Origin of the sequence: Mesorhizobium sp. B2-8-3 (genome assembly GCF_006440815.1) — a bacterium.
Taxonomy (GTDB): domain Bacteria; phylum Pseudomonadota; class Alphaproteobacteria; order Rhizobiales; family Rhizobiaceae; genus Mesorhizobium.
The window spans coordinates 1-56999 of sequence record NZ_VFTW01000022.1; the positions used below are offsets into that span (position 1 = coordinate 1).

Annotated in this window: 53 protein-coding genes, 2 tRNA genes and 1 riboswitch (1 of these 56 running past the window's edge); of the genes, 24 read left to right on the forward strand and 31 right to left on the reverse strand. The window is 64.6% G+C overall.

What is annotated here, in order from left to right; genetic code table 11:
* The first annotated feature begins 183 nt into the window (after positions 1–183).
* Together FJ418_RS24755 and FJ418_RS24760 are read left to right on the forward strand one after the other, a co-directional pair.
* Positions 184–1185: a DUF1624 domain-containing protein gene (locus FJ418_RS24755; RefSeq protein ID WP_140870103.1), complete on the forward strand. Its 1002-nt coding sequence runs from the start codon at positions 184–186 to the stop codon at positions 1183–1185.
* Complete coding sequence (locus tag FJ418_RS24760) at positions 1182–1661, forward strand: isoprenylcysteine carboxylmethyltransferase family protein (protein WP_140870106.1); 480 nt, start codon at positions 1182–1184, stop codon at positions 1659–1661. The genes FJ418_RS24755 and FJ418_RS24760 overlap by 4 nt, the downstream gene beginning before the upstream one ends.
* A gap of 327 nt (positions 1662–1988) precedes the next feature.
* Here the strand turns inward: FJ418_RS24760 and FJ418_RS24765 are convergent, their stop codons facing one another.
* Together FJ418_RS24765 and mgtE are read right to left on the reverse strand one after the other, a co-directional pair.
* Positions 1989–2375 carry a MerR family DNA-binding transcriptional regulator gene (locus tag FJ418_RS24765; protein WP_027168973.1) on the reverse strand — a complete coding sequence of 129 codons (387 nt, stop codon included), beginning with the start codon at positions 2373–2375 and terminating at the stop codon, positions 1989–1991.
* A gap of 143 nt (positions 2376–2518) precedes the next feature.
* Positions 2519–3937 carry a magnesium transporter gene (gene mgtE / locus FJ418_RS24770; RefSeq protein WP_140646666.1) on the reverse strand — a complete coding sequence of 473 codons (1419 nt, stop codon included), beginning with the start codon at positions 3935–3937 and terminating at the stop codon, positions 2519–2521.
* 362 nt (positions 3938–4299) lie between these two features.
* Between mgtE and FJ418_RS24775 the strand changes: the two genes are divergently transcribed.
* The 5 genes from FJ418_RS24775 (at position 4300) to sucD (ending at position 9392) form a co-directional block, all read left to right on the forward strand.
* Entirely contained in the window at positions 4300–4971 is a 672-nt protein-coding gene (locus tag FJ418_RS24775) for a response regulator transcription factor (RefSeq protein ID WP_140705667.1), read from the forward strand.
* Positions 4972–5106: 135 nt separating this feature from the next.
* The gene (locus tag FJ418_RS24780; RefSeq protein ID WP_140870109.1) at positions 5107–6297 is read left to right on the forward strand and encodes an aminotransferase class V-fold PLP-dependent enzyme; all 1191 of its coding nucleotides are present in this window, start codon (positions 5107–5109) and stop codon (positions 6295–6297) included.
* 10 nt (positions 6298–6307) lie between these two features.
* Positions 6308–7270: a CoA ester lyase gene (locus FJ418_RS24785; RefSeq protein ID WP_140870112.1), complete on the forward strand. Its 963-nt coding sequence runs from the start codon at positions 6308–6310 to the stop codon at positions 7268–7270.
* A 21-nt stretch (positions 7271–7291) separates the two neighbouring features.
* Entirely contained in the window at positions 7292–8479 is a 1188-nt protein-coding gene (locus FJ418_RS24790; RefSeq protein ID WP_140705671.1) for a malate--CoA ligase subunit beta, read from the forward strand.
* Between the two features lie 13 nt (positions 8480–8492).
* A complete protein-coding gene (gene sucD, locus FJ418_RS24795; protein ID WP_040981997.1) occupies positions 8493–9392 on the forward strand; it encodes a succinate--CoA ligase subunit alpha in 900 nt (299 codons plus the stop codon).
* Between the two features lie 154 nt (positions 9393–9546).
* Here sucD and FJ418_RS24800 read toward each other — a convergent pair.
* Positions 9547–9631: transfer RNA gene (locus FJ418_RS24800), tRNA-Leu, on the reverse strand.
* Positions 9632–9858: 227 nt separating this feature from the next.
* On the opposite strand from FJ418_RS24800, the gene lipB reads away from it, so the two are divergent.
* The gene (gene lipB / locus FJ418_RS24805; RefSeq protein WP_140870115.1) at positions 9859–10602 is read left to right on the forward strand and encodes a lipoyl(octanoyl) transferase LipB; all 744 of its coding nucleotides are present in this window, start codon (positions 9859–9861) and stop codon (positions 10600–10602) included.
* 155 nt (positions 10603–10757) lie between these two features.
* Here lipB and FJ418_RS24810 read toward each other — a convergent pair whose 3' ends face one another.
* From FJ418_RS24810 to FJ418_RS24925, 24 genes are all read right to left on the reverse strand, one after another.
* Positions 10758–12008 (reverse strand): SRPBCC family protein, encoded by a 1251-nt coding sequence (locus FJ418_RS24810; protein WP_140870117.1) that lies wholly within the window; start codon positions 12006–12008, stop codon positions 10758–10760.
* A gap of 606 nt (positions 12009–12614) precedes the next feature.
* Positions 12615–13295, reverse strand: a complete 681-nt coding sequence (locus tag FJ418_RS24815) for an ABC transporter ATP-binding protein (protein WP_140870120.1) — start codon at positions 13293–13295, stop codon at positions 12615–12617.
* A complete protein-coding gene (locus tag FJ418_RS24820; protein WP_140653614.1) occupies positions 13295–14581 on the reverse strand; it encodes a lipoprotein-releasing ABC transporter permease subunit in 1287 nt (428 codons plus the stop codon). Before FJ418_RS24820 ends, FJ418_RS24815 begins: the two co-directional genes overlap by 1 nt.
* The gene (gene proS, locus FJ418_RS24825) at positions 14578–15906 is read right to left on the reverse strand and encodes a proline--tRNA ligase (protein ID WP_140870123.1); all 1329 of its coding nucleotides are present in this window, start codon (positions 15904–15906) and stop codon (positions 14578–14580) included. The genes FJ418_RS24820 and proS overlap by 4 nt, the downstream gene beginning before the upstream one ends.
* Positions 15907–16479: 573 nt before the next feature.
* Positions 16480–16764, reverse strand: coding sequence for a DUF1467 family protein (locus FJ418_RS24830; protein ID WP_140646676.1), 285 nt, complete (start codon positions 16762–16764; stop codon positions 16480–16482).
* Positions 16761–17165: a methylmalonyl-CoA epimerase gene (gene mce, locus FJ418_RS24835; RefSeq protein ID WP_140646677.1), complete on the reverse strand. Its 405-nt coding sequence runs from the start codon at positions 17163–17165 to the stop codon at positions 16761–16763. Before mce ends, FJ418_RS24830 begins: the two co-directional genes overlap by 4 nt.
* Positions 17166–17291: 126 nt before the next feature.
* Positions 17292–18962, reverse strand: a complete 1671-nt coding sequence (locus tag FJ418_RS24840) for a ribonuclease J (protein ID WP_140870126.1) — start codon at positions 18960–18962, stop codon at positions 17292–17294.
* A 96-nt stretch (positions 18963–19058) separates the two neighbouring features.
* Positions 19059–19880, reverse strand: coding sequence for a biotin--[acetyl-CoA-carboxylase] ligase (locus FJ418_RS24845; RefSeq protein ID WP_140870129.1), 822 nt, complete (start codon positions 19878–19880; stop codon positions 19059–19061).
* 4 nt (positions 19881–19884) lie between these two features.
* Positions 19885–21321, reverse strand: a complete 1437-nt coding sequence (gene nuoN, locus FJ418_RS24850) for an NADH-quinone oxidoreductase subunit NuoN (RefSeq protein ID WP_140653621.1) — start codon at positions 21319–21321, stop codon at positions 19885–19887.
* Positions 21322–21335: 14 nt separating this feature from the next.
* On the reverse strand, positions 21336–22841 hold the full coding sequence (locus FJ418_RS24855) for an NADH-quinone oxidoreductase subunit M (protein ID WP_140653623.1): 1506 nt from the start codon (positions 22839–22841) through the stop codon (positions 21336–21338).
* On the reverse strand, positions 22841–24814 hold the full coding sequence (gene nuoL, locus FJ418_RS24860) for an NADH-quinone oxidoreductase subunit L (RefSeq protein ID WP_140870132.1): 1974 nt from the start codon (positions 24812–24814) through the stop codon (positions 22841–22843). The genes FJ418_RS24855 and nuoL overlap by 1 nt, the downstream gene beginning before the upstream one ends.
* An 11-nt stretch (positions 24815–24825) precedes the next feature.
* Positions 24826–25134 (reverse strand): NADH-quinone oxidoreductase subunit NuoK, encoded by a 309-nt coding sequence (gene nuoK / locus FJ418_RS24865; RefSeq protein ID WP_027168992.1) that lies wholly within the window; start codon positions 25132–25134, stop codon positions 24826–24828.
* Between the two features lies 1 nt (position 25135).
* Positions 25136–25756: an NADH-quinone oxidoreductase subunit J gene (locus FJ418_RS24870; protein ID WP_041007645.1), complete on the reverse strand. Its 621-nt coding sequence runs from the start codon at positions 25754–25756 to the stop codon at positions 25136–25138.
* Between the two features lie 127 nt (positions 25757–25883).
* Positions 25884–26375 (reverse strand): NADH-quinone oxidoreductase subunit NuoI, encoded by a 492-nt coding sequence (nuoI, locus tag FJ418_RS24875; protein WP_140870136.1) that lies wholly within the window; start codon positions 26373–26375, stop codon positions 25884–25886.
* A complete protein-coding gene (gene nuoH, locus FJ418_RS24880; protein ID WP_140870140.1) occupies positions 26375–27418 on the reverse strand; it encodes an NADH-quinone oxidoreductase subunit NuoH in 1044 nt (347 codons plus the stop codon). The genes nuoI and nuoH overlap by 1 nt, the downstream gene beginning before the upstream one ends.
* Before the next feature lie 2 nt (positions 27419–27420).
* The gene (gene nuoG / locus FJ418_RS24885) at positions 27421–29502 is read right to left on the reverse strand and encodes an NADH-quinone oxidoreductase subunit NuoG (RefSeq protein WP_140870143.1); all 2082 of its coding nucleotides are present in this window, start codon (positions 29500–29502) and stop codon (positions 27421–27423) included.
* 73 nt (positions 29503–29575) lie between these two features.
* Positions 29576–30256, reverse strand: a complete 681-nt coding sequence (locus FJ418_RS24890; RefSeq protein ID WP_140784711.1) for an NADH-ubiquinone dehydrogenase — start codon at positions 30254–30256, stop codon at positions 29576–29578.
* Positions 30257–30331: 75 nt separating this feature from the next.
* Positions 30332–31636 carry an NADH-quinone oxidoreductase subunit NuoF gene (gene nuoF, locus FJ418_RS24895; protein WP_140784710.1) on the reverse strand — a complete coding sequence of 435 codons (1305 nt, stop codon included), beginning with the start codon at positions 31634–31636 and terminating at the stop codon, positions 30332–30334.
* A gap of 10 nt (positions 31637–31646) precedes the next feature.
* Positions 31647–32990, reverse strand: a complete 1344-nt coding sequence (locus tag FJ418_RS24900) for an NADH-quinone oxidoreductase subunit E (protein WP_140784709.1) — start codon at positions 32988–32990, stop codon at positions 31647–31649.
* Positions 32991–34181, reverse strand: a complete 1191-nt coding sequence (locus FJ418_RS24905) for an NADH-quinone oxidoreductase subunit D (RefSeq protein WP_140644315.1) — start codon at positions 34179–34181, stop codon at positions 32991–32993.
* A gap of 66 nt (positions 34182–34247) precedes the next feature.
* Complete coding sequence (locus tag FJ418_RS24910; protein WP_140870146.1) at positions 34248–34625, reverse strand: four helix bundle protein; 378 nt, start codon at positions 34623–34625, stop codon at positions 34248–34250.
* Positions 34626–34659: 34 nt separating this feature from the next.
* Entirely contained in the window at positions 34660–35262 is a 603-nt protein-coding gene (locus FJ418_RS24915) for an NADH-quinone oxidoreductase subunit C (RefSeq protein ID WP_140644311.1), read from the reverse strand.
* 4 nt (positions 35263–35266) lie between these two features.
* On the reverse strand, positions 35267–35848 hold the full coding sequence (locus FJ418_RS24920; RefSeq protein ID WP_015317338.1) for an NADH-quinone oxidoreductase subunit B: 582 nt from the start codon (positions 35846–35848) through the stop codon (positions 35267–35269).
* Positions 35839–36204, reverse strand: a complete 366-nt coding sequence (locus FJ418_RS24925) for an NADH-quinone oxidoreductase subunit A (RefSeq protein ID WP_140644309.1) — start codon at positions 36202–36204, stop codon at positions 35839–35841. The genes FJ418_RS24920 and FJ418_RS24925 overlap by 10 nt, the downstream gene beginning before the upstream one ends.
* A 331-nt stretch (positions 36205–36535) precedes the next feature.
* On the opposite strand from FJ418_RS24925, the gene FJ418_RS24930 reads away from it, so the two are divergent.
* The 8 genes from FJ418_RS24930 (at position 36536) to FJ418_RS24965 (ending at position 46866) form a co-directional block, all read left to right on the forward strand.
* Positions 36536–37735 carry a winged helix-turn-helix domain-containing protein gene (locus tag FJ418_RS24930; RefSeq protein ID WP_140870149.1) on the forward strand — a complete coding sequence of 400 codons (1200 nt, stop codon included), beginning with the start codon at positions 36536–36538 and terminating at the stop codon, positions 37733–37735.
* A gap of 30 nt (positions 37736–37765) precedes the next feature.
* A riboswitch (cobalamin riboswitch) is annotated at positions 37766–37969 on the forward strand.
* A gap of 39 nt (positions 37970–38008) precedes the next feature.
* Complete coding sequence (locus FJ418_RS24935) at positions 38009–38434, forward strand: DUF1636 family protein (protein WP_140870152.1); 426 nt, start codon at positions 38009–38011, stop codon at positions 38432–38434.
* 2 nt (positions 38435–38436) lie between these two features.
* A complete protein-coding gene (gene cobW, locus FJ418_RS24940; RefSeq protein ID WP_140870156.1) occupies positions 38437–39474 on the forward strand; it encodes a cobalamin biosynthesis protein CobW in 1038 nt (345 codons plus the stop codon).
* Between the two features lie 18 nt (positions 39475–39492).
* The gene (locus FJ418_RS24945; protein ID WP_140870160.1) at positions 39493–43236 is read left to right on the forward strand and encodes a cobaltochelatase subunit CobN; all 3744 of its coding nucleotides are present in this window, start codon (positions 39493–39495) and stop codon (positions 43234–43236) included.
* Positions 43233–44726, forward strand: coding sequence for a precorrin-3B synthase (gene cobG / locus FJ418_RS24950; protein WP_140870164.1), 1494 nt, complete (start codon positions 43233–43235; stop codon positions 44724–44726). Before FJ418_RS24945 ends, cobG begins: the two co-directional genes overlap by 4 nt.
* Positions 44727–45359 carry a precorrin-8X methylmutase gene (locus FJ418_RS24955; protein ID WP_140870167.1) on the forward strand — a complete coding sequence of 211 codons (633 nt, stop codon included), beginning with the start codon at positions 44727–44729 and terminating at the stop codon, positions 45357–45359.
* Complete coding sequence (locus FJ418_RS24960) at positions 45356–46105, forward strand: precorrin-2 C(20)-methyltransferase (protein WP_140870170.1); 750 nt, start codon at positions 45356–45358, stop codon at positions 46103–46105. The genes FJ418_RS24955 and FJ418_RS24960 overlap by 4 nt, the downstream gene beginning before the upstream one ends.
* Complete coding sequence (locus FJ418_RS24965) at positions 46102–46866, forward strand: precorrin-3B C(17)-methyltransferase (RefSeq protein WP_140644293.1); 765 nt, start codon at positions 46102–46104, stop codon at positions 46864–46866. Before FJ418_RS24960 ends, FJ418_RS24965 begins: the two co-directional genes overlap by 4 nt.
* On the opposite strand, the gene FJ418_RS24970 is transcribed toward FJ418_RS24965, so the two are convergent.
* Positions 46830–47597, reverse strand: coding sequence for a cobalt-precorrin-6A reductase (locus tag FJ418_RS24970; protein WP_140785598.1), 768 nt, complete (start codon positions 47595–47597; stop codon positions 46830–46832). The genes FJ418_RS24965 and FJ418_RS24970 overlap by 37 nt on opposite strands.
* 1 nt (position 47598) lies before the next feature.
* On the opposite strand from FJ418_RS24970, the gene cbiE reads away from it, so the two are divergent.
* The 7 genes from cbiE to cobT are packed head-to-tail and all read left to right on the forward strand — an operon-like array spanning position 47599 to position 53923.
* Positions 47599–48840 (forward strand): precorrin-6y C5,15-methyltransferase (decarboxylating) subunit CbiE, encoded by a 1242-nt coding sequence (gene cbiE, locus FJ418_RS24975; RefSeq protein ID WP_140870173.1) that lies wholly within the window; start codon positions 47599–47601, stop codon positions 48838–48840.
* Positions 48837–49223, forward strand: coding sequence for a cobalamin biosynthesis protein (locus tag FJ418_RS24980; RefSeq protein WP_140870176.1), 387 nt, complete (start codon positions 48837–48839; stop codon positions 49221–49223). The genes cbiE and FJ418_RS24980 overlap by 4 nt, the downstream gene beginning before the upstream one ends.
* Positions 49220–49984 carry a precorrin-4 C(11)-methyltransferase gene (gene cobM, locus FJ418_RS24985; protein ID WP_140870179.1) on the forward strand — a complete coding sequence of 255 codons (765 nt, stop codon included), beginning with the start codon at positions 49220–49222 and terminating at the stop codon, positions 49982–49984. The genes FJ418_RS24980 and cobM overlap by 4 nt, the downstream gene beginning before the upstream one ends.
* Positions 49981–50796 (forward strand): uroporphyrinogen-III C-methyltransferase, encoded by an 816-nt coding sequence (cobA, locus tag FJ418_RS24990; protein ID WP_140870182.1) that lies wholly within the window; start codon positions 49981–49983, stop codon positions 50794–50796. Before cobM ends, cobA begins: the two co-directional genes overlap by 4 nt.
* A complete protein-coding gene (locus FJ418_RS24995) occupies positions 50793–52109 on the forward strand; it encodes a cobyrinate a,c-diamide synthase (protein ID WP_140870185.1) in 1317 nt (438 codons plus the stop codon). Before cobA ends, FJ418_RS24995 begins: the two co-directional genes overlap by 4 nt.
* Positions 52106–52873, forward strand: a complete 768-nt coding sequence (locus FJ418_RS25000) for an adenosylcobinamide-GDP ribazoletransferase (protein WP_140870188.1) — start codon at positions 52106–52108, stop codon at positions 52871–52873. The genes FJ418_RS24995 and FJ418_RS25000 overlap by 4 nt, the downstream gene beginning before the upstream one ends.
* Before the next feature lie 24 nt (positions 52874–52897).
* Positions 52898–53923, forward strand: coding sequence for a nicotinate-nucleotide--dimethylbenzimidazole phosphoribosyltransferase (cobT, locus tag FJ418_RS25005; RefSeq protein ID WP_140870191.1), 1026 nt, complete (start codon positions 52898–52900; stop codon positions 53921–53923).
* A 203-nt stretch (positions 53924–54126) separates the two neighbouring features.
* Here cobT and FJ418_RS25010 read toward each other — a convergent pair whose 3' ends face one another.
* From FJ418_RS25010 to FJ418_RS25020, 3 genes are all read right to left on the reverse strand, one after another.
* A complete protein-coding gene (locus tag FJ418_RS25010; protein WP_140870194.1) occupies positions 54127–54963 on the reverse strand; it encodes a hypothetical protein in 837 nt (278 codons plus the stop codon).
* Positions 54964–55355: 392 nt separating this feature from the next.
* A tRNA-Lys gene (locus FJ418_RS25015) sits at positions 55356–55431 on the reverse strand.
* 160 nt (positions 55432–55591) lie between these two features.
* Complete coding sequence (locus FJ418_RS25020; RefSeq protein WP_140870197.1) at positions 55592–56494, reverse strand: PhzF family phenazine biosynthesis protein; 903 nt, start codon at positions 56492–56494, stop codon at positions 55592–55594.
* Positions 56495–56626: 132 nt separating this feature from the next.
* Between FJ418_RS25020 and FJ418_RS25025 the strand changes: the two genes are divergently transcribed.
* Positions 56627–56999 carry the beginning of an efflux RND transporter periplasmic adaptor subunit gene (locus tag FJ418_RS25025; RefSeq protein ID WP_140870200.1) on the forward strand. Its footprint extends 914 nt past the window's final position, so the window shows 373 of its 1287 coding nt (coding positions 1–373); the start codon lies at positions 56627–56629; its stop codon lies beyond the right edge, outside the window.

The window sequence follows — 56999 nt, forward strand, 5'->3', positions numbered from 1 at the left end:
TCAGCACGAATCGTTCCATCAAAAGCTTGAATCACGACCAAGCCAAGATGGGAATCCTGAATATCAACAAACCTTAAAGCGAAATTTCATGGCTGCCATGAAACGCATTGATGGCCGCCTGCTTCTGTCGTCGGCTTGAACCGTGATAGTCGTTCGGCAGGACTGAATCGGATTGCGAGATCAATGAGCGTTCAAACGACCGGCGAACCCGTTCAGGATCCCCCCAAGCGCGGCCGCATCCAGGCCATCGACATCCTGCGCGGCATCGCACTGATCGCGATGGCGAGCTACCACTTCACCTGGGACCTCGAAAATTTCGGCTACACCGCGCCAGCCCTCACCGCCTTCGGCTGGTGGAAGTTCTATGCGCGCTGCATTGCCTCGACCTTCCTGTTCCTGGTCGGCGTCAGCCTCTTTCTCGCCCATGGCCGTCAGATCCGCTGGCCAGGCTTCTGGAAGCGCTTTGCCATGGTCGCTGTGGCGGCGATCGCCATTTCGACGGTCACTTATTTCGTCACCCCGGACGGCTTCATCTTCTTCGGCATTCTGCACGAGATCGCGCTGGCGAGCCTGCTCGGCCTTGTCTTTCTCAGGCTGCCCTGGCTGCTGACGGCCATCATCGCCGCGACCGTCATTGCGGCACCCTACTATCTACGGTCGGAGTTGTTCGACCATCCGGCGCTGTGGTGGGTTGGCCTTTCCGCCACCAACCCGCGTTCCAACGACTACGTGCCACTCTTCCCCTGGTTCGGCCCTGTTCTGCTGGGGATCGCCGCGGTGAAGCTCGCTTCCTCATCCGGGCTTCTCGCCCAGCTGGGAACATGGCTGCCCGGCCGCTGGTCCAACCTGCTGACCTTCATCGGCCGGCACAGCCTTGCCTTCTACCTCATCCACCAGCCGCTTCTGTTCGGCTCGGTATGGCTATTCTCGCAGATCATGCCGGCAGCCCCTCAGGATAGGGAAGCCGGCTTCCTGCCGGCTTGCCAGGCGCAGTGCGAACAGCAGCGGGACAGCAAGTTCTGTACGAGCTATTGTGGCTGCATGCTGGACACGCTGAAGGGCGAAGGGTCTCTCGACAAGCTCTACGCCAACGACCAGTCCAGCGTCTGGAAATCGCATCTGGCCGACCTGGCGGAAACCTGCACCGCCGCGACGGAGGACCAGGTGGAGGGAGGGCAGCAATGACGGGCATCGTAAAGTCCAGACACGGGATCATTCCCTGGCCGCCGGTGATCTATGTCGTGGCGATCGCGCTCAGCGTCGCCCTCGGCATGCTCTACCCGCTGCCTTGGATGGGCGACATCTTCGGCGATCTCCTGTTCGGCGTCGGCTGGGTGGCGCTGTTCGGCGTCGCCATGCTGTGGATCACGGCCATCCGCGTCATGTTCAAAGCCAAGACGACGCTCGACCCCAATGCCGAGCCGGACCACCTGGTGACGTCCGGCCCCTTCGGCATCACCCGCAACCCGATGTATCTCGCCAACACGCTGCTGTTGATCGGCGTCGCCTTCATCACCGGCATCGCCTGGTTCCTGCTCTTTGCCTTCCTCGCCGCTTTCGCCACGCAAAAGCTGGCGATCGAGAAGGAAGAAAAGATCCTGGCGGCGAAGTTCGGCAAGAAATACCGCGACTACGCAAAAAGGGTGCGCCGCTGGATCTGAGGGCTGCCTCGCTTGGATCGGTGCGGGGTCATGCTTCTTTAGCAGTCAGGGTTGCGTGCCTCGCCTTAGCCGCAACGCCTCTCCTGTCGTCATTCTATGGCGAAGCAAGGAGCGAAGCGACGCGCGCAGACCATTCCGTGACATCAAGGCGTTGCAACGGTGCAGACTTCTGCTCTGCTGCACTCTTCGATCAAGGTCACGGAATGGATCCTCGGGTCTCCGCGTCCGCCTCGCTCCCGCTCCGCCCGTGGATGACGAAGCTGAGAGGCACCGGCTAATCTCGAACGTTTGCGATAGTTGCCCTGCAAAACTCCTGCTCACCGCGCTTCACGTATTCACACCCAGCTCAGCCAGCCGCTCCACGCAGGACTCTTCAGCCTGGTCCAGTTCGGCCAGCGTCTCCTCCAGGTCGCGCCGCTTCTGGCGCAGGTCCTCGCGTTTCTCCTCGATGCGCTTGATCATCAGCTTGAGCTGGCCGACCTCGCCGGGCGGCTCCTTGTACATCTGGATGATCTCGCGGATCTCGTTGATCGAGAAGCCGAGCCTTTTTCCGCGCATGATCTGGCGGATCAGGTGCCGGTCGGATGGCCGGAACAGCCGCGTGCGGCCGCGCCTTACAGGCTGCACCAGCCCTTCGTCCTCGTAAAAACGCAACGTCCGCGTCGACACGTCGAACTCGCGTGTCAGCTCGGTGATCGTATAATATTCCCGCATTCCTGCTCCCAAGCCCGGGCATCGCCGCTTGGAGCGTCGCCCTTCCCTCCGATCAGACCCATCCCGCGCCGGAATCGGCACGTGACCCCGGGGCAACCTCGCACGGCATTTACGTAAAAGTCAATTAACGCGAGCCCATTGATTTAGGGCACTCTAAACCACCACGTCGCCAGCCCCAGGAACGCGAAAAAACCGACACAGTCGGTGACCGTGGTGACGAAGACCGCGGAGGCCACCGCCGGATCGATCTTGAAGCGGTCGAGCACCAGCGGGATGAGGATCCCGGCCAGTGCGGCGGCAAACATGTTGATGATCATCGCCGCCGCGATGATGCCGCCCAGATTGGGGTCGCGGAACCAGAAACCGGCGACCATGCCGATAAGCACCGCGAACACCATGCCGTTGATGAAGCCGACGCCGACCTCGCGCCGGATGATGCGCGCCGCGTTGTAGATATCGAGATCCCTGGTTGCCAGCGCGCGCACGGTGACGGTCATGGTCTGCGAACCGGCATTGCCGCCCATGCCGGCGACGATCGGCATCAGCACCGCCAGCGCCACGATATGCTCGATCGTGCGGTCGAACAAGCCGATCACCGAAGCGGCGAGGAAGGCGGTCACAAGGTTGACCAGCAGCCAGGGCACGCGCGAGCGCGAGGTGGCGAGCACCGTGTCGGACAGTTCTTCGTCGCCGACGCCGCCCATGCGCAGAAGGTCCTCTTCCGCCTCCTCCTGGATGACGTCGACCACGTCGTCGATGGTCAGCACGCCGACCAGCCGCACGTTCTCGTCGACCACGGCGGCGGAGAGCAGGTTGTATTGTTCGAACTCCCGTGCCGCCTCTTCCTGGTCCATCGTGGCCGGGATCGCGTGCAGGGTCTCATGCATGACCTCCTCGACCTTGATCGCGCGCTTGGTGCGCAGGATCTGGTCCAGATCGATGGCGCCGAGCAGCTTGAAACTCGGGTCGATGACGAAGATCTGGCTGAAGCGCTCGGGCAGGTTCTTGTCCTCGCGCATGTAGTCGATGGTCTGGCCGATCGTCCAGAACGGCGGCACGGCGACAAACTCGGTCTGCATGCGCCGGCCGGCGGTCTCCTCCGGATAGTCGAGCGAGCGCCGCAGCCTGATGCGCTCGGTGAAAGGCAGTTGCGACAGGATCTCGTCCTGGTCCTCCTTCTCGAGGTCCTCGAGGATATAGACGGCGTCGTCGGAATCGAGCTCCTGCACCGCTTGCGCGATCTGCGCGTTGGGCAGGTTGTCGACGATGTCGAGGCGGATCGCCTCGTCGACTTCGGTCAGCGCGGAGAAGTCGAAATCGGAGCCGAGCAGTTCGACCAGTGCGCGGCGCTGTTCGGGGTGAAGCGCCTCCAGCACGTCGCCGAGCTCCGACTGGTGCAGGTCGTCGACTTCGCGCTTGAGGGTGATCGTATCGCGGTCGGCGATGGCCGCGCCGATCTGGGCAAGGAAGGAGGCGCGAACGGCGCCATCCTCGCCATAGATGTCGGCATGGTGTTCCTCGGCGGGCGCGGCGCCGGTCGTCTGTCTGTCCTGGCCTTCCACCAAGCGCCTCCCGCAATGAGGAATCCCGAAATGAGGTCTAGTGCATGATCCCGAAAAGTGGAAACCGCTTTTCGGGAAATCCAAACCCTGTGCGGCAGATAGCGCGGCAATAGGATTCGTCTTGGAAAGATGTCGCTCTAGCGCACGGAATAGCCAAGGAAATGTGGCGGTTGTCTTCCACTCGCACCCCCACAAGAGCAGTATACGGCGCCCGCCTCGCAGGCGTGACAATCGCTTCAGCCGACGCGACAGCGCATGTCGCTGGGGAAAGAGCACCCCTTCCCCATTGAGGCAGAATTGTCATGATGCATGATCCAGCAGGATCAGCGCATCGCTAAACAGTCCGAGGACAAACGCTGCCCTTGAACATCAAGTCCGCAAAGACGAACCAAGGAAATACCGAGCGGCGCGTTCGCGTGGTCGTCGCCGAGCGCAATCCTTTCGTTGTTTCGGCGCTGCGCGAAATGCTGGAATGCGACGGGCGTTTCGATCTGCTCGATGCCGTGCACAGCGGCGCGCAATTTCTGGAACTGGCCGCCGCCACGAAATTCGACGTCGCCGTCGTCGGCTGGAAGCTCGCCGACATGGATGGCGCCGATGTGCTTACGGAAGTTCAGAGCCGCGAGCTCGGTGTGCGCATCACGATCTTTTCCAACGACCACGATATCGGCATTCTGAAGCAATGCGTACGCCTCGGCGTGCAGGGCTACTGCTTCCAGTTCGACGATCCGCCGGTGATCTTCGAGACCATCCTGGCGGTGGCGCATGGCCGCATCTGCATCCCCTATATCGACATCAACAAAGTCAACGACACGCCATTGTCGCGGCTCACCGTACGCGAGCGCGAATTGCTGGCGGTGCTTTCCGACGGCTGGACGAACCTGCAGATCGCAACGCGGACCGGGATTTCCGAGAACACGGTGAAGTATCACCTGAAAAATCTCTACGACAAGCTGGACGTGCGCAATCGCGCCATGGCTGTCGCGCTCTATTCCAGCGAGAAACGCCGCACGTCCAAACCGCCTTTCGGTTAGGCCGCCCGGGTAGGCCAATCGGGTAGGACCAACCCACCCGCAAGGGCCAACAACTTACCCGGCAAGGTGTTGTTGCAAGGCCTCGTCGAAACGAAACTGCCTCCACAATCCCAAACGATCGGAGGAGTTTCGCGCATGGCTGGGTTCACGCATCTTTTCATCCCGGGGCCTACCAACATTCCCGAACAAGTCCGGCAGGCCATGAACCTGCCGATGGAGGATATGCGCGCCGCCTCCTTCCCCGACCTGACCTTGCCGCTCTTCGAGGACATCAAACGAGTCTTCAAGAACGAGAGCGGCCGCGTCTTCATCTATCCCTCCTCCGGCACCGGCGCCTGGGAAGCCGCGATGACGAACGTGCTCAGCCCCGGCGACAAGGTGCTGATGTCGCGCTTTGGCCAGTTCTCGCATTTGTGGGTCGACATGGCCGAGCGCCTCGGCTTCGAGGTCGACGTTATCGACTGCGAATGGGGCACCGGCGTTCCGCTCGAAATCTATGCGGAACGGCTGAAGGCCGACAAGGCGCATCTTATCAAGGCGGTCTTCTGCACGCAGAACGAGACCGCGACGGGCGTCACCAGCGACGTCGCCGGCTGCCGCGCCGCGCTCGATGCGGCGAACCACCCGGCGCTCCTCTTCGTCGACGGCGTCTCCTCGATCGGCTCGATCGACTTCCGCCAGGAGGAGTGGGGCGTCGACTGTGCCGTCAGCGGCTCGCAGAAAGGTTTCATGCTGCCGGCCGGCCTCGGTTTCCTGTCGGTCAGCAAGAAGGCGCTGGCCGCCTCGCGGGTTTCGACGCACCGGCGCTGCTTCTTCTCCTTCGAGGACATGATCCGCGCCAACGATGCCGGCTATTTCCCCTACACACCGGCCACCCAGCTGCTGCGCGGCCTGCGCGCCTCGCTCGACCTGATCGAGGAGGAAGGGCTCGACAACATCTTCGCCCGCCACCATCGCCTTGCCGAAGGCGTGCGCAAGGCGGTCGACGCATGGGGCCTGAAGCTCTGCGCCAAGGCGCCGAAATGGCATTCCGACACGGTCAGCGCCATTATGGTGCCGGAAGGCATCGATAGCGGCGATGTCGTCAAGCGCGCCTACCAGGCCTACCAGACGTCGCTCGGCGGCGGCTTGAACAAGGTGTTCGGAAAAGTCTTCCGCATCGGCCATCTCGGCTGGCTGAACGAGGTGATGGTGTGCGCCTCGCTGTCGGCGGCCGAAATGGCGCTGCTCGATTGCGGTGTGCGTCTGGCGCCCGGCTCGGGCGTGGCCGCGGCGATCGAGCACTTCCGCCGCACGGCCGGCGTCCCTGTCGCCAAGGCGGCGTGAGGAGCGGACCATGAGCCACACCATCAACCATCTGAAGAAGCTGAGACTCCAGCGCAGCGAGCTCGCCGTCCCGGGTTCGAGCCCGGAGATGATCGACAAGGCGGCGAACAGCGCCGCCGACTTCGTCTTCCTCGACATCGAGGACGCGGTCGCGCCGCCCGACAAGGAACGCGCCCGCAAGAACATCATCCAGGCGCTCAACGACATCGACTGGCGCGCCAAGGGCAAGACCGTCTCGGTGCGCATCAACGGCCTCGACACGCATTACATGTACCGCGACGTCGTCGATGTCATGGAACAGGCCGGCGACCGGCTGGACACGATCCTGGTGCCTAAGGTCGGCGTGCCGGCCGACCTCTATATGGTCGAGGCCATGGTCAACCAGATCGAGATGGCTAAGGGCTTCAAGACCCGCGTCGGTCTCGAAGCGCTGATCGAGACGGCGCTCGGCATGGCCAATGTCGAAGCGATCGCCGCCGCGCCCGGCCGGCTGGAAGCCATGCATTTCGGTGTCGCCGACTATGCCGCCTCAAACAAGGCGCGCACCGTCAACATCGGCGGCCTCAACCCCGACTATCCCGGCGACCAGTGGCATTTCGCGCTGTCGCGCATGACGGTCGCCTGCCGCGCCTATGGCCTGCGCGCCATCGACGGGCCGTTCGGCGATTTCTCCGACCCCGAAGGCTACAAGGCCGCCGCCCGGCGCGCCGCGGCACTCGGCATCGAGGGCAAATGGGCGATCCATCCCTCGCAGATCGCCCTGGCCAACGACGTGTTCTCGCCGCCGGAAAAGGAAGTCACGCATGCCCGCCGCATCCTCGAAGTGCTGAAGGAAGCGGAAGCGCTCGGCAAGGGTGCCGCCGCCCTCGACGGCAAGATGATCGACGCGGCGTCGGAGCGCATGGCGCGCAACGTGCTGGTGGTGAACGAGGCGATCGAGCGCGCCGGTCAGCAGCACGCTGCCGCGCAATAGAAAAAATACCGGGAGGACAAGATGGACATCCACGAATACCAGGCCAAGGAACTGCTTGCCCGCCACGGCGTGCATGTGCCGCGCGGCGGCCTCGCTTACAGCCCCGAACAGGCGACCTACCGTGCCAGGGAGATCGGCGGCGCGAAATGGGTGCTGAAGGCGCAGGTCCATTCCGGCGCGCGTGGCAAGGCCGGCGGCATCAAGCTATGCTCGAATGACGAGGAGATCTCCAACGCGGCCGAAGCCATGCTCGGGCGCAAGCTGGTGACCCAGCAGACCGGCCCGCGCGGGAAGCTGATCTCGCGCCTCTATCTCGAGGAAGCCGTCGACATCGCGCAGGAACTCTATCTCGGCTTCGTGCTCGACCGCAAGGAAGAGCGCGTCATGATCGTGGCGTCGGCCGCCGGCGGCATGGAGATCGAGGAGATCGCCGAGACGGCGCCGGATTCGATCATCCGCGCCACTGTCGATCCGGGCGTCGGCATGCAGCGCTTCCAGGCGCGCGAGATCGCCTTCGGGCTCGGGCTCGAGGACAATCTGATCGGCAAGGCGACCGAAACCATCCTCGGCTGCTACCGGGTGTTCCGCGACTACGACGCCACGATGCTGGAGATCAATCCGCTGGTGGTGACGCGCGACGGCAACCTCGTCGCGCTCGACGCCAAGATGTCCTTCGATGAGAACGCGCTGTTTCGTCGCCCGGAAATCTCGGAGCTGCGCGACAAGAGCCAGGAAGACCCGCGCGAGACGTTCGCCAGCGACCGCGGCCTCTCTTATGTCGGGCTCGACGGCAATATCGGCTGCATCATCAACGGCGCTGGGCTCGCCATGGCGACGATGGATATGATCAAGATCGCCGGGGGCGAGCCGGCCAACTTCCTCGACATCGGCGGCGGCGCCTCGCCGGAGCGGGTGGCGAAATCCTTCCGAGCCGTGCTCGGCGACAAGAATGTCGAGACCATCCTGGTCAACATCTTCGCCGGCATCAACCGCTGCGACTGGGTCGCCGAAGGCGTCATCAAGGCGATCCGCGAGGTCGGCGTCGATGTGCCGCTGGTGGTGCGCCTTTCCGGCACCAAGGTCGAGGAAGGGCGCAAGATCCTGGCCGATTCCGGCGAGGCGGTGATCGTCGCCGACACACTGGCCGAAGCCGCCGAAAAGGCCGTCGCCGCCTGGCGCGAAGCCACCAAGAACAAAAAAGCAGCCTGAGGGAGGTCGAGAAATGGCAATCCTGCTCAACCGCAGCACGCGCGTGATCGTGCAAGGGTTCACCGGCAAGATCGGCAGCTTCCATGCCGACGACATGAAGCGCTACGGCACCAAGCTGGTCGGCGGCGTCACCCCCGGCAAGGGCGGCCAGACGCATCTCGGCTTGCCTGTCTTCAACACGGTCAAGGGTGCGGTGCGCGAGACCCGCGCCGAGGCGAGCATCGTCTTCGTGCCGCCGCCCTTCGCCGCCGATTCGATCATGGAGGCCGCGGACGCCGGGATAAAACTCTGCGTCTGCATCACCGACGGCATCCCCTCGCAGGACATGATGCGGGTCAAGCGCTACATGCGCCGCTACCGCTTCGAGGACCGCATGCGGCTGGTCGGCCCGAACTGCGCCGGCGTCATCACCCCCGGACAGGCGCTGATGGGCATCATGCCAGGCAGCATCTATCTGCCGGGGCGCGTCGGCATCGTCGGCCGCTCAGGCACGCTGGGTTACGAGGCGGCCTCGCAGATGAAGGCGCTCGGCATCGGCGTGTCGACCAGCGTCGGCATCGGCGGCGACCCCATCAATGGCTCTTCCTTCAAGGACATCCTGCAGCTCTTCGAACGGGACGACGACACCGACGCTGTGGTGATGATCGGCGAGATCGGCGGCCCGCAGGAAGCCGAAGCCGCGATCTGGGCGCGCGACAATATGCGCAAGCCCCTGATCGCCTACATCGCCGGGCTTTCCGCACCGAAGGGAAGGCGCATGGGCCATGCCGGCGCGATCATCTCCGCCTTCGGCGAGTCGGCGCAGGAAAAGGTCGAGATCCTGAAGGAAGCCGGCGTCGTCATCGTGCCGACCCCCGCCTCCTTCGGTGAAGTGGTGGCCGATACGCTGGCGCGGACGAAGAAGGCTGCTTGATCGGTCTAGCCTGACGGCTTTGGATTGGTTGGGAATTCCAGGCGGTGGCGGTCTTCATGACCCGCCGCCGCTTTCGTTTTGGCGAGCAAGACGCACGCAGCCGTGGCGACAGTCGCCTGCCATCGCCGGATTCATTGGCTTTTTGCGGAGATTTTGGTGCGGTCGAGAAGACTCGAACTTCCACGGGTTGCCCCACAGCGACCTCAACGCTGCGCGTCTACCAATTCCGCCACGACCGCACGTGGTAGGAGCCGGAACCGTCCGGCTCGGGGCCTGTAGCAAATCGTTTCCGGCGAAACAAGTGCGCTGAGCGGAATATTCGCGAATGCGTATCACCGACAGGTGCGCAGAGGTTTTGGGCGGACGAGGTGTTGCCTCCACAAGCCTCCGCAGCCCGCCTTCACGTTGCCGGAACTGGACGTTTTGGCCGATTGCCGCCATATGGGAGGAGCATCGAGAAAGTTCCATGACAGAACGCAGCCAGATCGCCACGTCGTTCCTGCCCCTGCCCGGCTCGGCACCGGTCGAATGGGTGATCGAGCCAGGCCTTACCGCCTATCCGGATGCCCTTGCCTTCATGGAGGCTCGCGCCGAAGCGATCCGCAGCGGCGCGGCAGGCGAAATGGTCTGGCTGGTCGAGCATCCGCCGCTCTACACCGCCGGCACCAGCGCCCGCATCGAGGACCTGATCGACCCCGACCGCTTCCCGGTCTTTGCCGCGGGCCGTGGCGGCGAATACACCTATCACGGCCCCGGCCAGCGCGTGGCCTATGTCATGCTCGATCTGAAGCGCCGGCGCGAGGATGTGCGCGCCTTCGTCGCGGCGCTCGAGCAATGGATCATCTCCACGCTTGCCGCCTTCAATGTGCGCGGCGAGCGGCGCGAGGACCGCGTCGGCGTCTGGGTGGTGCGGCCGGATCGTCCTGCCCTGCCGGACGACTCACCCGCCGAGGACAAGATCGCGGCAATCGGCATCCGGCTGCGGCGCTGGGTGAGCTTCCACGGCATCGCCATCAATGTCGAGCCGGATCTCGGCCATTTCAGCGGCATCGTGCCCTGCGGCGTTTCGGACCACGGCGTGACCAGCCTTGTTGATCTCGGCCTGCCCGTCACCATGGCAGATCTTGATCTGGCGCTGAAATCGGCGTTTGAGGATGTGTTCGGGCCTGCCGCAGTTTCGGTCGCCGAGCCTGCTCGCAAGGCTGGCTGAACGTCGCTCCGCCTGGAGTGTGTTGAGATTCAGGTCAGGCCGAGCCGAAAACGGTGGGTTCCGAGAACCGGAGCGGAGCGTACTTAAGTACGTGAGCACCGGAAGCGCAGGAAGCTGCCGTTTGCAGGCCGGACTCATCTGAATATCAACATACTCTACATCAGCTGCGCGGATGCCCACAGCATCCCGTAGCCGTGGATGGCAAAGACGGCGAGCAGCGCGCCGGCCATGGCCAGCCGGTCGAAGGTCTTGATCGGCTTCAGTTCGTGTCGCGGCTTCACGCCGCTGCCCATGGTGATCAGGCTGAGGATCGCGAACACCGCGCCGGCGATCAGCAGGAAGCTCGGCGAAAAACCGGCCCGCCAGCCGAGCGCCAGAAGCGCCGAGAGCAGCAGGAAGGACGCCAGCGCGAGTGCTGCCGGATCCGGGCAGATCTGACGCAGCACCTGGCCGCCGTCGAATTTCCACACCGGCACCAGATTGGCGATGTTGAACAGGGATGCGCAGCCGGCGAGCGTTGCCAGGAGCATGGCGACAAGCCGATGTCCCTCGCCGTTGGCGAAGCCGCTGGCGGCGATCAGCACCGGCACCAGGAAAGCGGAGAAGCTTGCGCCCATAAGCGCCACGAAAGCGACCTCGAAGCGGCTGTTATAGGGCCTTCCACCGATGGCAATGCCGCCAAGCAGCGGAATGAAGATCATCCGTGCCCGGCGATGCCCCGTCAGCCGGAAGGCCGCCATATGGCCGAGCTCGTGCAGGGCGACCACCGAGGTCAGGATCGCGGCAAGGGCCAGGCCGCCGATATTGAGGCCGAAGAACGGCCACAGGATCAGGGCCGAAAGCACGGCAAAGCCGATCTGGCTCAGCGGATGCTCGAACCAGCCGCCCTTGCGATACGTGCCGGTAGCCGCCCAGACGTCCAGCTTGCTGAGCTCGCGGCGCATGGCGAAGAAACGGAAGACCAGGAACGCGACGCCGCGGTAGCGATCGGTTTGAGTAAGCGTGACCCGCGTCGCATCACCCTCGGGCACGAGTTCGGCGGTCTCGCGATAGTTTGCCCAGAACGACGGATCGAGCGCAGTGTCCTCGATAACCCGCATCGAAAAGCGGCTGCCTTCCCTCACATCCTCGAACCGCGCCTTGCGTTCGATCGGCCGGCCGTCACGCCCTTCCCAGGACAGCTTGATCAGCACCGTCCCCTCGCCGTCCAGCGGCTCGGCGGAAAGGATCTCGCCGGACCATCCGGCGTCGCCGCCGAACGGCCACAGCGCCTGCCAGAGGCGATCGCGGTCGGCCTTGATCACGCGGCTGACCGTCACCGTGCGCAGTCCGAGCGGCACGGTCATCAAAAGAAAGATCAGTCCGAGATTGCCGGCCACGAGGGTGACCGTGACGATGACCGACACCGAATTCGCTCCCTGTCTTGAGGGAACAACCTAGCGTCGACCCGGCCAAGAAAGACTTAACAACGGGCGGGCTCTTGCCCGTCCCAGGGCGGCCCTGCCGTCCCAAACATGGGCGGGCCCTTGCCTATCCCAGGGCGGGCTCTTGCCCGCCCGAACAACGGTCGGGCATTTGCCCATCTCGGCAGCGGCTAGGCCGCCCGATCACATGGCGCCGATCCAGATCGCCATGGAAACGAGGAAGGTGCTCATGCAAACCAGCGAGACGACATCCTGAACCAGATCAGACATAACTCTCTCCGTTGTTAGTATGTTCGTAGTTTGTTCTAATTTTGTTCGAATGTCAACGGCCGCCACACACCGCGCCGAACGAATCCGGGCCGTCCATTTCTGCAGGGTTAAGGAAAGGTTAGCGCACGATTGGGGGGTATTTGCGCAGAGCCAGGCCGAGCCGAGATTCGGATCGGGCTGAGCCGAGGATGGCAGGTTCCGAGAACCGGCCCACGCCGACGGTAGCCTTCATAGAGCGGAGACACTTATGAGGGCTTCGGCCGGCGAAGGCCGGAAGCTGCCATCCGCAGGCCAGCCTCATCCGAATATCGGTTTGGCCTAAAGCGGCACGACCTTACCCTCGGCCAGCGTCACGCGCCGATCCATGCGCGAGGCCAGCTCATGGTTGTGGGTGGCGATCAGCGCCGCGAGGCCCGACTGCCTGACCAGCGCCTCCAGCGCATCGAACACATAGGAGGCGGTGACCGGATCGAGATTGCCGGTCGGCTCGTCGGCCAGCAGCACCAGCGGCGCATTGGCGACCGCGCGGGCAATGGCGACGCGTTGCTGCTCGCCGCCGGAAAGCTCGGCCGGCCGGTGCTGCGCGCGCTTGCCGATCTGCATGTAGTCGAGAAGCTGGGCTGCCCGGTCCGAAGCGTCCTTGGAGGAAAGCCCCTTGATCAGCTGCGGCATCATGATGTTCTCGAGCGCCGAGAACTCCGGCAGCAAATGATGGAACTGGTAGACAAAGCCGACATCGTTGCGGCGGATCGCGGTGCGCTCCTCGTCCGACAGCCGGCCGCAGGCACGGCCGGCGAGGATCACGTCGCCCGCGTCGGGCCGCTCCAGCAGCCCCGCCGTATGCAGCAGTGTGGACTTGCCGGTGCCCGACGGCGCGACCAGCGCCACCATCTCGCCGCGCCGCAGCGAAAAGTCGGCGCCGTTCAGGATGGTGAGCTTGCGCGGTCCCTGGACGTAGTGACGCTCGACGCCCTTCAGCTCGATAATGGCCTCGGCCATCATTCGTACCTCAAGGCTTCGACCGGATCGAGCCGGGCGGCCCGCCAGGCCGGAAACACTGTCGCGAGGAACGACAGGGCCAGCGCCATGATGACGACGTAGGTCGTCTCGCGCGGATCCATCTTCGCCGGCAGCTGGCTGAGGAAATAGAGCTCGGGGTTGAACAGTATCCTGCCGGTCATCCAGGAGAAGAACTGGCGGATCGATTCGATGTTGAGGCAGATGACGACGCCGAGCAGCACGCCGGCGATGGTCCCGGTGACGCCGATCGCCGCCCCCGTCATCAGGAAGATGCGCAGGATCGCGCCGCGCGAGGCGCCCATCGTGCGCAGGATGGCGATGTCGTGGCCTTTGTCCTTCACCAGCATGATGAGGCCGGAAATGATGTTGAGCGCCGCCACCAGCACGATCAGCGTGAGAATCATGAACATGACGTTGCGCTCGACCTGCAGCGCCGAGAAGAAGGTCTCGTTGCGCTGGCGCCAGTCGACGAGATCGACCGGCCGCTGCGCCGCCTGCTCGACCAGCGGCTTCAGCGCGTCGACATTGTCGGGATTGTCGACATAGATCTCGATGGTCTGCGCGCGGCCGTCCATGTTGAAATAGAGCTGCGCTTCGGAGAACGGCATATAGACGATCGAGCTGTCATATTCCGACATGCCGACCTCGAAGATCGCCGCCACCTTGTAGCCCTTCATGCGCGGCGTGGTGCCGAGCGGCGTCACGTCGCCGTCCGGCGAGATCAGCGTGATCGTGTCGCCGAGCACCAGTCCGAGGCTTTCCGCCATACGCTTGCCGATCGCCACGCCGTCGCCGGTGTCGAAACCGTCGAGCGTGCCCTGCTTGATGTTGCTGGCGACGATCGAAATCTTGCCGAGATCCTCGCCGCGGATGCCGCGCACCAACGCGCCCGTGCCGCCGCCGACATTGCCTTGCGCCAGCACTTGGCCGTCGATCAGCGGAATGGCGTATTTGACGCCCGCGACGCCGTTGATGCGGCTCGCCACCTGGGCGTAATCCTCCAGCGGCGAATCGAGCGGCTGCACGATGAGGTGGCCGTTGACGCCGAGGATGCGTGTCAGCAATTCGGCGCGAAAACCGTTCATCACGGCCATGACGACGATCAGCGTCGCGACGCCGAGCATGATGCCGAGGAAGGAGATCGAGGCGATGACCGAGATCACCGTTTCCTTGCGGCGCGAGCGCAGATAGCGCCAGGCCACCATGCGCTCGAAGCCGGAGAAAGCGCCCGCCGCTGACCTGGCCGCTGCCGCCGGCTCGCTCATGCGGCGACACCCAAGCGCTTCTTGGCTTCCGCGATCGGCAGTGTGGCACGCTCGCCCGACTTGCGGTTCTTGATCTCGACCTCGCCGGCGGCCACGCCGCGCGGTCCGACGATCACCTGCCACGGCAGGCCGATCAGATCCGCGGTGGCGAACTTGCCGCCGGGCCGCTGGTCGGTGTCGTCATAGAGCACGTCCTTGCCGGCCGAAGTGAGCGCCGCATAAAGCTCGTCGCAGACGCGGTCGCATTCGGCGTCGCCGACCTTCATGTTGATCAGGCCGATATCGAAGGGCGCCACCGCCTCCGGCCAGATGATGCCGTTCTCGTCATGGCTGGCCTCGATGATCGCCGCGACCAGCCGAGACGGACCGATGCCATAGGAGCCGCCGGAGGCGTAGTGGTCCTTGCCGTCGGGTCCGGTCACCTTGGCGCCCATGGGCTTGGAGTATTTCTCGCCGAAGTGGAAGATGTGGCCGACTTCGATGCCGCGCGCCGAGACCTGCTCGCTTGGCGGAACGTTCGCCCAGGCCGCCTCGTCATGCATCTCGTCGGTGGCGGCATAAGGCGTCGTCCACTTCTTCACGATGTCGCCGATCTCGGCATCGTTGGAGAAGTTGGTGCCGGCGCCCGGCACGTCGAGCGACAGATAGGCGCGGTCGCAGAACACCTGGCTCTCGCCGGTGTCGGCCAGGATGATGAACTCATGGCTGAGATCGCCGCCGATCGGGCCGGTGTCGGCGCGCATCGGAATGGCCTGCAGGCCCATGCGTGTGAACGTCCTGAGATAGGAGACGAACATGCGGTTGTAGGCGGCCCTGGCGCCCTCGAAATCGAGGTCGAAGGAGTAAGCATCCTTCATCAGGAATTCCCTGCTGCGCATGACGCCGAAGCGCGGGCGCACCTCATCGCGGAACTTCCACTGGATGTGGTAGAGGTTGAGCGGCAGATCCTTGTAGGACTTCACATAGGCGCGGAAAATCTCGGTGACCATCTCTTCATTGGTCGGCCCGTAGAGCATGTCGCGATCCTGGCGGTCCTTGATGCGCAGCATCTCCTTGCCATAGTCGTTGTAACGGCCGCTTTCTCGCCACAGATCCGCCGACTGGATGGTCGGCATCAGGATTTCCAGCGCGCCGGCGCGGTTCTGTTCCTCGCGGATGATCCGGCAGACCTTGTCCAGCACGCGCTTGCCCAGCGGCAGCCACGAAAAGCTGCCCTGCCCCTGTTGCCGGATCATGCCGGCGCGCAGCATCAGCCGGTGCGAGACGATTTCGGCCTCGCGGGGATTTTCTTTGAGAATGGGCAGGAAATAGCGCGACAAACGCATGGACTGGTCCGTGAGTGAAAATGGCGGCGCGGGAATCGGCGCAACCGAGGCTGCTTGCCCGGGCTTCATAGCCATTTCATGGCCGAATGGAAACCCGAGTGCCCCAAAGTATCGGGGCCTTCTGCACCTTACCAAAAAGGCGATTTTGGCTGCAAAGTGCCGCAAATGGCTTTTTGATCGATTCACAAGCAAGCCCTGCCGCACTATTGTGCAGTGCAGCACGATATTGCCTGTTTCAAGGCAAAATTCTTCGTGACATTTTCACCTGCCTTGGTCTAGTGTGCGCCGATAACCGAGAGGGCGGAGAAAAATCTGCTCTCCTACGCGGTCAAAGTCTTGGGAGGATGCGATCTAGGCGCGGTAACTCGCTGCCGCCGGACACCGGAAACAGATCGGACGCGTTTAAATTGCAAGGCCTTGTGCCTTGCATTTTTTTTGTGCAATCATCTGCTTAGCACAACCATCTGCCAAACAGCATCAGGCGTGATTAGCCGTTGAATCGGCAGCCGGCTTCCGATCTCAACCTTGGCGCGCGTATGCTGCTCAATACTTGCGGAAACTGCGTTGTCGCCTTCAGTGACTGACGTCCGGCGTGAAGTCCGGCATGATCCGCATGACGTCGTCGAAGCTATACCCCAGGCCCATCGTCAAGCCGTAGAGAATGCCCATCACGACCACCGTCACGATCGTCGCGCGGACGAAGGCGCGCAGCATATGCGGGCCCCGCGGCGCGCTGGAAACGGTGCCAAGCGTGACATCCTGGTCGTCGTCCTGGGTGCGCAAGCTGAACGGAAGAACAACGAACAGCACCATCCACCAGATGACGAAGAACAGCGCGGCGAACAGTATCCAGTTCATATCTGCTCCAGTTCGACCAGCGTGCCGAAGAAATCCTTGGGGTGCAGGAACAGCACCGGCTTGCCGTGCGCGCCGATCTTCGGATTGCCGTCGCCCAGCACGCGCGCGCCGCTTTGCTTCAAATGATCGCGAGCGGCCAGGATGTCGTCGACCTCGTAGCAGACGTGATGCATGCCGCCGGATGGATTCTTCTCGAGGAACGCGGCGATGGGTGAAGTCTCGCCCAGCGGCTCCAGCAACTCGATCTTGGTGTTGCCGACATCGACGAACACCACGCTCACGCCATGCTCGGGCAGCGCCTGCGGCGCGCTCAACCGCGCGCCCAGCGTATCGCGATAGGCGGCCATTGCCGCGGCCAGATCCGGCACGGCAAGCGCGACATGGTTCAGGCGTCCAAGCATTGGCGGTTTCCCTAGGCAGTAGGCAGTAGGCAGTAGGCAGTAGGCAGTAGGCAGTAGGCAGTAGAGAAGAAGCAAATTTGGCGAGCTAAAAAGCAATCGCTTTCCTATTGCCTACTGCCTACTCCTTCATCTCGTCACAAACACAGTCACCAGCGGCTTCTTGCCCCAGGCTTCGTTGGCGGCGCCGCGCACGGCACGGCGCACCGCTTCCTGCACCAGGTCGAGATCTTTTCGGCGCTGGCGTGGAATGGAGTCCACCGCGCCGATTGCCGCATCGAGCATCAGGTCCTCCAGCGTCTCGCCGCTGGCATCGGCCTCGGCGACGCCGATCGCCACCAGGTCGGGATCGCCGGCAAGCTCATATTTGTCGTCGAGCACGACATTGACGGCGACATGGCCGGCGAAGGAAAGCTTGCGGCGATCGCGTATGCCCATCGCCTGGTCGGTGCCGATCAGCGAGCCATCCTTGTAGAGCCGCCCGAACGGCACCTGGTCGATGATCGTCGCCGGGCCGGGCCAGAGCCTGAGCATGTCTCCATCGCGCACCTGCGCCACCTGGCCGATGCCCGACATCGACATCAGCGAGCCCTGCGCCACCAGATGCGCCGCCTCGCCATGCACGGGAACGCCGATCTGCGGCCGGACCCATTCATACATCTTGCGCAACTCGCTGCGGCGCGGATGGCCCGACACATGCACCAGCGCATCGCCGTCCTCGATGATCTTCATGCCAAGATCGATCAGCCGGTTCTTGATCTCGAGAATCGCCTTCTCGTTGCCGGGAATGGTGCGCGAGGAAAACACGACGGTATCGCCGGCCGTCAGCGCCACCGACTTCATCTCGTCGCGCGAAAGCTTGGCAAGCGCGGCCAGCGGCTCGCCCTGGCTGCCCGTGCAGATGATCACCAGGTTCTCGCGCGGGATATAGCCGTAGTCTTCCTCGGCGATGAACTCCGGCAGGCCATCCATGTAGCCGAGCTCGCCCGCCACATCGATGACGCGCTTCAGCGAGCGGCCGAGCACCAGGCACTGCCGGCCGGCATCGCGTGCCGCCCTGGCGATCGAGACGATGCGCCCGACATTGGAGGAGAAAGTGGTGACGGCAACGCGCCCCTTGGCTTTCTCGATGACGCCCTTGAGGCCTTCGCCGACCGCGACTTCCGAGGGCGACTCCCCTTCCCTCAACGCGTTGGTGGAATCGCAGATCAGCGCCAGCACGCCCCTGTCGCCATAGGCGCGGAAACGCGCCTCGTCGGTCTTCGGGCCGATCGTCGGCGCCGGGTCTATCTTCCAGTCGCCGGTGTGGATGACGGTGCCGGCGGGCGTGGTGATCGCCAGCGACATCGGTTCGGGGATCGAATGCGCCACTGGAATGGCCTCGATCGCGAACGGCCCGATGGTGAATGTCTCGCCGGCCCGGTAGATCGACGCCGGAATCTTCGGGGCGTTCTGCTCGCCCTGCCGCTTGGCCTCGAGCAGGCCGGCAGTGAACGGCGTCATCCAGACCGGGACTTTAAGCTTCGGCCAGATATCGAGCAGCGCGCCGTAGTGGTCCTCATGCGCATGCGTGATGACGATGCCGCGCAGGCCGTCGAGATTCTCCTCGATGAAGCGCGTATCGGGCAGGATGAGATCGACGCCGGGATGTGCCGAGTCCGGAAAGGTGACGCCGACATCGACAATGATCCATTCGCGCGCGTCGGAAGGCCCATAGCCGTAAAGGGCGAAGTTCATGCCGATCTCGCCAACGCCGCCCAGCGGCGCGAAAACGAGCTCGGCGTTTTCCTTATTCGCCATGAATTCTTTCCTTCCTGGCCGCCTTGGCCAAGCCGTTGGCGCAATTCCGGGAAAAGCGTGTCACGGTTTTTCGTCCGGAATTGCGCAAAAACAAAATTATACCCGGGCCGAGGCGACGGCGCCGAAATGCACGTCGCCGGCCGCGATCGTCAAAACCGATCCCTCATCGTCGCGGATCACGAAACGGCAGTCCTCGTCAATGGTCTCGAAGACGCCGCGCACCACATTGCCGTCAATTCTGACAGCAACCTCGCCGCCGAGCCCCGCTGCCCGGCCAAGCCAGCGCTTTCTGATGGCATCGAGCCCACGCCCGTCATCCCACATCCGGGCATTCTCGCTCCAGGCATCCGAAAGCGCCAGGAACAGGGTTTCGGCGTCGCACTGCGCACCCAATGCCTGCAGCGACGTCGCCGGATAAGGCAAATCTTCCGGGTAGGTCACGACATTGACGCCGATGCCGACCGCAACCGCGAAGCGGCCGCCTTCCAGCATCGTCGATTCCAGCAATATGCCGGCAAGCTTGGCGCCCGAGGCCAGCACGTCGTTCGGCCATTTCAGCTCGAAGCGGTTGCGCCCCTGGCTCGCGCCATCCAAGGCGACGGCGATCCGGCCCTTCGGCACGACGGCGTCGAGCGCGTCGGCCAGCGCCAGCCCCGCGACGAAGCCGAGCGTCGCGGCAAGCCGCAGCTCGCCGCCCGGAACCAGAAGCAGTGTCGCCGCAAGATTGCCTTCGGGCGTGGCCCAGACACGGCCACGGCGTCCGCGGCCGCTTTCCTGCTTCTTCGAAACGACCCAGAGCTTGCCGGGATCGCCGGCGCGCGCGTGTTCCAGCGCCAGCGCGTTGGTCGAGCCGACGCTGTCATGCGCTTCGAGCCGGAACCCCTCCGACGCCGCGGTTGGAGCCAGTCGAAATGCCATACCGTCAGAAGAAGGTCTTGGCGGCGGCTTCGGCATAATTGCCGATCGGCCCGCCGATCAGCACATAGAACAGCACGAAGGCGCCGCTGACGCCGAGCACAAGGCGCAGCTCGCTGGCCATCGGCACGAAACCGCCGACCGGCTCGTCGAACCACATGATCTTGATGATGCGCAGATAGTAGTAGGCGCCCACCACCGAGGCCAGCACGCCGATGATCGCCAGCGCGTAGAGATGCGCGTTGATGGCGGCCAGAAACACGTACCACTTCCCCCAGAAACCCGCGAGCGGCGGAATACCGGCCAGCGAGAACATCAGGATGGTGAGAATGGTGGCCATGATCGGGTTGGTCGAGGACAGGCCGGCGAGATCGCTGATCTGCTCGACATTGCCCTCCTTGCGCCGCATGGCGAGGATGAAGGCGAAGGTGCCGAGCGTCATCACCAGATAGATCAGCATGTAGATGGCGACGCCGCGCACGCCGGCCTGGCTGTTGGCGGCAAGGCCGACCAGCGCATAGCCCATATGGCCGATCGAGGAATAGGCCATCAGGCGCTTGATGTTGGTCTGGCCGATGGCCGCGAAGGCGCCGAGCGCCATCGAGGCGATCGAGATGAAGACGACGATCTGCTGCCAGTCCGAAGCGATCGGCTTGAAGGCGCCCATGGTGACGCGCACGATCAGCGCCATCGCCGCCATTTTCGGCGCGGCGGCCAGGAAGGCGGTGATCGGCGTCGGTGCGCCTTCGTAGACGTCAGGCGTCCACATATGGAACGGCACGGCCGAGATCTTGAAGGCAAGGCCGGCGAGCACGAACACCAGGCCGAAGACGAGACCGAGCTGGCGCTCGCCGCTGGAGAGCGCCGTCGCGATCTCCTGGAAGCCGGTGTTGCCGGTGTAGCCGTAGACGAGGCTGATGCCGTAGAGCAGCATGCCCGACGACAGCGCGCCGAGGACGAAATATTTCAGGCCCGCCTCGGTCGAACGCAGATTGTCGCGGTTGATCGCCGCGAGCACGTAGATCGCCAGCGACTGCAGCTCGAGCCCGAGATAGAGCCCAATCATGCCGTTGGCCGAGATCATCAGCATCATGCCGAGCGTGCAGAGCAGGATAAGAACCGGGAATTCGAACTTGTCGAAATGCTCCTGGCGCGCGAAGCGCATCGACATGACCAGCGTCACCGCCGAGCCGATCAGTGCCAGCATCTTCATGAAGGCGCTGAAGGAATCCTGCACGAAGGCGCCGCCATAGGCGGCTCCCCGTCCGCCGGAGAAAGCGAGCCACAGGCCGGCCACCACCAGCACGAGCACGGCCAGGCCGGTCACGGTCGTGGTGTTGTTGGAGCGCGAATAGGCTCCGATCATCAGGAGCACCAGCGCGCCGACGGCCAGGATCAGTTCCGGCGTCGAGAGCGAAAGGCTGGAGAGAAGGTCCGGCGTCATGGTCTATTCCCCAGTCAGTTCGCCGCCGCGGTCTGCGCGGAATTGATGGATGCGGTGACGTTGGTGACGAGCGTCTTGACCGAAGCGGCCGTCGCGTCGAACACCGGCGCCGGGTAGACGCCGAAGAAGATCACCAGCACCACCAGCGGATAGACGATCGCCTTCTCGCGCGGCGACAGATCGAGCAGGTTCTTCAGGCTGTCCTTGGTCAGCGCGCCGAAGATCACCCGGCGATAGAGCCACAGCGCATAGGCCGCCGACAGGATGACGCCGGTGGCGGCGAAGAACGCCACCCAGGTGTTGACCTTGAACACGCCGAGCATGGTCAGGAATTCGCCGATGAAGCCGCTGGTGCCCGGCAGGCCGACATTGGCCATGGTGAAGATCATGAACACGGTCGCGTATTTCGGCATGTTGTTGACGAGGCCGCCATAGGCGTCGATCTCGCGCGTATGCATGCGGTCGTAGATGACGCCGACGCACAGGAACAGCGCGCCTGAGACGAGGCCGTGGCTGAGCATCTGGAAGATCGCGCCCTGCACGCCTTCCTGGTTCATCGCGAAGATGCCCATGGTGACGAAGCCCATGTGGGCTACCGACGAATAGGCGATCAGCTTCTTCATGTCCTCCTGCATCAGCGCCACCAGCGAGGTGTAGATGATGGCAACGACCGAGAGCGTGAACACCAGCGGCGCGAACATCGCCGATGCCTCCGGGAACATCGGCAGCGAGAAGCGCAGGAAGCCGTATCCTCCCATCTTCAGGAGGATGCCGGCCAGGATGACCGAACCGGCGGTCGGCGCCTCGACGTGGGCGTCGGGCAGCCAGGTGTGCACCGGCCACATCGGCATCTTCACCGCGAAGGAGGCGAAGAAGGCGAGCCACAGCCAGGTCTGCATGCTGGCCGGGAAATTATGCGTCAAAAGCGTCGGGATATCGGTGGTGCCCGACTGGAAGAACATCGCCATGATGGCGAGCAGCATCAGCACCGAGCCGGCGAGCGTATAGAGGAAGAACTTGAACGAGGCATAGACACGGCGCTTGCCGCCCCAGACGCCGATGATGATGAACATCGGGATCAGGCCGGCCTCGAAGAAGACGTAGAACAAGACGATGTCGAGCGCGCAGAACACGCCGATCATCAGCGTCTCGAGGATCAGGAAGGCGATCATATAGGCCTTGACCCGCTTCTCGATCGCTTCCCAGGAGGCCAGGATGCAGAACGGCATCAGGAAGGTGGTCAGGATGACGAACAGCATCGAAATGCCGTCGACGCCCATGTGGTAGGAGATGCCCGAATCCAGCCAGGCGTGCTTCTCGACGAACTGGAAGCCGGCCTGCGAATTGTCGAAGCCCGTCCAGATGAACAGCGAGATGACGAAGGTGAACGCCGTCGTGATGAAGGCGATGGCGCGGATGTTGCGGCGCGCGTTCTCATTGTCATCGTCGATGAACAGGATGAGCAGAACACCAACCAGCGGCAGGAAGGTGACCAGCGAGAGGATTGGCCAGTCGGTCATCAGAGCATCATCCAGGTGACGAGAGCGGCCACGCCGATCAGCATGGCGAAGGCGTAGTGATAGAGGTAGCCGGTCTGCAGCTTGACGACCCGGTTGGTGACGTCGACGACACGCGCCGAGATGCCGTCCGGGCCGAGACCGTCGATGATCGTGCCGTCACCGGTCTTCCACAGGAAGCGGCCGAGGCGCTTGGCCGGCTGCACGAACAGGAAGTCGTAGAGCTCGTCGAAATACCACTTGTTGAGCAGGAAGGCGTAAAGGCCGCGATGGTTAGCCGCCAGTTCCTTCGGCGCCTCCGGCTTGCGGATATAGAACTGCCAGGCGACCAGCAGGCCGATCACCATGGCGACGAACGGCGCCAATTCCACCCACAACGGCAATTCGTGGATCTCGTGCAGGATGTGGTTGTCCGGCAGCGTGAACAACGACGCCTTCCAGAACTCGCCATAGCCTTCGCCGATGAAAGCGCCGTGGAAGATGATACCCGCGAACAGCGCGCCGGCGGCCAGCACATAGAGCGGCACCAGCATCACAGGCGGCGATTCATGGACATGGTGCATGACCTCGTGGCTGGCGCGCGGCTCGCCGTGGAAGGTCATGAAGATTAAGCGCCAGGAGTAGAAGCTGGTGAAGCAGGCGGCGACCACCAGCAGGATAAAGGCGAAGCCGGCGACCGCATTGTGGCTGGCGAAGGAGGTTTCGATGATGGCGTCCTTGGAGAAGAAGCCGGCGGTGCCGATCACCGTCGCCGGAATGCCGACGCCGGTCAGCGCCAGCGTGCCGATGACCATCATCCAGTAAGTCTTCGGGATCAGATTGCGAAGGCCGCCCATCTTGCGCATGTCCTGCTCATCGGAGACAGCGTGGATGACCGAGCCGGAGCCGAGGAACAGCAGCGCCTTGAAGAACGCGTGCGTGAACAGGTGGAAGATCGCCGCGCCATAAGCGCCGACGCCGAGCGCCACAAACATATAGCCGAGCTGCGAGCAGGTCGAATAGGCTATGACGCGCTTGATGTCGTTCTGGACCAGGCCGACCGTCGCCGCGAAGAAGGCGGTGAAGGCGCCGACGAAGGTGACAACGGTCAGCGCCGTATGCGACAGCTCGAACAGCGGCGAGAGCCTTGCCAGCATGAACACGCCGGCGGTCACCATGGTCGCCGCGTGGATGAGCGCGGAGACCGGCGTCGGGCCTTCCATGGCGTCCGGCAGCCAGGTGTGCAGCGGCACCTGCGCCGACTTGCCCATGGCGCCCATGAAGAGCAGCAGGCAGACCACGGTCAGCGCCGACTGCTTGTCGAGCGCGTGGCCGAGGAAAGTGAGCACGGCAGCGCCCGCCGGCGCGCCTTCGGCCGGCAGGAAGGAGGCCGCATTGGCGAAGATGGTGCCGAGATTGACCGAGCCGAACAGCACGAAGACGCCGAAAATGCCGAGCGCGAAGCCGAAGTCGCCGACGCGGTTGACGACGAAAGCCTTGATCGCCGCCGCATTGGCCGACGGCTTCTTGTACCAGAAGCCGATCAAGAGATAGGAGGCGAGACCGACGCCCTCCCAGCCGAAGAACATCTGGATGAGGTTATCGGCCGTCACCAGCATCAGCATCGCGAAGGTGAACAGCGACAGATAGGCAAAGAAGCGCGGACGGTTCGGATCGTGGTGCATGTAGCCGATCGAATAGATGTGAACCAGCGCCGACACCGTGTTGACGACGACCAGCATCACCACCGTCAGCGTATCGATCCTGAGCGCCCACGACGCGTCGATGCCGCCCGACTGGATCCAGCGCAGCACCGGCACGGTGAACACCTCGCCATGGCCGAAGCCGACGCTGAAGAAGGCGATCCACGACAGCACAGCCGCGATCACCAGGAAGCCGGAGGTGATGTATTCGGAAGCCTTGGCGCCAAGCGAATTGCCGAACAGGCCGACAATCAGGAAGCCAAGCAGCGGAAGGAAGACGATAGCCTGATACATGGTGGTTCCCGTCAACCCTTCATCGCGCTCACGTCTTCGACCGCGATCGAGCCGCGGTTGCGGAAGAAGACGACAAGAATGGCAAGACCGATCGCGGCCTCGGCCGCCGCGACCGTCAGCACGAACAGGGCAAAGACCTGTCCGACGAGGTCATGCAGCGCCGCCGAGAAAGCGACGAAGTTGATGTTGACCGCAAGCAGGATGAGCTCGATCGACATCAGGATGACGATGATGTTGCGGCGGTTCAGGAAGATGCCGAACACGCCGAGCGTGAACAGGATCGCCGATACGGTCAGATAATGTGCAATGCCGACGACCATCTCAGATGCCCTCGCCCGATTTGACCTTGCGGATTTCCATGCCCGTCGCAGGCGTGCGGCCGACCTGCGCGGCGATCGACTGCCGCTTGACGCCTTCCTTGTGGCGCAGCGTCAAGACGATGGCGCCGATCATGGCGACCAGCAGCACCAGGCCGGAAATCTGGAAATAATAGAGGTAGTCCGTATAGAGGATGTCGCCGAGCGCCGCCGTGTTGGAGCGCGTGGCGAGATCCGGCGTTGCCTTGGCGACGGTCGAGGCAAGCTGCGGCGCGAATGTGTAGCCGCCGAGCACTATGATCAGTTCCGCCGCCAGGATCAGCCCGACCAGCGCGCCGATCGGCGCGTATTGCAGCGCGCCCTGCTTCATCTCGGCGAAGTCGACGTCGAGCATCATGACGACGAACAGGAACAGCACCATCACCGCGCCGACATAGACGACGAGCAGGATCATCGCCAGGAACTCGGCGCCGGTCAGCATGAACAGGCCGGCGGCGTTGAAGAAGGTGAGGATCAGGAACAGCACGGAATGCACGGGGTTGCGCGACGAAATGACCATGAAGGCCGACGCCACGGCGATAAAGGCGAAGAGGTAGAAAAAGGCCGCCTCTAATCCACTCAGCATGGGTTCCCCCGGGTTCCTGTCGGATTGGACATTCGCCCTCTCCATTGTCTGTGGCTTCGTTCCGCCTCCGGTACCGAAGCCGCGTGTTCCTTAGACGAGGCCCCTCGCCCCGTCCATGCGTCAAATGTCAGCGATAGGGCGAGTCGAGCGCGATGTTGCGCGCCAGCTCCCGCTCCCAGCGATCGCCGTTCGCCAGCAGCTTTTCCTTGTTGTAGTAAAGCTCCTCGCGCGTCTCGGTCGCGAATTCGAAATTCGGCCCCTCGACGATGGCGTCGACGGGGCAGGCTTCCTGGCAGAAGCCGCAATAGATGCATTTCACCATGTCGATGTCGTAGCGCACGGTGCGGCGCGTGCCGTCATTGCGGCGCGGCCCGGCTTCGATGGTGATGGCCTGCGCCGGGCAGATCGCTTCGCAGAGCTTGCAGGCGATGCAGCGTTCCTCGCCGTTCGGGTAACGGCGCAGCGCATGCTCGCCACGGAAGCGCGGGCTGGTCGGCCCCTTCTCATGCGGATAGTTGATCGTTTCCTTCGGCGCGAAGAACTGGTGCATCGAAAGGAAGAAGGCGCTGACGAAATCCTTCAGCAGCAGCGACTTTGCGGCCTGGGCCAGAGCGGACATCACGCAAACCCTGTGATCTTGAGGAAGGCCGCGGTGGCCACGACCATGAACAGCGAGATCGGCAGGAATACTTTCCAGCCCAGCCGCATCAGCTGGTCGTAGCGGTAGCGCGGCACGAAAGCCTTCACCATCGAGAACATGAAGAACATCAGGCAGATCTTCAGCACGAACCAGATAACGCCCGGTACCCAGGTGAAGGGCGCGAAGTTGAACGGGGGCAGCCAGCCGCCGAGGAACAGGATGGTCGCCAGCGCGCACATCAGGACGACGGCGACATACTCGCCGAGGAAGAAGAGCAGGAACGGCGTCGACGAATATTCGACCATGTGGCCGGCGACGAGTTCCGATTCCGCCTCCACAAGATCGAAGGGCGGGCGGTTGGTCTCGGCCAGCGCAGAGATGAAGAACACCACGAACATCGGCAGCAGCGACAGCCAGTGCCAGTCGAGGAAGGTGTTGGGCAGGCCGAGCTTGGTGCCGAGACCGTCCTGCTGCGACATGACGATGTCGGAGAGGTTGAGCGAGCCGACACAGAGCAGCACGGTGACGATGACGAAGCCGATCGAGACTTCGTAGGACACCATCTGCGCGGCCGAGCGCAGCGCGCCGAGGAACGGGTATTTGGAGTTCGAGGCCCAGCCGCCCATGATCACGCCGTAGACCTCGAGCGAGGAGATGGCGAAGACATAGAGGATGCCGACATTGATGTTGGCGATCGCCCATCCCTCGTTGACCGGAATGACCGCCCAGGCCGAGATCGCCAGCACCGCCGACACCAGCGGCGCCAGGAGGAACACGCCCTTGTTGGCGCCCGACGGGATCACCGGCTCCTTGAAGACGAATTTCAGAAGGTCGGCAAAGGCCTGCAGCGTTCCCCATGGACCGACGACGTTCGGCCCACGCCGCAATTGCACCGCCGCCCAGATCTTGCGGTCGGCATAAAGCAGATAGGCGACGCCGATCAGAAGCACGGCGATGAGGAGCATCGACTCGCCCAGAATCCAGAGCGCCGGCGCCACATAGAGGAAGAAGAAAGTGTCCATGCTTATTCCGCCGCCTGCTTGAAGCCGCTCTTGGCCAGCGCCGAGCATTCGGCCATCACGGCCGACGCTCGCGCGATCGGGTTGGTGAGATAAAAATCCTTCACCGGCGAGGTGAAGGTGCCCTTGTTAAGCCGGCCGCCGAGCTTCGCCACCTTGGCGATGTCGTCGCCGCTGCCCGCTTGCACCTGGTCGATGCGGGCGAGATGCGGGAACTCGCCATAGAGCTTGGCGCGCAGCTGCGCCAGCGAATCGAAGGGCAGCTTCTTGCCGAGCACGTCGGAGAGCGCCCGCAGGATCGCCCAGTCCTCGCGCGCCTCGCCAGGGGCGAAGCCGGCGCGATTGGTCTGCTGCACGCGGCCTTCCGTGTTGACATAGGTGCCGGACTTCTCGGTGTAGGCGGCGGCCGGCAGGATGACATTGGCGCGGTGCGCGCCGGCATCGCCATGCGTGCCGATATAGACGACGAAGGCGCCGCCGGTCCTGGCCATGTCGATCTCGTCGGCGCCGAGCAGGAACAGCACATCGGTATCGCCCAGCATGCCGGCGACATCCTTGCCGCCCTCGCCCGGCACGAAGCCGACATCGAGGCCGCCGACTCTTGCCGCGGCGTTGTGCAGCACCGCAAAGCCGTTCCAGTCGGCGGTGACCGCGTTGACGGCGGCCGCGAGCTTTGCCGCCTGGCCGAGCACAGCGGCGCCGTCGGCGCGCGCCAGCGCGCCCTGGCCGACGATGATCAGCGGATGCGTGGCCTTGCTCAGCACCTCGAAGAATTTGCCGTTGCCGTCGGCCAGGCCCTTCAGGGATTCGGGGCCGGCGCCGATCAGCTCATAGTCGTAGCGGGTGTCGCCGATCTCGCCGATGACGCCGACCGGCAGGTTGCCGACGCGCCAGCGCTTGCGGATGCGGGCGTTGAGCACCGAGGCCTCGAAGCGCGGATTGGCGCCGATGATCAGCACCGCGTCGGCCTGCTCGATGCCTTCTATGGTCGGATTGAAGATGTAGCTGGCGCGGCCGAGCGACGGATCGAGCGCGGCACCATCCTGGCGGCAGTCGATGTTCTTCGAGCCGAGCGCCGCCATCAAAAGCTTGAGCGCGTAGATTTCCTCGACCGCCGCGAGGTCGCCGGCGATCGCGCCGACCCGCTCGGGCGCCGCCTTGCCCACTTCGTCCTTGATGGCGGCGAAGGCTTCCGCCCAGCTTGCCGGCGCCAGCTTGCCGTTCTTGCGCACATAGGGGCGGTCGAGGCGCTGCGTGCGCAGGCCGTCCCAGATGAAGCGGGTCTTGTCGGAAATCCACTCCTCGTTCACCGCCTCGTTGACGCGCGGCAGGATGCGCATCACCTCGCGCCCTCTGGAGTCGACGCGGATCGCCGAGCCGACGGCATCCATGACGTCAATCGATTCCGTCTTGGTCAGTTCCCACGGCCGCGCCTGGAACGCGAACGGCTTTGAGGTCAGCGCGCCGACCGGGCAAAGGTCGATGACATTGCCCTGCAGCTCGGAGGTCATCGCCTGTTCGAGATAGGTGGTGATCTCGGCATCCTCGCCGCGGCCGATCAGTCCGAGCTCGGAAATGCCTGCGACCTCGGTGGTGAAGCGGACGCAGCGCGTGCAATGGATGCAACGGTTCATCACCGTCTTGACCAGCGGGCCGATATACTTGTCTTCGACCGCGCGCTTGTTCTCGTGATAGCGCGAGGAATCGACGCCGAACGCCATCGCCTGGTCCTGCAGGTCGCACTCGCCGCCCTGGTCGCAGATCGGGCAATCGAGCGGATGGTTGATCAGCAGGAATTCCATCACGCCTTCGCGGGCCTTCTTGACCATCGGCGTGTTGGTGAAGATTTCCGGCGGCTCGCCATTCGGGCCGGGACGCAGGTCGCGCACGCCCATGGCGCAGGACGCCTGCGGCTTGGGCGGACCGCCCTTCACCTCGATCAGGCACATGCGGCAATTGCCGGCGATCGACAGCCGCTCGTGGAAGCAGAAGCGCGGCACTTCCGCGCCGGCGTCCTCGGCCGCCTGCAGCAGCGTGTAATGGTCGGGTACCGTGATCTCTTTCCCGTCGACCTTTAGCTTTGCCATTCGCCTCAAATCCCTGCGGATGTCCGCAATCTATCTTTCCGGGCGCGGCTTGAGCCGCACCCGGTATTTCAATTCACTTGGCCGCGAGCGCCGCCGCTTGCGCAGTCCAGTCGTCGCGGCCGATGCGGCCGGCGAGCGACAGATAATCTTCCACCCAGGCGATCTCTTCCGACGTCCAGGCGGCGATCTGGCCATAGGTCCAGATGCCGAGACCGTTGAGCACCTTCTCCAGCTTCGGTCCGATGCCCGAAATCGCCTTCAGGTCCGAAGGCTTCGCCGGCTTGTCGACGGCCTTCGGCTGCCTGAAATCCTCGGGCATCAGCCCGGCCGCGGCCGGTTGGGCGACAATATCGGCCCCGGTCGCGTCGAGCGCCTTCTCGGTCGCGTTCGCCGCGATGTCGGTCACATCCTTGGCGAAGGTCTGCGCCTTGGCGATCAGCGTCTCGGTCGCCTTGCGCGCCTTGGACGCGTTGGCGGCCGCTTCGCTCTGCGCCTCGAGATCGTCGAGGAACGGCTGGAACATGCGCTGCGAAGCTTCCAGCGCGCCGGTGAAGGCGCCCATCCACATGCCGACGGCATGGTTCGCGAGACCGATGCTGAGCGCCGACATCGCCGCGGCACCCGCGACCGGATGCGCCAGAAGGTTGACGGCGCTGGCCATCTCCTTCGGCATCATCTTGGTCAGGTCCTGGTTCATCTTCTCGAGTTGGTCCAAATCAGGCATGAACGGGTAGGGTATCGAATACGGCGCCATAGAAATCTCCTGGTCGTTTCTTCGTGTGCCCGCCCCAGTTTTTCAGTCTTCGGGCCAAGCCCGTATTTCGAAGTCTTATTCCGCCGCGACCATCACCGGCTCGGCCCGGTGCGCGTTGCGCGAAAACTCGTCGATGCGGCGTTCCACCTCGCCGCGGAAATGCCGCATCAGGCCCTGGATCGGCCAGGCGGCCGCGTCGCCCAGCGCGCAGATCGTGTGACCCTCGACCTGCTTGGTAACGTCGAGCAGCATGTCGATCTCGCGCTTCTGAGCCTCGCCGCGCACCAGACGCTCCATCACCCGCCACATCCAGCCGGTGCCTTCGCGGCACGGCGTGCACTGGCCGCAGCTCTCATGCTTGTAGAAGTAGGAAAGCCTGGCGATCGCCTTCACGATATCCGTCGACTTGTCCATGACGATGACAGCCGCCGTGCCGAGGCCGGATTTGAGGTCGCGCAGCGCATCGAAATCCATCGGCGCGTCCATGATCTGCTCGGCCGGCACCAGCGGCACCGAAGCGCCGCCCGGGATGACCGCGAGCAGATTGTCCCAGCCGCCGCGGATGCCACCGCAATGTTCCTCGATCAACTCGCGGAACGGGATCGACATCGTCTCTTCGAAAGTGCACGGATTGTTGACATGGCCCGACACGCAGAACAGCTTGGTGCCGGCATTGTTCGGGCGGCCGAAGGACGAGAACCAGGCGGCGCCGCGGCGCAGGATGGTCGGCGCCACCGCGATCGACTCGACGTTGTTGACGGTGGTCGGGCAGCCATAGAGGCCGACATTGGCCGGGAATGGCGGCTTCAGCCTCGGCTGGCCCTTCTTGCCTTCCAGGCTTTCGAGCAGCGCGGTCTCCTCGCCGCAGATATAGGCGCCGGCGCCGTGATGCATGTAGACTTCGAAGTCGTAGCCGGACGTGTTGTTCTTGCCGATCAGCTTGGCCGCGTAAGCCTCGTCGATGGCGCGCTGCAGCGCCTCGCGCTCGCGGATGAACTCGCCGCGCACATAGATGTAGGCGGCGATCGCGCCCATGGCGAAGCCGGCGACCAGCGCGCCCTCGACCAGCGTGTGCGGATCGTTGCGCAGGATATCGCGGTCCTTGCAGGTGCCGGGCTCGGATTCATCGGCGTTGATGACGAGATAGCTTGGCCGGCCGTCGCTCTGCTTCGGCATGAACGACCATTTCAATCCGGTCGGGAAGCCGGCGCCGCCACGGCCGCGCAGGCCGGACGCCTTCATCTCGTTGACGATCCAATCGCGCCCCTTGGCGATGAGGCCGGGCGTATCGTCCCAGATGCCGCGCGACTGCGCGCCAGCCAGCGACGTGTCGAAGAGGCCGTAGATGTTGGTGAAGATGCGGTCTTTGTCCTGAAGCATTTTTCGTCCCTCAGACCGGCTTCTTGCCGAAGACGCGGATGTATTCGGCGACGCCGCCCTTGGCGAGCGCCTTGGCCTGTTTCACCCAGTCGTCGCGATCGATGCGGCCGTGGAAGCTGAGATAGCCGTCGACCCATTCGCGCTCGGCCTTCTTCCAGGAGGCGACCTGCACGAAGGTGTAGATGCCCAACGAATGCAGGGTGCCTTCGATCTTCGGGCCGACGCCGGAGATCAGCTTGAGATCGTCGACCGTTGCCGGGCGCTCGATGCCGGCGGGCCGGTTCTTGTCGTCGAGCGAAGGTTTCGCCGTCTTGGCGACAGGTTGCTTGGTTTCCGGCGCCTTGAAAGCGGAGGCCGGTTCGGCCTTTGTTTTCGGCCCGCTGCGTGGCTTGGAAACCGCTTCGACTTCCGGATCGGCCTGGTTGGCGTTGGCGGCCGAATGGCGCGGCGCCCTGACGCTGGCGCCGTTCTCGGTGGCCGGGGCGACCTTGACCGGCGATGGCGTGTTGAGCGCCGGGCTGGTTTCAGCCGCATGGGTCTTCGGCTTGCTGGATTTTGACGGCGCAACCGGGCCTGAGGCGGCCGGCGCCGAAGCTGCTGGCGCAGCCGATGCCGGGGCTGCGGCAGGTGCCGCCTGCGAGACGACGGCGGCAGGAGCGGCAGCCGGCGCTGCCGCGGCGGCATCCTTGGCGGCTTTCGCCGCCGCCCTGGCTTCCTTGTCACGCGTCGATTTCAGGATTGCCTTTTCGCTGGTCAGCGTCTTCAAGCCACCGGCCGGCTCGGAGCCGTGGCGGCCGTTCTGCGGGCCAGGCTTGACCTCGGCGCCCTTGCCGGCATCGTAGAGATCGATGATTTCGGCCAGCCGCTCGGGCGTCAGGTCCTCGAACGTGTCCTTGAAGATCATGACCATCGGCGCGTTGACGCAGGCGCCGAGGCATTCGACCTCCTCCCACGACAGCGTGCCCTTGTCGTTGGTGTGGAACTGGTCGTGATGGATTTTTGACCGGCACACATCCATCAGCGCTTCCGAGCCGCGCAGCATGCAGGGCGTGGTGCCGCAGACCTGGATATGGGCGCGGGTGCCGACCGGATTGAGCTGGTACTGCGTGTAGAAGGTCGCGACTTCGAGGCCGCGGATGCGCGGCATGCCGAGCATGTCGGAGATCGTCTCGATCGCCGCCTTGGTGACCCAGCCTTCCTGCTCCTGCGCGATCATCAGCAACGGGATGATAGCCGACTGTTCGCGCCCCTTCGGGTATTTGGCGATCCACTGCTGCGCCGCCGCCGCGTTCGCCTTGTTGAAGGCAAAGGAGGCTGGCTGGACACTGGCATCTGCGAGACGGCGGACTGACATTTAGCGATCGACCTCACCAAACACGATGTCGAGGGAGCCAAGCACGGCGGTGACGTCGGCCAGCATGTGGCCGCGGCACAGGAAGTCCATGGCCTGCAGATGCGCGAAACCGGGCGCGCGCAGCTTGCAGCGATAGGGCTTGTTGGTGCCGTCGGAAACCATGTAGACGCCGAACTCGCCCTTCGGCGCCTCGACGGCCGCATACACCTCGCCGGCCGGCACGCGATAGCCCTCGGTGTAGAGCTTGAAGTGATGGATGAGCGCTTCCATCGATCGCTTCATCGCCTGGCGCTTGGGCGGCACCACCTTGCCGTCGAGGTTAGACACCGGGCCGGCGCTTTCCTTGCCGAGCAGGAGATCGACGCACTGGCGCATGATCCTGGCCGACTGGCGCATCTCTTCCATGCGCACCAGGTAACGGTCGTAGCAATCGCCGTTCTTGCCGATCGGGATGTCGAAATCCATCTCGGAATAGCATTCATAGGGCTGCGACTTGCGCAGGTCCCAGGCGGCGCCTGAGCCGCGCACCATCACGCCCGAAAAGCCCCAGGCCCAGGCGTCGGCCAGCGACACGATGCCGATATCGACATTGCGCTGCTTGAAGATGCGGTTGCCGGTCAAAAGCGCATCGAGATCGTCGATCGACTTCAGGAACGGATCGATCCACTTGCCGATATCCTCAACCAGCTTCTGCGGCAGGTCCTGGTGCACGCCGCCCGGCCGGAAATAGGCCGCATGCATGCGCGAGCCGGAGGCGCGCTCGTAGAACACCATCAGCTTTTCGCGCTCGACGAAGCCCCACAGCGGCGGGGTCAGCGCGCCGACGTCCATCGCCTGTGTCGTCACATTGAGGATGTGCGACATGATACGGCCCATCTCGGAATAGAGCACGCGGATCAACTGACCGCGCTTCGGCACCTCGATGCCGAGCAGCCGCTCGGCGGCCAAAGCGAAGGCATGCTCCTGGTTCATCGGCGCGCAATAGTCGAGCCGGTCCAGATAAGGCACGGCCTGCAGATAGGTCTTGGCCTCGATCAGCTTTTCGGTGCCGCGGTGAAGCAGCCCGATATGCGGATCGACGCGGTCGACCACCTCGCCGTCCAGTTCCAGCACCAGCCGCAAAACGCCATGCGCCGCAGGGTGCTGCGGACCGAAGTTGATGTTGAAGTTGCGGACGGAGGTTTCAGCCATTGTGGCGCCTCTGGCGAAGAGTCAGTAGTGAGTAGTGAGTAGTGATCATCAATCTCAATGCCTGCTTCATTCCGCCTGCTTGGCCTGCACGGTTCTGATCAGAGATCGCGTCATTTTTCCAATCTCTTCGCACCGCAGTAGCAGTTCAGTCTCGTTATCTCTTGCCAGCATACCGATCCGGCACGCCAGCAATATGTGCGTTTCCAGTTCCTTCAACGAACCCTGTGCCATGCGCAGAAATTGAACGAAAGAACCTCTATTCTCACGACCGTACCCTTCAGCGATATTCGCGGCGATAGATACCGCCGAGCGGCGCATCTGGGAGGTCATTCCATAGATCTCGTCTGTCGGAAAACCTTTGGTGACGCGGTAACAATCCTCGGCAAGGACCATCGCCGATTGCCACACCACCAAGTCGCGATAAGATTCGATCTTTTTTCCCAATTCCTTCCCTACTGACTACTCACTACTTCCCTACTCACTGTTTCGCCTTCTCATCTCCGGGCAGGACGTAGTCCGTCCCTTCCCAAGGAGAAAGAAAATCAAAATTGCGGAATTCCTGCTTGAGCTCGACCGGCTCGTAGATGACCCGCTTGGCCTCGTCGTCGTAACGAACCTCGACGAAGCCGGTCAGCGGGAAATCCTTGCGCAGCGGATGGCCCTCGAAACCATAGTCGGTGAGAATGCGGCGCAGGTCTGGATGGCCCGAAAACAGCACGCCGTAAAGGTCGTAAGTCTCGCGCTCGAACCAGTCGGCACCGGGATAGACGCCGGTCAGCGACGGCACCAGCGTCTCCTCGTCGGCCTGGACCTTGAGCCGGATGCGCACATTCTGCTTCGGCGACAATAGGTGATAGACGACGTCGAAGCGCCTGGCGCGCGACGGGTAGTCCGCTCCGCAGACGTCGATGATCGAGATGAACTGGCAGCGTGGATCGTCGCGCAGGAAGGTCGCGACCTCGATCAGATTGCCCGGTTCAACCGAAACGGTCAGTTCGCCATAGGCAAGCACGGCTTCGCCGATGCGGCCGGAGAGCTTCTCGCCGAGATAGGTGGAGAGTTCGTTCAACGCCTGGGTCATCGGCTCACCGTTCGATCGTGCCGGTGCGGCGGATCTTCTTCTGCAGAAGGAGAATGCCGTAGAGCAGCGCTTCCGCGCTCGGCGGGCAGCCGGGCACATAGATGTCGACCGGCACGACGCGGTCGCAGCCGCGCACCACCGAATAGGAATAGTGATAATAGCCGCCGCCATTGGCGCAGGAGCCCATCGAGATGACGTAGCGCGGCTCCGGCATCTGGTCGTAGACCTTGCGCAGCGCCGGGGCCATCTTGTTGGTCAGCGTGCCGGCGACGATCATGATGTCGGACTGGCGCGGCGACGCGCGCGGCGCGACGCCGAAGCGCTCCGAGTCATAGCGCGGCATCGAGGTGTGTATCATCTCGACCGCGCAGCAGGCGAGGCCGAAGGTCATGAACATCAGCGAGCCGCTGCGCGCCCAGGTGATCAGCGCTTCGGTCGAGGTGACAAGGAAACCCTTGTCGGCCAGTTCATTGTTGATTTCGAGGAAGAAGGGATCGTCCTCCCCCACCGGCCTGCCGGTGTTGGGGTCGATGATGCCCTTGGGCTTCGGCGCGACGAGGGTGCCTGAACTGTCGTTCAATCCCATTCCAGCGCTCCTTTTTTCCATTCATAGGCAAAGCCGATGGTCAGCACCGCCAGGAACACCATCATCGACCAGAAGCCGAGCATGCCGACCTTGGAGAAGGAGACCGCCCACGGGAACAGGAAGGCGACCTCGAGATCGAAGATGATGAACAGAATCGACACCAGGTAGAAGCGGATGTCGAATTTCATACGGGCGTCGTCAAACGAGTTGAAGCCGCATTCATAGGCGGAAAGCTTCTCCGGGTCGGGATTGCGGTAGGCCACCAGGAACGGCGCTATGAGCAGCGCAAGGCCGACGACCAGCGCCACGGCGATGAACAGGACGATCGGCAGATATGAACTCAGGAGTGCGCTCATGCGGCGGCTTTCCTTAGGCGGGCAGTTCACTTTGATTACAGCAACGAACTCTAATGCGGAAGCGTGACAGTTTAACCGCTGAACCGTTTTAAGAGGCCCATGCTGCAACGCGGCGAGGGTTAGCGCAGCGGTTTCGGTGACGCAAGTCAAACCTTGTTCAATTCGCGGCCTGGACGCCTTATCGGAAGAAACTGGTCCGATCCGCTCCTGTTTGATTTCCTTCGATTTTTACTCCACTTTTCTCTCCTGACATATCTCCCGCCATTTGCCTGCTAGCATGGCCGGAATCACCGGCTAAAAATCCGGCAAATGATCAGGGCAAGGCGCCTCGATGAAGGACAAGATTTCGCTGGCCATGGCGAGGCGCATTGCGCTCGGAGCACAGGGGTTCAACGACCCTAGGCCCGGCGGCGTTCCGGATCGCCGCCACCTTGCGCGCGTGCTTTCACGAACCGGCCTGTTGCAGATCGATTCCGTCAGCGCTGTGGTGCGCGCTCATTATATGCCGCTCTATTCTCGCCTCGGCCCCTACCCGCTTGCGCTGCTCGACAACGCCGCGGTCACCCGCAAGCGCGCGGTCTTTGAGTATTGGGCGCATGAGGCGTCGTTCCTGCCTGTCGAAACCTACCCTTTGATGCGCTGGCGCATGCTGCGCGCCGAGCAGGGCGACGAGATGTATCTCGGCCTGGCGAAATGGGGCCGGGAGCGCAAGGCGATGATCGACGAGATCTATGCGCAGGTCGCCGAACGCGGCCCGATCGCCGCGTCCGACATCGAAGGCCACAAGGGCAATGGCGGCTGGTGGGGCTGGAGCGAGGCCAAGCACGCTTTCGAATGGCTGTTCTGGGCCGGACGCATCACCACTGCCTACCGGCGCGGCTTCGAACGCTATTACGACCTGCCCGAGCGCGTTTTGCCGCAGGCCGTGCTCGACCTGCCGGTGCCCTCGGTCGAGGACGCGCATCGCGAATTGCTGCGCATCTCGGCCCGCGCCCATGGCATCGCCACCTATGGCGACCTTCGCGACTATTTTCGTCTCGCGCCGGGCGATACGAAAGACCGCATCGAGGAACTGGTCGAAGCGGGCGAACTGCTGCCTGTGAAGGTCGAGAGCTGGGACAAGACCGCCTATCTCCACAAGGACGCCCGCTTTCCACGCCGAATAGAGGCCCGCGCCCTGCTCGCCCCCTTCGATCCCGTCGTCTTCGAGCGCACCCGGACGGAAAAACTCTTCGGCTTCCGCTACCGCATCGAGCTCTACACGCCGGCCGAAAAGCGCCAATACGGCTACTACGTGCTGCCCTTCCTGCTTGGCGACCGCATCGTCGCCCGTGTCGATCTGCGAGCCGATCGGCCGGCGAGCGTGCTGCGCGTCCATGCTGCCTATGCCGAAACCGGTGCTCCCGCCGAAACGGCGGCCCAACTCTTCGACGAATTGAAGCAGATGCAGGCATGGCTCGGCCTGGAGGCGATCGAAGTGACGCCGGCCGGCGACCTCGGGCCGGCGCTGGCCGACATCGCGGTGTCGTAGCCGTGCGTTGACAGGCACCCGGCCGTAAGCCTAAATCCTGACCCAGACGGTCTTCTCCCGGCAAAGGGAGGAGCCAAGAGGGAATGCGGTGCGGGCCAACGCCCAAATCCGCGGCTGTCCCCGCAACTGTAAGCGACGAGCCCCGGCCGAAAACCACTGGGATGTTCCCGGGAAGGCGGCCTTCAAGGCGACGACTCGCGAGCCAGGAGACCTGCCGTCTGAGACTTTAAGTATCCGAATGCCCGGCGGGTTTTCCGGGCAAGGAGCCTGGTTTTGGATCGCAACGGCAGTTTCCCGGCAAATAGTGCGGATATTTCGTCCGAGCCCGACGCGCTGGCCGGCGTGACCGTCATCGTCTGCTCCTCCTGCCGCGACGAAACCGGCTCGGACGCCCATCCGCGTGCCGGCGCGCTGCTGGCTGAAGACACGCGCCGTGCCGCCTCCGGTGAAAACGTCCGCATCCGCACCGTCGAATGCCTCGGCAATTGCAAGCGCCGGCTGAGCGCCGCGCTGCTGCGCGACGGCTGCTGGAGCTATGTCTTCGGCGATCTGACCGCGACCAGCGGCGCCGACCTCATCGCCGGCGCAAAGCTCTTCGCCATCTCGACCGACGGCCTGATCCCCTGGCGCGGCCGGCCCGATTCTCTCAAGCGCGGCCTGGTTGCCCGCATCCCTCCCCTCGACATGCTGAAGGACTGACCATGAACGCTTCCGTTTCCCGTGTTCCCTGTACCGTCGTCACCGGCTTCCTCGGCGCCGGCAAGACGACGCTGATTCGCAACCTGCTCGAGAACGCCAAGGGCAAGCGGCTGGCGATCATCGTCAACGAGTTCGGTGATGTCGGCATCGACGGCGATATCCTGAAAGGCTGCGGCGTCGACACATGCCCGGAGGAAAACATCGTCGAGCTCGCCAATGGCTGCATCTGCTGCACCGTGGCCGACGATTTCGTGCCGGCGCTCGACCAGATCCTGTCGCTCAATCCCAAGGTTGACCACATCCTGATCGAAACCTCCGGCCTCGCTCTGCCGAAGCCGCTGGTCCAGGCCTTCCAGTGGCCGACGGTCAAGAGCCGCGTCACGGTCGACGGGGTCGTCGCCGTGGTTGATGGTCCGGCGCTGGCCGACGGCCGCGTCGCTTCCGACATGGATGCCCTGCAGGCCCAGCGCGCCGCGGACGTGACGCTCGACCATGACGATCCGGTCGAAGAGGTATTCGAGGACCAGATTGCCTGCGCCGACCTGATCATCCTGTCGAAGAGCGACCTGATGGATGCGGCCGGATCGCAGCGCGCCAACGCCGTCATCGGCAAGCACGTCGCGCGCGCCGTGAAGATCGTTCCGACCGCGCAAGGCAAGGTCGACCCGTCGGTGCTGCTCGGTCTCGGCCTCGCCGTCGAGGACGACATCGAGAACCGCAAGACCCATCACGACGACGAGCTCGACCATGAGCACGACGATTTCGATTCCTTCGTCATCGACATCCCTTCGGTCGCCAACCCCGATGAGCTGGCCGAGCGCGTCGCCCTTGCCGCCGAGCAGGAAAACGTGCTGCGCGTCAAAGGCTTCGTCGAGGTCGGCGGCAAGCCGATGCGGCTCCTGCTCCAGGCTGTCGGCCCGCGCGTCAATCATTATTACGACCGCGCCTGGACGGCCGAGGACGACCGCCGTTCGCGGCTCGTCGTCATCGGCCTCAAGGGGCTGAACCGCCCGGCGATCGAGCGTATCCTCGCCGGCTGAGGCAAAGACCAAAAAGCGATGCATATCCTCACCACGACATCCGCTTCGCTCGACGATCTCGCCGAGCCGGTCGACCTCAGGCAGACGCCTGCGGATGTGGTGGCCCTGTCCTTCACCGACAGCGACCTCGCCGGTCTGGCCGCCGCCTGGAAGGCCGATGCCGCGCGGCTGCCCGCGATGCGGCTTGCGGCGCTGCGCGACCTTCGCCACCCGATGTCGGTGGATCTTTGGATCGACAGCGTCGCCCGCCACGCCAAGGTCGTCCTGGTGCGCATCCTCGGCGGCTATGAGTGGTGGCGCTATGGCTGCGACCAGCTCGCCGCGGTCGCGCGCGAGCGCGGCATCAAGCTGGCGCTGCTGCCCGGCGAAAGCCATGACGAGGACCAGCGGCTGATCGAAGGCTCGACGCTGCCGCGTGCCGAGCTCGACGCGCTGCTCGGCTATTTCCGCGAAGGCGGGCCGGCCAATATGGCGGCGCTGGTGCAAAGGCTGGCAAAGCTTGCGGGGGCTGAGGCGGCCGTGGTTGATGCGGTCAGTGTGCCGAAGGCGGGGTATTATGAGCCGGGAGTTGGTGTCGTCGAGAAGTCGAACGTTTCAAGGGTCGGCATTCCTTCGCACCCCCCTCTGTCCTGCCGGACATCTCCCCCGCAAGGGGGGAGATCAGCCGTCACCCAAGCCGGCTCTATCTCTGCTTCGTCAAATATCGAGCTAGCTGAAACATCTACAGTTGGCGAAACCGTCGACCACAGAGCAATCTCCCCCCTTGCGGGGGAGATGTCCGGCAGGACAGAGGGGGGTGTGACGGAACTCGGCGTCGACAATTTCGCAGTCGTCCCCATCCTCTTCTACCGCTCGATGCTGCTCGCGGCAGACGTAGCGCCGATCGACGCTCTGGCGGAAGCGTTGAAGCAGCAAGGCATGGCCCCGGTGCCGATCTTCGTTTCCAGCCTCAAGGATCCGGCGTCTCTCGCCTTCGTCGAAAACGCGATCGCCTCGCTGAATCCCGCCGCCATCGTCACCGCCACCGCCTTCGCCTCCGGCGCGGAGCCCGGCATCGAGACTCTGTTCGACCGCGCCGGCGTGCCGGTGTTCCAGGTCATCGTCGCCACAACGAGACGCGAGGTCTGGGAAAAGAATCAGCGCGGCCTGGCGCCCGCCGATCTCGCCATGCATGTCGTGCTGCCCGAGCTCGACGGCCGTATCCTTGCCGGCGCGATCTCGTTCAAGGGCGAGGTCGAAACCGACCCGGCGCTCGCCTTCCGCGCCTTCGCCAACCGGCCGGAGGCCGATCGCGTCGAGCAGGTCGCCAGGCGGATCGCTGCCTTTATCCGCCTGCAGCGGACCGAGCGGGCCGAACGCAAGCTTGCCATCCTGATCCCCGATTATCCCAGCGCGCCCGGGCGGACCGGCTATGCCGTTGGGCTTGATGTGCCGTCAAGCGTGCTCGCCATGCTGCATGACCTGAAGGAACAGGGCTACGTGGTTGAAGCGATTCCGCAATCGCCGCGGGAGTTGCTCGATGCGCTGGAGGTTGGTGGGCTTGGCCTCTCCGTAGCGGATTACTTCGCCTTTGCGGCCGAACTGCCGAGGGAAGCGCGAGCTTCAGTTGAGGTGGCATGGGGCATGGCACAGGACCAGATAGGTTCGCGCGAGGCACCCCCCTCTGTCCTGCCGGACATCTCCCCCGCAAGGGGGGAGATCGGCAGTTCCGCCGAAGGCGCCATTCCTGCAACTCCGACAATTGGCGAAAGCGGTGGCGACAGATCAATCTCCCCCCCTGCGGGGGAGATGTCCGGCAGGACAGAGGGGGGTGTTCAAGCGCCGACCTCGGCAACCTTCCCCTTCCGTGCCGCCACCTTCGGCAACGTCACCGTGGCGCTGGCCCCCGACCGCGGCCGCTCGGCCGACCGCCGCGCCGACTATCACGACCCGACGCTGCCCCCGCGCCACGAGCTGATCGCTTTCGGCCTCTGGCTGCAAAAATCGCTCGGCGCGCATGCCATTATCCATGTCGGCGCGCATGGCACGCTGGAATGGCTGCCAGGCAAGACGGTCGCGCTCTCCGGAACCTGTTTCCCCGAGATCGTCACTGGATCGCTGCCCGTCATCTATCCATTCATCGTCTCCAATCCGGGCGAGGCGGCGCAGGCCAAGCGCCGCATTTCGGCCGTCACGCTTGGCCATCTGCCGCCGCCGCTGACCGGCGCAGGCCTCAACGAGGTCCAACAGAAGCTGGAGCGCTTGGTCGATGAATACGCCCAGGCCGATGGCCTCGACCGCCGCCGCCGCGACCGTCTGGCTGGGCTGATCGTCGAGACGGCGCAAAGGACCGGTCTGGCCTCCGAAGCCGGCGTTGCCGGCACAGACGCTCCAGACGAAGCGCTGCGCCGCATCGATGCCTGGCTCTGCGACCTCAAGGACTTCGCCGTCAAGGATGGGCTGCATGTCTATGGCCGCGCGCCGGAAGGCGAGGTCGATCCACTGCGCCGGCAAAGCGCCGAAGCTGAGAAGTCTGCCCTGCTCGCCGCGCTCGACGGCCGCCACATCAAGGCAGGTCCCGCCGGCGCGCCGGCGCGCGGCCGCTCCGATGTCCTGCCCACCGGTCGCAATCTCTTCACCTCCGATCCGCGCACCATGCCGACGCCGACTGCCTATGATCTCGGCCAGGCGGCGGCGGAAGAAGTGGTGCGCAGTTATATGCAAAGCCACGGCGACTGGCCGCGCTCGCTGGTCATCGATCTTTGGGGCTCGGCCTCCTTGCGCACGGGCGGCGAGGAGATCGCGCAAGGCCTGGCGCTGATGGGCTGTCGGCCGCAATGGGATGCCGCCACGGGTCGCGTCACCGGCATCGAGGTGCTGCCGCCGGCGGCGCTCGGCCGCCCGCGCGTCGACGTCACCTGGCGTATCTCCGGCCTGTTCCGCGACATGTTTCCGACCCAGATCGCGCTGGTCGACGCCGCCGCCAACGCCGTCGCCAGCCGCGACGAGGACGATACCGAGAACCCGCTCGCCGCGACGACACGCGTTCAGGGCAAGATCGGCCCGCGCATTTTCGGCACTTCGCCCGGCACCTATGGCGCCGGCGTCGAGGACCTGCTGTCGCGCGGCGAATGGGGCGCGCGCGAAGAGATCGGCCGCGCCTATCTCGACGCGACATCGCACGCCTATGGCGGCGCCGAAGGCGAGGCGGTCTCGGCGCCCGGCGCCTTCGAGGGACGGATCGCGGAAGCCGATCTCCTCGTCCACACCGGCGACGATCCCGGCCGCGACATCCTCGAGGGCTCGGCCGACGTCGCCTTCATCGGTGGCTTTTCGGCCGCCCTTGCCACGCTTGGCAGGAATGCCGACGTCATCGTGCTCGACACGACCGATCCGAAGAAGCCGAAACCGCGCTCGGTCGGCGATGCAGTATCGCGCGTCGTGCGGGCCCGCGCCGTCAACCCGCGCTTCATCGCTGGCCAGATGCGCCATGGCCCGCGCGGCGCCTCCGAATTCGCCGAGACCGTCGATCGGCTGGTCGGTTTCGCCGAAACCACGCATGCCATATCAGGCGCGCTGATCGAGGCGGTGCACGACGCCTATGTCGGCGACCCGGACGTGCGCGCCTTCCTGCTGCGCGAGAACCCGGCCGCCGCCAAGGTCATCGCCGAGCGTTTTCTCGCTGCGCGGCGGCGCGGCCTCTGGCATCCGCTCAGGAATTCCATCGACGACGATCTCGCGGCCCTGATTGCCGAGGCCCAGGCAAGCGGGGTGGCGGCATGAACGCCTTTTCGCGCCGCGGCGCCTGCCCTGCGCTGAGCGCACCGATGCAAACCGGCGACGGGCTTTTGGTGCGGCTCAATCCGGTTGCTGGAGGACTTGCCCCGAAGTCGCTGATCGGACTCGGCGAATCCGCCTTGCGCCACGGCAACGGCATCATGGAAGTGACCGCGCGCGGCAGCCTGCAGATCCGTGGTTTGACGGCGGACAGCGCGCGGCTGCTGGCGGCGGAGGTGGATGCGCTTGGCATTGCCGTGCGCAGCGGCGTGCCGGTCGAAGTCGGGCCGCTGGTGGGAATCGATCCGCAGGAGATTGCCGACCCGCGCCCTCTGGCTGAGCGGATCAGGGTGGCGATCGAAGAGGCCGGGCTGACGGCAAGGCTGGGACCGAAGGTGTCGGTGGTTGTCGACGGCGGCGGGCAGCTGACAATGGATGCTGTGACGGCGGATGTGCGGCTGAAGGCGGTGGGGGCTGGCGGCGATGTTCTTTGGAGCGTGTCGGTTGCTGGCGACGGGCACAGTTCAAGGCCGCTTGCGACGGTCGATGCTGATGCTTCCCGCGATATTGCTGTGGCGGCGTTGAGGATGGTGGCTGAGCGAGGTCGTGAGGCCCACGCAAGAGATTTGTCTGAGAGACAGCTCAATTCACTCGCACGTTGGCATTCCGTCACACCCCCCTCTGTCCTGCCGGACATCTCCCCCGCAAGGGGGGAGATTGACCTGTCATCAGCGCTTTCGCCAATCGGCAAGGTCGAGCCTAGCGCCAAGTCTGCAGGTGGAGAACCGTCGCCGAAACTGCCAATCTCGCCCCCTGCGGGGGAGATGTCCGGCAGGACAGAGGGGGGTGTGAAGAAACGCCAGCCTAAGACCCATCCCATTGGCACCTTCGCTCTCACGGACGGCCACGCCCTAGGCATCGCCCTGCCCTACGGCAGCATGCCGGCGCAAAACCTCATCGATCTCGCCACCCAAGCCGCGAACCTCGGCGCCTCCGAAATCCGCCTCGCCCCAGGCCGAGCCCTGCTCTTCCTCGGTCTCTCCGCCCCCTCCACGCTCCAATCCTCCGCCGCCGCTCTCGGCTTCGTCACCGACCCCGCCGACCCGCGCACCCGCATCGCCGCCTGCCCAGGCGCGCCGGCCTGCGCGTCCGGCCGCATCGCCACCCGCGCCATCGCCGAAACGATCGCAAAAGAAAGCGCGGGCCTTCTCGACGCCTCGCTGTCTCTCCACATCTCCGGCTGCGCCAAGGGCTGCGCGCATTCCGGCACCGCTGCGCTCACCCTGGTCGGCGACGAAAACGGAGCCGGACTTGTCGTGGACGGGACGGCAAAGGCCCTTCCTGCCGCGTACAGGCCGGGCTATGACGCCGCGCGCGGGGTCGCCGGCATCCTTGCCGCGATCCGCGACGGAAGACATCAGGGCGAAACCGCCGCCGCCTGCCTGGCAAGACTTAGCGCGGCCGGCATCGCCGAACTCTATCGACGGAACCAGTGAATGGCCGCCTACGACTATATCCATGACGGAACGGCGATCTACGAGCGGTCTTTCGCCATCATCCGCGCCGAGGCGGACCTGTCGCGCTTCTCCGAGGCCGAAGCGGATGTCGCGATTCGCATGATCCATGCCTGCGGCCAGGTCGAAGCCGCCAGCCATTTTGTTTTCTCCAATGGCTTCGTCGATGCGGCCCGCACCGCACTCGCCGCCGGCGCGGCGATCTTCTGCGATGCCGAGATGGTGGCCCACGGCATCACTCGCGCCCGGCTGCCGGCCGGCAACGAGGTGATCTGCACGCTGCGCGACCCGCGCACGCACGACATCGCCAGGGAAATCGGCAACACCCGCTCGGCCGCCGCGATCGACCTTTGGGGCGAGCGCATGGCCGGTTCGGTCGTCGCCATCGGCAATGCGCCGACCGCGCTCTTCTATCTGCTCGAAAAACTGCGCGACGGCGCGCCGAAGCCCGCCGTGATCATCGGCATGCCGGTCGGCTTCGTCGGCGCCGCCGAATCCAAGGATGCGCTGGCCGAAAATTCCTACGGCGTGCCCTATGCCATCGTGCGCGGCAGGCTGGGCGGCAGCGCTATGACCGCCGCCGCGCTCAATTCGTTGGCGAGGCCGGGCCTGTGAACGCGATTGTAAAAGGCCGTCTTGTCGGCGTAGGCACCGGCCCGGGCGACCCCGAACTGCTGACGCTGAAAGCGGCGCGCGCGCTGGCCGAGGCCGACGTCGTCGCCTATTTCGCCAAGCGCGGCAACAACAGCAATGCCCGCGCCATTGTCGAGGCGCGCTTCCGGGCGGACATGATCGAGTTGCCGCTGCTTTATCCGGTGACCACCGAAATCGACAAGGACCATGACGACTACCGCTCGCAGATCGCCGATTTCTACGAGCAGTCGGCCGAACAGGTCGCCGAGCATCTCGGCGCCGGCAGGATGGTGGCGGTGCTGTCGGAAGGCGATCCGCTCTTCTACGGCTCGTATATGCATCTGCATGTGCGGCTTGCAAACCGGTTCCCGACGGAAGTCATCCCCGGCATCACCGCCATGTCCGGCTGCTGGTCGACCACTGGCCTGCCGATCGTCCAGGGCGACGATGTGCTGACCGTGCTGCCGGGCACGATGAGTGAGTTCGAGCTGACCCGCCGCCTCGCCGACACCGATGCCGCGGTGATCATGAAGGTCGGCCGCAACCTGCCAAAAATCCGTCGCGCGCTGGAAGCGTCCGGCAAGCTGGCGAAAGCCGTCTATGTCGAGCGCGGCACGATGCCGGGCAGCATCTCGATGCGGCTTGCCGAAAAACCGGACGACAAGGCGCCCTATTTCGCCATCGTGCTGGTCGCGGGCTGGTCGGCGCGCCCCGGAGCCAAAGCATGAGCGGCCGCCTCACCGTCATCGGTCTCGGTCCGGGCAATGCCGACCAGGTCACGCCGCAGGCAAGCCATGCGGTGGCCGAGGCTTCGTTCTTCTATGGCTACAAGCCCTATCTCGACCGGCTTGAGCTGCGGCCGGACCAGACCCGCATCGCTTCCGACAACCGCGAGGAACTTGCCCGCTCCAACGAGGCGCTGGCCAAGGCGGCCGAGGGCCATAGCGTCGCCGTCGTTTCAGGCGGCGATCCCGGCGTCTTTGCCATGGCCGCGGCCGTCTGCGAGGCGATCGAAGCCGGGCCCGACGAATGGCGTTCGATCGACCTGTCGGTCGTACCCGGCGTCACCGCCATGCTTGCGGTGGCCGCCCGCATCGGCGCGCCGCTCGGCCACGATTTCTGCGCCATCTCGCTCTCCGACAATCTGAAGCCGTGGGACCTGATCGAGCTGCGCCTGCTGGCGGCGGCTGGAGCCGGCTTCGTCATCGCGCTCTACAACCCGATCAGCAAGGCCCGTCCCTGGCAGCTTGGCCGCGCCTTCGAATGCCTGAAGGCGATCCTGCCCGGCACCACGCCGGTGATCTTCGGCCGTGCCGCCGGGCGCCCCGACGAGCGCATCGAGGTTTTTCTGCTGGCAGACGCCGATGCGGAAAAGGCCGACATGTCGACCTGCATCATCATCGGCTCGCCCGAGACCCGGATCATCAAGCGCGGCGAACGGCCGGCGCTGGTCTACACGCCGCGTTCGGCAACGGGCTCGAAAAGATGATCGACTTTTGCCGCCAGCGCATCGACGGTTTCGGCCGAGGGCACGTTAGGCAGCGTCGGCCGGCGGATCATGACCACTTCGATGCCGAGCGCCCGCGCCGCGGCGGTCTTGCCGTAGGTCGCCTCGCCGCCGCTATTTTTGCAAACGACGGCATCGATCCTGTATTTTTCGAGCAGCACCCGCTCATCCGCTTCCAGGAACGGCCCGCGCGCCAGAACGTAGAGCGCGTCGGGCACGGCAAGCTTCGGCTCGACCGGATCGACGCTGCGGATCAGATAGCGGTGCTGCGGTGCAGCTTCGAAGGCGCTCGCCTCCTGCCGGCCGATCGCCAGGAAAACGCGGCGCGGCGCCGTGCCGAGGGCAGCTGCCGCCTCAGCGACGTCGTCGACCAGCGTCCAGTGGTCGCCTGCGACAGGCTCCCAGCCGGGACGACGCAGCGCAAGGATCTGCACGCCGGACCGCTTGGCCGCCTCGGCGGCATTGGCCGAGATACGGGCGGCGTATGGATGCGTGGCGTCGATCAGCAGATCGACATGCTCTTCGCGAAGATAGGCAGCCAATCCCTCCGCGCCGCCAAAACCGCCGACACGCACCGGCACGCCTTGCGCGGCCGGACTTTCGGTGCGGCCGGCAAGCGACAGCGTGACCGAAAAATCCTTGCGACGGGAAAGCCTTCCCGCCAGTTGCCGGGCTTCCGTGGTGCCGCCGAGGATCAGGATATGGTGGGTCATCATGCCTGCTAAGGGTCCGCGCGCCGCCAAGCCAGCCTCAAAATGGCTGACCGTCGTCGGCATCGGCGAGGACGGTGTAGCGGGTCTCGGCGACGAGGCCAAGCAGCGTATTGCCGAGGCCGAAGTCGTCTTCGGTGGCAAGCGGCATCTTGGTCTCATCTCAAACTTGGCCAGGGGCGAGGCGCGCCCGTGGCCGACGCCGTTCGATGCCGAAATGCGAGACGTGCTGGCGCTCAAAGGCAGAAAAATCTGCGTGCTGGCGTCTGGCGACCCGTTCTTTCATGGCGTCGGCGTCACGCTGGCGCGCAAGGTCAAGCCGGATGAGATGCTCGTCCTCCCGGCCCCATCGTCGCTGTCGCTGGCCGCCTCCCGTCTCGGCTGGGCGCTGCCGGACGTCGAGGCCATCTCGCTGCACGGCCATTCGATCGAGCTGATCCGGCCCTTGCTCCACCCCGGTGCGCGCATCCTTGCCCTGACATCGGACGCCGACGCGCCGGCGGCCATCGCCGCACTGCTCGACGAGTTCGGTTTCGGCCCGTCGCGGCTGACGGTTCTCGAAGCGCTCGGCGGTGCCGATGAGGCGCGTCGAACCTCCCGCGCCGATGTCTTCAATCTCAAAGACATCAACCCGCTCAATGTGCTGGCGCTCGAAATTGAATCGACGCCGGATGCGCGCGTCCTGCCCTTGACCGCCGGCCTTGCCGACCATCTGTTCGAGCATGACGGCCAGATCACCAAGCGCGAGATCCGCGCCATCACGCTGTCGGCGCTGGCGCCGCGCCGTGGCGAGCTGTTGTGGGATATCGGCGCCGGTTCCGGCTCGATCGGCATCGAATGGATGCTGGCGCATTCCTCGCTGCGCGCCATCGCCGTCGAGGCCGACGGCGAACGCGCCGCCCGCATCCAACGCAATGCCGCGCATTGCGGCGTGCCGGGTCTTGCCGTGGTCGAAGGCGCCGCGCCCAAGGCGTTCGCCAAGCTCGAAACGCCGGATGCGATCTTCATCGGCGGCGGCGGCAGCGATACCGGTGTGCTGGAGAAGGCGATCAAGGCGCTCCGTCCCGGTGGCCGATTGGTCGCCAATGCGGTGACGCTGGAAATGGAGGCGCTGCTGCTCGACCAGTACAACAGCCGCGGCGGCGATCTTACCCGCATAGCGCTGTCGCGCGCGGCAGCTGTCGGATCCATGCAGGCGTGGCGGCCGGCCATGCCGGTGACGCAGTGGAGCTGGGTGAAACCATGATGGTCGCGGGTATCGGCAGCCGCATAGGTGTGAGCGTCGAGGAAGTACTGGCGGCGATCGAGACCGCGCTCGAAGCGCATGGGCTGGCGATGACGGCGCTTTCCGCGCTGGCGACGGGCGAAATCAAGCGCGACGAGCCGGCGATCTTCCTTGCCGGCCGAGACCTCGACCTCCCCGTGCTCATCATGTCCGACGCTGCGCTGCAATCCGTCTCGTCCGGCACGGTCAGTCGGTCCGAAGTGTCGCAGGCCCAGGCTGGCACGCCTTCGGTTTCGGAAGCCTCGGCTCTGGCCGCGGCCGGAAAAGGTGCGAAACTGCTTGGACCGCGCATCGTGCTCGGTCCTGTGACCTGCGCTATCGCTCTTGGCGGAGGTACCGCATGACCGTCCATTTCATCGGCGCCGGTCCAGGTGCGGCCGATCTCATCACGCTGCGCGGCGCGCGGCTCCTGGCCAGTTGCCCGGTCTGCCTCCATGCCGGCTCGATCGTCGCGCCGGAATTGCTCGAGCATTGCGCGCCTGGCACCAAGCTGATCGATACCGCGCCGATGTCGCTCGACGAGATCGAGGCCGAATATGTCGCCGCCCACAAGGCCGGCCAGGATGTAGCGCGGCTGCATTCCGGCGACCTCTCCGTTTGGAGCGCGGTGGCCGAACAGATCAGGCGGCTGGAAAAACACGGCATCCCTTATACGCTGACCCCAGGCGTGCCTTCCTTCGCGGCAGCCGCGGCCGCGCTGCGCCGCGAGCTCACCATTCCAGAACTGGCGCAAAGCCTGGTGCTGACCCGCGTCTCCGGTCGCGCCTCGAAAATGCCGCCAGGCGAGACGCTGGCCGGCTTCGGCCGCACCGGAGCCACGCTTGCCATTCACCTTGCCATTCATGCCATCGATCGCGTCGTCGCAGATCTCACGCCACTTTACGGCGCCGAATGTCCGGTCGCGGTCGTCTTCCGCGCTTCCTGGCCGGACGAGCGCATATTGACCGGCACACTGGGCACTATCGAAGCGCAATTGGCGGAAAACCCGATGGAGCGCACGGCAATCATCTTCGTCGGCAACGCGCTTGCAGCGCAGGATTTCGGCGAAAGCTCATTGTACGACGCCCATTACCAGCGGCGTTTTCGCGGACGGGATGGATTGTGAACGGCAGCGCCAATACGAACGGACGGGCAACGGTGGAACAGGCGCTTGCGCGCCTGAACTTCAAGCCGCGCGAGCTTGAGCCCGGCCATGTCTGGCTGGCCGGCGCCGGCCCCGGCGATCCCGGCTGCCTGACGCTGGAGGTGCTGGCGGCGCTCGGGCAATGCGACGCGTTGGTCTATGACGCGCTGGTCTCGCCCGATGTCGTGGCGGTCGCTCAAGGCGCCGAGCTTTTCTACGCTGGAAAACGCGGTGGCCAGCCCTCGATGAAGCAGGACGACATCAACGCCCTGCTGGTACGGTTGGCGCGCGAAGGCCGCCGTGTCGTGCGGCTCAAAGGCGGCGACCCTTATATTTTCGGCCGCGGTGGCGAAGAGGCCTTGGCGCTCGCGGGCGAAACCATTCCGTTCCGGGTGCTTTCCGGCCTGACCTCCGGTCTCAGCGCATTGGCAGCCACCGGCATTCCCGCCACCATGCGCGGCGTCAACAAGGCCGTTATCCTGGCTACCGGCCATGCCGCCGGCACCGATGACGACATCGATTGGGCGGCAATCGCCCGCACCGGACAACCGGTCGTCATCTATATGGGCATGGCCAACCTGCCGGTCATCGCGGCAAAGCTGCTCAGCGGCGGCCTGGCGCCATCGACACCCGCGGCTGTGATCGTCGCCGCGACGACGCCGCAGGAGCGCATCGTCGTCGCCACGCTCGCAACTATCGCGGACGAAGCCGCTGCCGCCGGGCTCGCTTCCCCGGCGCTGATCGTGGTCGGCGGCATCGTCGCCATGCGCGCGGCACTGACGGGCGGCACATGACGGCGCGCGCGATCATCATCGGCGCGCCGCGCTCCGGCTCGGGCAAGACCAGCGTCACCATCGGCCTGCTGCGCGCGCTTGCCCGGCGCGGCCTGAAAGTGCGCGGCGCGAAGTCCGGACCGGACTATATCGACCCGGGCTTCCACGCCGCCGCCACCGGCCTGTCCGGCGTCAACCTCGACAGTTGGGCAATGCCGCCTGCCCTGCTCAACGCGCTGGCCGGCCAAGCCGCCGAGGATGCCGAATACGTCATCCTCGAAAGCGCGATGGGCCTGTTCGACGGCATCCCCGCGCCGGAGGGCCGCTCCGGCTCGGCCGCCGATCTCGCCCGGCTCTACGGCTTGCCTGTGCTGCTGGTGCTCGACGTTTCCGGGCAATCGACCACGGCGGCGGCGGTGGCCAAGGGTTTTGCCACCTACGATCCCGATGTGCGCATGGCCGGCGTCGTGCTCAACCGGCTCGGCAGCGAACGCCACCGGCGGCTGTCGGGCGACGCCATCGAGGCGATCGGCCTACCCGTGGTCGGCGCCATCCTGCGCGATCCGACACTCAACCTGCCGGAGCGGCATCTCGGCCTCGTCCAGGCCGGCGAATACGAGAACCTGATGGCGCATCTCGACCGGCTGGCCGACATGGTCGAAAAATCGCTCGACATCGACGCCATCCTGGCGCTGGCGACCCCGCTGGAGCCGGCAGCCGGCGACTTCGCCGATGCCTTGCAACCGCCAGCGCAGCGCATCGCGCTGGCCGAGGACGCCGCCTTCACCTTCCTCTATCCGCATGTCGCCGCGCATTGGCGCAAGGCCGGCGCCGAGATCGCCCCCTTCTCGCCTCTCGCCGACGAGAAGCCGAGGGAAGATTGCGAAGTCTGCTGGCTGCCCGGCGGCTATCCCGAGCTGCATGCCGGCAAGCTCGCGGCCGCGACGAACTTCCGGACGGGAATGGCGCGCTTCGCGGCGACGAAGCCTGTTCACGGCGAGTGCGGCGGCTTCATGGTGCTGGGCGAAGTGCTGGAAGATGCGGACGGCGAGAGCCACAAAATGCTCGGCCTGCTTGGCCATTCGACCAGCTTCGCCAGGCGCAAGATGAACCTTGGCTATCGCGAGGCGCGGCTGCGCGCCGCCTGCCCGTTGGGGCCGGAGGGCACGCTGATCCGCGGCCATGAATTCCACTATGCGCAGATGGCCGCCACGGGCAATGACGAGCCGCTGGCTGACCTTGCCGATGGCCAGGGCAATCCGCTCGGCGCCTCAGGCTACCGGCGCGGCCATGTCACCGGCACCTTCTTCCATGCCATAGCGAGGGGCGCATGAGCGGTCCTTCCGCACCGAAGCAAGTGCTCGACGATATCGGCCTCAGCCTCGTCTTCTTCACCCGGCTGAGGTTGCCATCGAGCGATTTCGGCGGCCGCAGCCTTGCCGACGCGATTTGGGCGGCGCCCTTTGCCGGTCTCGCGGTGGCGATCATCGGCGCGCTCGTCTACGCCATCGCCACAGTTCTCGGCCTCGCCACCGGGCCGTCCGCCGCGCTCACGCTCGCCGCGACGATGCTGGTCACCGGCTGCCTGCATGAGGACGGGCTTTCCGACATCGCTGACGGCTTCGGCGGTGGCCGAACACGCGACGGGAAACTAGAGATCATGCGCGACAGCCGCATCGGCGCCTATGGCGCGGCGGCGCTCGGTGTCTCGCTGCTCATCCGCTGGAGCGCGCTGTCCGAGCTGACCGGTCCCGGCCACCTCGTCCTGGCGCTGCTCGCCGCGCATGCGGCCTCGCGCGGCCTGTTCGGCGCCTTCATGCATCTACTGCCGCCGGCGCGAGCCGACGGTCTGTCCGCCAATGCGGGCTCTGTCACGACCGAGACCGCCATCGTCGGCGCGGCGCTCGGCGCGGTGGCGCTGCTGGCGCTCGGCCTTGGCGGTGCGATAGCAGCACTCATCCTGCTCGGCCTGATCTTCATGGCCTTCCGCGCGCTTTGCCTCAGCCAGATCGGCGGCCAGACCGGCGACACGATCGGCGCGCTGCAGCAGCTCGGCGAGATCGCCGTGCTGCTCGTCGCATCCGTTTGCCTTTCCTGATTCTCTTTCGGAGACCTTGCCCCCATGTCCCCCCAGACAACGTCCTTCAAATCGCTCGAAGACCTTCGCGCCGCTTGCCTCGATCTTCCCGCCGGCAGCGATGCGGCCGCCGGCGCCGTCGCGAGGCGCCAGGACACGCTGACCAAGCCGCCGGGCAGCCTCGGCCGGCTGGAAACCATCGCCGCCTGGCTCGGCCGCTGGCAGGGCCGCGACATGCCGAAGCTCGATGCGGTGAAAGTCTTCGTCTTCGCCGGCAATCACGGCGTCACCGCGCAAGGCGTCTCGGCCTATCCTTCGGAAGTCACGGTACAGATGGTGGCGAATTTCGCCGGCGGCGGTGCGGCCATCAACCAGCTTGCCCGCATTGCCGGCGCCAAGCTGGACGTCATCCCGCTCGATCTCCAGCATCCGACCGGCGACTTCACGCAAGAGCCGGCGATGGACGAGCAGGCGTTCCTCGCCGCCGTCTCGGCCGGCTATGACGCCGTGACCAAGGACCTCGATCTCGTCTGCTTCGGCGAGATGGGCATCGGCAACACGACGCCGGCGGCGGCGATCTCCACCGCCCTCTTCGGCGGCGGCGCCGAGAAATGGACGGGCCGCGGCACCGGCGTCGACGACGCCGGCCTGCAGCGCAAGGTCGTGGCCATCGAGGCTGGCCTCAAGCGCCACGCCGATTCGCTCTCCGACCCGCTGAAGATCGCTGCCGCCCTTGGCGGGCGCGAGTTGGCGGCGATCTTCGGCGCCACGCTCGCCGCGCGCAAGAACAACGTGCCGGTGCTGCTCGACGGCTTTGTGTGCACCGCCGCGGTCGCGCCATTGGCAAGGTTGCACCCGACCGGCCTCGCCCACACCGTCGCCGCCCACGTCTCGGCCGAAGCCGGCCACCGCCGCCTGCTCGAAGCGCTCGGCCTGCCGCCGCTGCTCGATCTCGGCATGCGGCTCGGCGAAGGCTCCGGCGCCTGCCTTGCCGTCAACATCATCCGTTCCGCTTTGGAATGCCATGCGAAGATGGCGAGCTTCGCCGAGGCCGGCGTTTCGGAGAAGTAGACGACACCCCGGATTGCGTGCGATGCACCCGAAGCGCCGGTGAAGCATTGTTTCTTCCGATCGCTGACGGCCTACCGGTCAGAGCGATCTCAGCAAAAGTGTGAGCGGAACTGCTCCAGCTAAGCCGGAGAGATAGGGCGTTTCGCCGTTTCCATGAAACGGTGAAACGCCCCAGTCCGTCTTCGAGGCGATCGCGGGCAGGTTCACTGCGAAGTGGCAAACCCGCATTGCTTCTGTTCCATCTCGATCTGCTTCGTGATGCGGATGGCGTTCTGCGCGTAGGCCTCGGTCACGGAGCCGCTGTTCACGGTCTTGTCCTTCAACGGACTCACCGCGGCGCAGAGATGGAAAACATGCGGTTCGGAGGACTTCGCGGCTCCGTTTTCCGGCGCGATCCAGTACACGACATCCTGACCGCCAGGGTGACTCGCGTCCTTCGTCGCCGCGGTCACCGCAGAGGTATCCGTGGCGATCTCCTGAGCCTGGGCGGCGACTTCGGGCGAACAGGCCGTGGTCGGCTGTCCCGCCCTGATCTGGGCCGCGCAGGTGTTCATGTCCTGGGTGTACTGCTCGACCGACGGGGGCTTGAAGCTGACGCCCATTACAGTCGCAAGCACGGCCAGCGCAGCACCCACTCCGCCGGCTACCTTCTTGGTCTGCGGATCCATGTTCTTGTCGGTGAGGATAAGGAAGATCAACGGGAGGAAGGCAATCAGCGTGATGATCGCGCCGAGCTGGTTTTGGAAGAAGAACCTGGCCGTGTCGGATGCCCGGGCCGGGTCGTGCCGGTTGGCTGCCTTCCACAGCAAGTTACCAGCGATTGCGAAAATCGCGATTCCGACCAGAATGCCGATCAACAGCGGCAGATTCCCTTGGTCGAACTTGCGCTGGTAAAACAAGACGATCCCGGCAATCTCACCGCCAATGGCGATAATCCACGAGAGCGCGGCGAAAAGGCGAAGGCGCGTCGCGGCGGACTTCTGGCCTTGCGTTGCTTGCCAATCCTTGGTGACGTCTGCGCCCGGCTTGTTGTCGGTCATGACCAGTTCCCCTGAAATCGACACTTTGCAGGGCGGCTTCAATCGAAAGGCCAACTCGCCCGGCGCAGCATCATTGAACGAACGTCTCGTCGTCTGCCTTCGCGACGCAGCGAAAATGTGAGCGCCACGGCAGGCCACATCCCCATCCATATTGCGCGCGAGCGGAAGCGTCCATACCCACGGCGCAGACTCCAGTGTGGCGGTGCCTTTGCCCGTCTTTATCTCCGGCTCGAGCCTGACGCTGCCTTCGCCGGCGATTTTGCGGGAGCGGCCGTGATCACAGGACTGGCCGAAGCAACCCCACACCCATGCCTCCGAGCAGCGACCTGCTAAGACCCGGAAAAGAGTAGTTTTCCGTAGACGTAAAATATCAGCAAAAACAAGGGACTAGATGGTGGGTGTGCACAGGATCGAACTGTGGACCCGCTGATTAAGAGTCAGCTGCTCTACCAACTGAGCTACACACCCACACCGCTGGAAAACCAGCGTCGGCGGCGCATATAGCCGCCGCTTTCGGTGATGTCTAGCCCTGCCGGATCATTTCCCGACAAATCGACATCGCATGAACCCGAAAAGTGGATTCCGGTTTTCGGAAAAGATCATACCAGCTCAAAAAAGGCCGCAGGCGTCAGACAAACAGCTTGCCTTCAGCCATCTTGATCGCATGGCCGCCGATGCGCGCGGAGGCCAGTTTCCCGCCATCGACATTGAGCTCGAGGCGGATGCGTGACGGCCGGCCCATTTCCAGCCCCTGCTCGATCCAGAGCTGCGAGATGCCGTCGGTCGGGGCGTCGAAATGCATGATGGCGCCGGCAAAGGCCGCCGCGGCCGAACCCGTGGCCGGATCCTCGTAGGAAGGCGTGCCGGGCACGATCATGCGCACATGGAAGGCGCTGTCGTGGTGGACCCGCTCGCGGCAGTAGACATAGGGGCTGGCGAAGGCCCAGTCGCTCTTGCGCGGCGCAAGTTCCGACCACGCCTGGTTATCGAGCCTGATCTTGGCTGCCGCTTCAAGGTCCGCGACGGGAATGGTCACGTAAGGCACGCCGGCAGACCAGAAGGCGACGCGATGATTCTCGAAGCCGATCTCGTGCGGAGCAAGGCCGAGCGCCGCGCCGATTGCTTCCGGATCGGCCTTGAGCTCCAGCGGTTCCGGCAATTTCGCCAGGTCGAACTCGGCGAAGGTCGAGCCGTCATGCTTGCTCACCGCGCAACGCACCGGCCCGATATTCTCCTCCAGCACGAAAATGCCGGCCGCCTCCCCGGCCAGTTCCGCAAGCGCGATCGCCGAGCCGACCGTCGGATGCCCGGCGAAAGGCATTTCATAGTCGGGCGTGAAGATGCGGATACGGTTGCGATGCTTTGGATTGTCGGCAGGCAGCACGAACACCGTCTCGGAAAGATTGAATTCGCGCGCGACCGCCTGCATGCCGGCAGTGTCGAGCCCATCGCTGTCGAGCACCACGGCAAGCGGATTTCCGGCCAGCCTTTCGGTGGTAAACACATCGTAAAGCAAGTAACTGCGCGCCATGGAGAAAACCTTTCACCTCGCCTCGAATTTCTGCCTCAATCCCAACATGAGGGAAATTTAATTTGAAATTCGAACCTTAAGGCCTGATCTGTGCACGGATAGGGACATCGATTTTCAGCATAGGGGTCCGGGGTGGACCAGATTGTCAATCCGCCAAACGCGGAATCCGGTACTTCCATAGAGGCCGCGCTCGGGCTCGACCGCAAGGGCGTAAGCCGCAAGCGACGCCGCTTCTGGCTCTACGCGCTGCTGGCGATAGCGATCGTCGCGGCCGGTATTGCCGTCTATCGATGGTATGCCGCCGCACCCCCCAGGATTGAATACACCGCCGTGCCTGCGGCGATCACCGACCTCACCGTCGAGGTATCGGCCACCGGCGCCCTGCAGCCGCTGACCCAGGTCGACATCTCCAGCGAGCTTTCCGGCATCGTCCGCTCGGTCGCGGCCAATGAAAACCAGCAGGTCAAGAAGGGCGACGTGCTGGCGACGCTCGACACCGCCAAGC

Bases quoted from the DNA above. Each gene is read 5' to 3' on its own strand.
- FJ418_RS24815 (WP_140870120.1), bottom strand. From the start codon at position 13,295: ATGGCCGAGGCCATTATCGAGCTGAAGGGCGTCGAGCGTCACTACGTC.
- FJ418_RS24900 (WP_140784709.1), bottom strand. From the start codon at position 32,990: ATGTCAGTCCGCCGTCTCGCAGATGCCAGTGTCCAGCCAGCCTCCTTT.
- nuoK (WP_027168992.1), bottom strand. From the start codon at position 25,134: ATGGTCGTCGGCATTGCACATTATCTGACCGTATCGGCGATCCTGTTC.
- FJ418_RS24845 (WP_140870129.1), bottom strand. From the start codon at position 19,880: ATGGCATTTCGACTGGCTCCAACCGCGGCGTCGGAGGGGTTCCGGCTC.
- FJ418_RS24965 (WP_140644293.1), top strand. From the start codon at position 46,102: ATGAGCGGCCGCCTCACCGTCATCGGTCTCGGTCCGGGCAATGCCGAC.
- FJ418_RS24890 (WP_140784711.1), bottom strand. From the start codon at position 30,256: ATGGCGCCGTATTCGATACCCTACCCGTTCATGCCTGATTTGGACCAA.
- FJ418_RS25010 (WP_140870194.1), bottom strand. From the start codon at position 54,963: ATGACCGACAACAAGCCGGGCGCAGACGTCACCAAGGATTGGCAAGCA.
- FJ418_RS24870 (WP_041007645.1), bottom strand. From the start codon at position 25,756: ATGCTGAGTGGATTAGAGGCGGCCTTTTTCTACCTCTTCGCCTTTATC.
- nuoH (WP_140870140.1), bottom strand. From the start codon at position 27,418: ATGGACACTTTCTTCTTCCTCTATGTGGCGCCGGCGCTCTGGATTCTG.
- FJ418_RS24840 (WP_140870126.1), bottom strand. From the start codon at position 18,962: ATGGCGAATAAGGAAAACGCCGAGCTCGTTTTCGCGCCGCTGGGCGGC.
- nuoN (WP_140653621.1), bottom strand. From the start codon at position 21,321: ATGACGCCGGACCTTCTCTCCAGCCTTTCGCTCTCGACGCCGGAACTG.
- cobM (WP_140870179.1), top strand. From the start codon at position 49,220: ATGACCGTCCATTTCATCGGCGCCGGTCCAGGTGCGGCCGATCTCATC.
- FJ418_RS24820 (WP_140653614.1), bottom strand. From the start codon at position 14,581: ATGAGCGAGCCGGCGGCAGCGGCCAGGTCAGCGGCGGGCGCTTTCTCC.
- FJ418_RS24945 (WP_140870160.1), top strand. From the start codon at position 39,493: ATGCATATCCTCACCACGACATCCGCTTCGCTCGACGATCTCGCCGAG.
- FJ418_RS25000 (WP_140870188.1), top strand. From the start codon at position 52,106: ATGAGCGGTCCTTCCGCACCGAAGCAAGTGCTCGACGATATCGGCCTC.
- proS (WP_140870123.1), bottom strand. From the start codon at position 15,906: ATGCGTTTGTCGCGCTATTTCCTGCCCATTCTCAAAGAAAATCCCCGC.
- FJ418_RS24920 (WP_015317338.1), bottom strand. From the start codon at position 35,848: ATGGGATTGAACGACAGTTCAGGCACCCTCGTCGCGCCGAAGCCCAAG.
- sucD (WP_040981997.1), top strand. From the start codon at position 8,493: ATGGCAATCCTGCTCAACCGCAGCACGCGCGTGATCGTGCAAGGGTTC.
- nuoI (WP_140870136.1), bottom strand. From the start codon at position 26,375: ATGTCCGCTCTGGCCCAGGCCGCAAAGTCGCTGCTGCTGAAGGATTTC.
- FJ418_RS24955 (WP_140870167.1), top strand. From the start codon at position 44,727: ATGGCCGCCTACGACTATATCCATGACGGAACGGCGATCTACGAGCGG.
- FJ418_RS24995 (WP_140870185.1), top strand. From the start codon at position 50,793: ATGACGGCGCGCGCGATCATCATCGGCGCGCCGCGCTCCGGCTCGGGC.
- FJ418_RS24915 (WP_140644311.1), bottom strand. From the start codon at position 35,262: ATGACCCAGGCGTTGAACGAACTCTCCACCTATCTCGGCGAGAAGCTC.
- FJ418_RS24785 (WP_140870112.1), top strand. From the start codon at position 6,308: ATGAGCCACACCATCAACCATCTGAAGAAGCTGAGACTCCAGCGCAGC.
- mce (WP_140646677.1), bottom strand. From the start codon at position 17,165: ATGCTTGGACGCCTGAACCATGTCGCGCTTGCCGTGCCGGATCTGGCC.
- FJ418_RS24760 (WP_140870106.1), top strand. From the start codon at position 1,182: ATGACGGGCATCGTAAAGTCCAGACACGGGATCATTCCCTGGCCGCCG.
- nuoG (WP_140870143.1), bottom strand. From the start codon at position 29,502: ATGGCAAAGCTAAAGGTCGACGGGAAAGAGATCACGGTACCCGACCAT.
- cobW (WP_140870156.1), top strand. From the start codon at position 38,437: ATGAACGCTTCCGTTTCCCGTGTTCCCTGTACCGTCGTCACCGGCTTC.
- nuoL (WP_140870132.1), bottom strand. From the start codon at position 24,814: ATGTATCAGGCTATCGTCTTCCTTCCGCTGCTTGGCTTCCTGATTGTC.
- cobT (WP_140870191.1), top strand. From the start codon at position 52,898: ATGTCCCCCCAGACAACGTCCTTCAAATCGCTCGAAGACCTTCGCGCC.
- FJ418_RS25020 (WP_140870197.1), bottom strand. From the start codon at position 56,494: ATGGCGCGCAGTTACTTGCTTTACGATGTGTTTACCACCGAAAGGCTG.
- FJ418_RS24980 (WP_140870176.1), top strand. From the start codon at position 48,837: ATGATGGTCGCGGGTATCGGCAGCCGCATAGGTGTGAGCGTCGAGGAA.
- FJ418_RS24790 (WP_140705671.1), top strand. From the start codon at position 7,292: ATGGACATCCACGAATACCAGGCCAAGGAACTGCTTGCCCGCCACGGC.
- cbiE (WP_140870173.1), top strand. From the start codon at position 47,599: ATGCCTGCTAAGGGTCCGCGCGCCGCCAAGCCAGCCTCAAAATGGCTG.
- lipB (WP_140870115.1), top strand. From the start codon at position 9,859: ATGACAGAACGCAGCCAGATCGCCACGTCGTTCCTGCCCCTGCCCGGC.
- cobG (WP_140870164.1), top strand. From the start codon at position 43,233: ATGAACGCCTTTTCGCGCCGCGGCGCCTGCCCTGCGCTGAGCGCACCG.
- FJ418_RS24830 (WP_140646676.1), bottom strand. From the start codon at position 16,764: ATGAACTGGATACTGTTCGCCGCGCTGTTCTTCGTCATCTGGTGGATG.
- nuoF (WP_140784710.1), bottom strand. From the start codon at position 31,636: ATGCTTCAGGACAAAGACCGCATCTTCACCAACATCTACGGCCTCTTC.
- FJ418_RS24855 (WP_140653623.1), bottom strand. From the start codon at position 22,841: ATGACCGACTGGCCAATCCTCTCGCTGGTCACCTTCCTGCCGCTGGTT.
- FJ418_RS24970 (WP_140785598.1), bottom strand. From the start codon at position 47,597: ATGACCCACCATATCCTGATCCTCGGCGGCACCACGGAAGCCCGGCAA.
- FJ418_RS24780 (WP_140870109.1), top strand. From the start codon at position 5,107: ATGGCTGGGTTCACGCATCTTTTCATCCCGGGGCCTACCAACATTCCC.
- FJ418_RS24765 (WP_027168973.1), bottom strand. From the start codon at position 2,375: ATGCGGGAATATTATACGATCACCGAGCTGACACGCGAGTTCGACGTG.
- FJ418_RS24905 (WP_140644315.1), bottom strand. From the start codon at position 34,181: ATGGCTGAAACCTCCGTCCGCAACTTCAACATCAACTTCGGTCCGCAG.
- FJ418_RS24930 (WP_140870149.1), top strand. From the start codon at position 36,536: ATGAAGGACAAGATTTCGCTGGCCATGGCGAGGCGCATTGCGCTCGGA.
- FJ418_RS24755 (WP_140870103.1), top strand. From the start codon at position 184: ATGAGCGTTCAAACGACCGGCGAACCCGTTCAGGATCCCCCCAAGCGC.
- FJ418_RS24925 (WP_140644309.1), bottom strand. From the start codon at position 36,204: ATGAGCGCACTCCTGAGTTCATATCTGCCGATCGTCCTGTTCATCGCC.